The sequence below is a fragment of the Streptomyces sp. NPDC054047 genome, from assembly GCF_055585065.1.
In genome coordinates, this window is sequence record NZ_JBVJKV010000013.1 from 277,306 (window position 1) to 324,849 (window position 47,544).

General features: G+C 71.3%; 45 protein-coding genes and 1 pseudogene (1 of these 46 only partly in view). 28 read left to right on the forward strand and 18 right to left on the reverse strand.

What is annotated here, in order from left to right; genetic code table 11:
- A protein-coding gene (locus ACZ6ZP_RS36870) for a penicillin acylase family protein (RefSeq protein ID WP_469410170.1) crosses the window boundary here: on the forward strand, positions 1 to 1,021 show its 3' end. 1,334 nt of this gene lie to the left of the window's left edge; only the last 1,021 of its 2,355 coding nucleotides appear in the window; its start codon lies off the left edge, out of view; it ends in the stop codon at positions 1,019 to 1,021.
- Here ACZ6ZP_RS36870 and ACZ6ZP_RS36875 read toward each other — a convergent pair.
- From ACZ6ZP_RS36875 to ACZ6ZP_RS36900, 6 genes are all read right to left on the reverse strand, one after another.
- Positions 994 to 2,070, reverse strand: a complete 1,077-nt coding sequence (locus ACZ6ZP_RS36875; protein WP_468618217.1) for a DUF917 domain-containing protein — start codon at positions 2,068 to 2,070, stop codon at positions 994 to 996. The genes ACZ6ZP_RS36870 and ACZ6ZP_RS36875 overlap by 28 nt on opposite strands.
- A complete protein-coding gene (locus ACZ6ZP_RS36880; RefSeq protein ID WP_469410171.1) occupies positions 2,063 to 3,643 on the reverse strand; it encodes a hydantoinase/oxoprolinase N-terminal domain-containing protein in 1,581 nt (526 codons plus the stop codon). The genes ACZ6ZP_RS36875 and ACZ6ZP_RS36880 overlap by 8 nt, the downstream gene beginning before the upstream one ends.
- 429 nt (positions 3,644 to 4,072) lie before the next feature.
- Entirely contained in the window at positions 4,073 to 5,461 is a 1,389-nt protein-coding gene (locus ACZ6ZP_RS36885) for an NAD(P)/FAD-dependent oxidoreductase (protein WP_399983426.1), read from the reverse strand.
- 133 nt (positions 5,462 to 5,594) lie between these two features.
- Positions 5,595 to 6,410: an MBL fold metallo-hydrolase gene (locus ACZ6ZP_RS36890; protein ID WP_469410172.1), complete on the reverse strand. Its 816-nt coding sequence runs from the start codon at positions 6,408 to 6,410 to the stop codon at positions 5,595 to 5,597.
- Entirely contained in the window at positions 6,407 to 7,024 is a 618-nt protein-coding gene (locus ACZ6ZP_RS36895; RefSeq protein ID WP_351171564.1) for a TetR/AcrR family transcriptional regulator, read from the reverse strand. The genes ACZ6ZP_RS36890 and ACZ6ZP_RS36895 overlap by 4 nt, the downstream gene beginning before the upstream one ends.
- A 90-nt stretch (positions 7,025 to 7,114) precedes the next feature.
- Positions 7,115 to 7,507, reverse strand: a complete 393-nt coding sequence (locus ACZ6ZP_RS36900) for a VOC family protein (protein WP_383825264.1) — start codon at positions 7,505 to 7,507, stop codon at positions 7,115 to 7,117.
- Positions 7,508 to 7,600: 93 nt separating this feature from the next.
- Between ACZ6ZP_RS36900 and ACZ6ZP_RS36905 the strand changes: the two genes are divergently transcribed.
- Positions 7,601 to 8,167: a GNAT family N-acetyltransferase gene (locus tag ACZ6ZP_RS36905; RefSeq protein WP_469410173.1), complete on the forward strand. Its 567-nt coding sequence runs from the start codon at positions 7,601 to 7,603 to the stop codon at positions 8,165 to 8,167.
- Positions 8,168 to 8,207: 40 nt separating this feature from the next.
- Here the strand turns inward: ACZ6ZP_RS36905 and ACZ6ZP_RS36910 are convergent, their stop codons facing one another.
- The 3 genes from ACZ6ZP_RS36910 to ACZ6ZP_RS36920 form a co-directional block, all read right to left on the reverse strand.
- Entirely contained in the window at positions 8,208 to 8,891 is a 684-nt protein-coding gene (locus ACZ6ZP_RS36910; protein WP_351171556.1) for a glycerophosphodiester phosphodiesterase, read from the reverse strand.
- Positions 8,892 to 9,003: 112 nt separating this feature from the next.
- Positions 9,004 to 9,138, reverse strand: a complete 135-nt coding sequence (locus tag ACZ6ZP_RS36915; protein ID WP_351171553.1) for a hypothetical protein — start codon at positions 9,136 to 9,138, stop codon at positions 9,004 to 9,006.
- Between the two features lie 77 nt (positions 9,139 to 9,215).
- Positions 9,216 to 9,902, reverse strand: coding sequence for a PadR family transcriptional regulator (locus ACZ6ZP_RS36920; RefSeq protein ID WP_469410174.1), 687 nt, complete (start codon positions 9,900 to 9,902; stop codon positions 9,216 to 9,218).
- A 79-nt stretch (positions 9,903 to 9,981) separates the two neighbouring features.
- Here ACZ6ZP_RS36920 and ACZ6ZP_RS36925 point away from each other — a divergent pair, with 79 nt between their 5' ends.
- From ACZ6ZP_RS36925 to ACZ6ZP_RS36935, 3 genes are all read left to right on the forward strand, one after another.
- Positions 9,982 to 11,505, forward strand: a complete 1,524-nt coding sequence (locus ACZ6ZP_RS36925; RefSeq protein WP_351171548.1) for a bifunctional phosphatase PAP2/diacylglycerol kinase family protein — start codon at positions 9,982 to 9,984, stop codon at positions 11,503 to 11,505.
- A gap of 82 nt (positions 11,506 to 11,587) precedes the next feature.
- Positions 11,588 to 12,238 carry a M23 family metallopeptidase gene (locus tag ACZ6ZP_RS36930; RefSeq protein WP_351171545.1) on the forward strand — a complete coding sequence of 217 codons (651 nt, stop codon included), beginning with the start codon at positions 11,588 to 11,590 and terminating at the stop codon, positions 12,236 to 12,238.
- A 237-nt stretch (positions 12,239 to 12,475) separates the two neighbouring features.
- Positions 12,476 to 12,850, forward strand: a complete 375-nt coding sequence (locus ACZ6ZP_RS36935) for a DoxX family protein (RefSeq protein ID WP_469410175.1) — start codon at positions 12,476 to 12,478, stop codon at positions 12,848 to 12,850.
- On the opposite strand, the gene ACZ6ZP_RS36940 is transcribed toward ACZ6ZP_RS36935, so the two are convergent.
- A complete protein-coding gene (locus tag ACZ6ZP_RS36940; protein ID WP_351171539.1) occupies positions 12,847 to 14,067 on the reverse strand; it encodes a metallophosphoesterase in 1,221 nt (406 codons plus the stop codon). The two genes, ACZ6ZP_RS36935 and ACZ6ZP_RS36940, sit on opposite strands and share 4 nt — an antisense overlap.
- A 103-nt stretch (positions 14,068 to 14,170) precedes the next feature.
- Between ACZ6ZP_RS36940 and ACZ6ZP_RS36945 the strand changes: the two genes are divergently transcribed.
- The 5 genes from ACZ6ZP_RS36945 (at position 14,171) to ACZ6ZP_RS36965 (ending at position 20,808) form a co-directional block, all read left to right on the forward strand.
- The gene (locus ACZ6ZP_RS36945; protein WP_351171536.1) at positions 14,171 to 15,085 is read left to right on the forward strand and encodes a LysR family transcriptional regulator; all 915 of its coding nucleotides are present in this window, start codon (positions 14,171 to 14,173) and stop codon (positions 15,083 to 15,085) included.
- Positions 15,086 to 15,257: 172 nt separating this feature from the next.
- Positions 15,258 to 16,643 (forward strand): MFS transporter, encoded by a 1,386-nt coding sequence (locus ACZ6ZP_RS36950; RefSeq protein ID WP_399983449.1) that lies wholly within the window; start codon positions 15,258 to 15,260, stop codon positions 16,641 to 16,643.
- Between the two features lie 13 nt (positions 16,644 to 16,656).
- Positions 16,657 to 18,333, forward strand: coding sequence for an acyl-CoA dehydrogenase family protein (locus ACZ6ZP_RS36955; protein ID WP_469410176.1), 1,677 nt, complete (start codon positions 16,657 to 16,659; stop codon positions 18,331 to 18,333).
- Positions 18,323 to 19,624, forward strand: a complete 1,302-nt coding sequence (locus tag ACZ6ZP_RS36960; RefSeq protein WP_469410177.1) for a CaiB/BaiF CoA transferase family protein — start codon at positions 18,323 to 18,325, stop codon at positions 19,622 to 19,624. The genes ACZ6ZP_RS36955 and ACZ6ZP_RS36960 overlap by 11 nt, the downstream gene beginning before the upstream one ends.
- A 2-nt stretch (positions 19,625 to 19,626) precedes the next feature.
- Positions 19,627 to 20,808 (forward strand): acyl-CoA dehydrogenase family protein, encoded by a 1,182-nt coding sequence (locus ACZ6ZP_RS36965; RefSeq protein ID WP_469410178.1) that lies wholly within the window; start codon positions 19,627 to 19,629, stop codon positions 20,806 to 20,808.
- Positions 20,809 to 20,825: 17 nt separating this feature from the next.
- On the opposite strand, the gene ACZ6ZP_RS36970 is transcribed toward ACZ6ZP_RS36965, so the two are convergent.
- The gene (locus ACZ6ZP_RS36970; RefSeq protein ID WP_351171521.1) at positions 20,826 to 22,070 is read right to left on the reverse strand and encodes an amidohydrolase; all 1,245 of its coding nucleotides are present in this window, start codon (positions 22,068 to 22,070) and stop codon (positions 20,826 to 20,828) included.
- A gap of 162 nt (positions 22,071 to 22,232) precedes the next feature.
- Between ACZ6ZP_RS36970 and ACZ6ZP_RS36975 the strand changes: the two genes are divergently transcribed.
- Positions 22,233 to 22,679 (forward strand): SRPBCC family protein, encoded by a 447-nt coding sequence (locus tag ACZ6ZP_RS36975; RefSeq protein ID WP_361471595.1) that lies wholly within the window; start codon positions 22,233 to 22,235, stop codon positions 22,677 to 22,679.
- A 228-nt stretch (positions 22,680 to 22,907) separates the two neighbouring features.
- Here ACZ6ZP_RS36975 and ACZ6ZP_RS36980 read toward each other — a convergent pair whose 3' ends face one another.
- Entirely contained in the window at positions 22,908 to 23,720 is an 813-nt protein-coding gene (locus ACZ6ZP_RS36980; protein WP_469410179.1) for an amidohydrolase family protein, read from the reverse strand.
- A 160-nt stretch (positions 23,721 to 23,880) separates the two neighbouring features.
- Here ACZ6ZP_RS36980 and ACZ6ZP_RS36985 point away from each other — a divergent pair, with 160 nt between their 5' ends.
- The 3 genes from ACZ6ZP_RS36985 to ACZ6ZP_RS36995 all read left to right on the forward strand — a co-directional run bounded on the left by ACZ6ZP_RS36985 (position 23,881) and on the right by ACZ6ZP_RS36995 (position 28,285).
- Complete coding sequence (locus ACZ6ZP_RS36985; RefSeq protein WP_469410180.1) at positions 23,881 to 24,408, forward strand: ferredoxin; 528 nt, start codon at positions 23,881 to 23,883, stop codon at positions 24,406 to 24,408.
- Positions 24,409 to 24,552: 144 nt separating this feature from the next.
- The gene (locus ACZ6ZP_RS36990; RefSeq protein ID WP_469410181.1) at positions 24,553 to 26,643 is read left to right on the forward strand and encodes a hypothetical protein; all 2,091 of its coding nucleotides are present in this window, start codon (positions 24,553 to 24,555) and stop codon (positions 26,641 to 26,643) included.
- Between the two features lie 4 nt (positions 26,644 to 26,647).
- Complete coding sequence (locus tag ACZ6ZP_RS36995; RefSeq protein WP_366463497.1) at positions 26,648 to 28,285, forward strand: ABC transporter substrate-binding protein; 1,638 nt, start codon at positions 26,648 to 26,650, stop codon at positions 28,283 to 28,285.
- A gap of 30 nt (positions 28,286 to 28,315) precedes the next feature.
- Here ACZ6ZP_RS36995 and ACZ6ZP_RS37000 read toward each other — a convergent pair whose 3' ends face one another.
- Positions 28,316 to 28,888: a dihydrofolate reductase family protein gene (locus ACZ6ZP_RS37000; protein WP_351171500.1), complete on the reverse strand. Its 573-nt coding sequence runs from the start codon at positions 28,886 to 28,888 to the stop codon at positions 28,316 to 28,318.
- 835 nt (positions 28,889 to 29,723) lie between these two features.
- Here ACZ6ZP_RS37000 and ACZ6ZP_RS37005 point away from each other — a divergent pair.
- Positions 29,724 to 30,917, forward strand: a complete 1,194-nt coding sequence (locus ACZ6ZP_RS37005; RefSeq protein WP_469410197.1) for a hypothetical protein — start codon at positions 29,724 to 29,726, stop codon at positions 30,915 to 30,917.
- Between the two features lie 45 nt (positions 30,918 to 30,962).
- Here ACZ6ZP_RS37005 and rox read toward each other — a convergent pair whose 3' ends face one another.
- From rox to ACZ6ZP_RS37020, 3 genes are all read right to left on the reverse strand, one after another.
- On the reverse strand, positions 30,963 to 32,411 hold the full coding sequence (gene rox / locus ACZ6ZP_RS37010) for a rifampin monooxygenase (RefSeq protein ID WP_469410182.1): 1,449 nt from the start codon (positions 32,409 to 32,411) through the stop codon (positions 30,963 to 30,965).
- Positions 32,412 to 32,659: 248 nt separating this feature from the next.
- Positions 32,660 to 32,785: a hypothetical protein gene (locus ACZ6ZP_RS37015; RefSeq protein ID WP_351171494.1), complete on the reverse strand. Its 126-nt coding sequence runs from the start codon at positions 32,783 to 32,785 to the stop codon at positions 32,660 to 32,662.
- The gene (locus ACZ6ZP_RS37020; protein WP_361471616.1) at positions 32,782 to 33,651 is read right to left on the reverse strand and encodes an HTD2 family dehydratase; all 870 of its coding nucleotides are present in this window, start codon (positions 33,649 to 33,651) and stop codon (positions 32,782 to 32,784) included. Before ACZ6ZP_RS37020 ends, ACZ6ZP_RS37015 begins: the two co-directional genes overlap by 4 nt.
- 343 nt (positions 33,652 to 33,994) lie before the next feature.
- On the opposite strand from ACZ6ZP_RS37020, the gene ACZ6ZP_RS37025 reads away from it, so the two are divergent.
- On the forward strand, positions 33,995 to 35,191 hold the full coding sequence (locus tag ACZ6ZP_RS37025; RefSeq protein WP_469410183.1) for an acyl-CoA dehydrogenase family protein: 1,197 nt from the start codon (positions 33,995 to 33,997) through the stop codon (positions 35,189 to 35,191).
- Between the two features lie 36 nt (positions 35,192 to 35,227).
- On the opposite strand, the gene ACZ6ZP_RS37030 is transcribed toward ACZ6ZP_RS37025, so the two are convergent.
- On the reverse strand, positions 35,228 to 35,575 hold the full coding sequence (locus ACZ6ZP_RS37030; RefSeq protein ID WP_366463499.1) for a VOC family protein: 348 nt from the start codon (positions 35,573 to 35,575) through the stop codon (positions 35,228 to 35,230).
- Positions 35,576 to 36,199: 624 nt separating this feature from the next.
- Here ACZ6ZP_RS37030 and ACZ6ZP_RS37035 point away from each other — a divergent pair.
- The 9 genes from ACZ6ZP_RS37035 (at position 36,200) to ACZ6ZP_RS37075 (ending at position 45,066) form a co-directional block, all read left to right on the forward strand.
- Positions 36,200 to 36,757, forward strand: a complete 558-nt coding sequence (locus ACZ6ZP_RS37035) for a tellurite resistance TerB family protein (protein WP_351171479.1) — start codon at positions 36,200 to 36,202, stop codon at positions 36,755 to 36,757.
- A gap of 202 nt (positions 36,758 to 36,959) precedes the next feature.
- Positions 36,960 to 37,649 carry a hypothetical protein gene (locus ACZ6ZP_RS37040; protein WP_469410184.1) on the forward strand — a complete coding sequence of 230 codons (690 nt, stop codon included), beginning with the start codon at positions 36,960 to 36,962 and terminating at the stop codon, positions 37,647 to 37,649.
- Between the two features lie 320 nt (positions 37,650 to 37,969).
- Entirely contained in the window at positions 37,970 to 39,100 is a 1,131-nt protein-coding gene (locus ACZ6ZP_RS37045; protein WP_469410185.1) for an LLM class flavin-dependent oxidoreductase, read from the forward strand.
- Between the two features lie 125 nt (positions 39,101 to 39,225).
- Entirely contained in the window at positions 39,226 to 40,287 is a 1,062-nt protein-coding gene (locus tag ACZ6ZP_RS37050; RefSeq protein WP_469410186.1) for an alpha/beta hydrolase, read from the forward strand.
- A gap of 81 nt (positions 40,288 to 40,368) precedes the next feature.
- Entirely contained in the window at positions 40,369 to 41,784 is a 1,416-nt protein-coding gene (locus tag ACZ6ZP_RS37055; RefSeq protein ID WP_469410187.1) for a DUF6421 family protein, read from the forward strand.
- Positions 41,781 to 42,554 carry an SDR family NAD(P)-dependent oxidoreductase gene (locus ACZ6ZP_RS37060; protein ID WP_351171464.1) on the forward strand — a complete coding sequence of 258 codons (774 nt, stop codon included), beginning with the start codon at positions 41,781 to 41,783 and terminating at the stop codon, positions 42,552 to 42,554. The genes ACZ6ZP_RS37055 and ACZ6ZP_RS37060 overlap by 4 nt, the downstream gene beginning before the upstream one ends.
- A gap of 29 nt (positions 42,555 to 42,583) precedes the next feature.
- Positions 42,584 to 43,654: a threonine aldolase family protein gene (locus tag ACZ6ZP_RS37065; protein WP_351171461.1), complete on the forward strand. Its 1,071-nt coding sequence runs from the start codon at positions 42,584 to 42,586 to the stop codon at positions 43,652 to 43,654.
- A gap of 111 nt (positions 43,655 to 43,765) precedes the next feature.
- Positions 43,766 to 44,359: a transglutaminase domain-containing protein gene (locus ACZ6ZP_RS37070; protein WP_469410188.1), complete on the forward strand. Its 594-nt coding sequence runs from the start codon at positions 43,766 to 43,768 to the stop codon at positions 44,357 to 44,359.
- A 14-nt stretch (positions 44,360 to 44,373) separates the two neighbouring features.
- Positions 44,374 to 45,066 (forward strand): B3/B4 domain-containing protein, encoded by a 693-nt coding sequence (locus ACZ6ZP_RS37075; protein ID WP_468618191.1) that lies wholly within the window; start codon positions 44,374 to 44,376, stop codon positions 45,064 to 45,066.
- Between the two features lie 37 nt (positions 45,067 to 45,103).
- On the opposite strand, the gene ACZ6ZP_RS37080 is transcribed toward ACZ6ZP_RS37075, so the two are convergent.
- Positions 45,104 to 45,832 (reverse strand): lysophospholipid acyltransferase family protein, encoded by a 729-nt coding sequence (locus tag ACZ6ZP_RS37080; RefSeq protein ID WP_351171452.1) that lies wholly within the window; start codon positions 45,830 to 45,832, stop codon positions 45,104 to 45,106.
- A 200-nt stretch (positions 45,833 to 46,032) separates the two neighbouring features.
- Between ACZ6ZP_RS37080 and ACZ6ZP_RS37085 the strand changes: the two genes are divergently transcribed.
- The 3 genes and pseudogenes from ACZ6ZP_RS37085 to ACZ6ZP_RS37095 all read left to right on the forward strand — a co-directional run.
- Positions 46,033 to 46,395 carry a thioredoxin family protein gene (locus tag ACZ6ZP_RS37085; RefSeq protein WP_351171449.1) on the forward strand — a complete coding sequence of 121 codons (363 nt, stop codon included), beginning with the start codon at positions 46,033 to 46,035 and terminating at the stop codon, positions 46,393 to 46,395.
- Positions 46,396 to 46,723: 328 nt separating this feature from the next.
- Positions 46,724 to 47,233: a flavin reductase family protein gene (locus tag ACZ6ZP_RS37090; RefSeq protein ID WP_351171446.1), complete on the forward strand. Its 510-nt coding sequence runs from the start codon at positions 46,724 to 46,726 to the stop codon at positions 47,231 to 47,233.
- A 230-nt stretch (positions 47,234 to 47,463) separates the two neighbouring features.
- Positions 47,464 to 47,544 (forward strand): annotated as a pseudogene (locus ACZ6ZP_RS37095) (electron transfer flavoprotein subunit beta); the annotation flags it as partial.

Genomic DNA, 47,544 nt, shown 5'->3' on the forward strand with positions numbered 1-47,544 from the left:
GGACGTGGAGGAACTCCCCTCGGCGCGCGACCCGGCCCAGGGCTGGTTCGCCACGGCCAACCAGCTGAACCTGCCGCGCGCGTATCCGAACGCGGAGAAGACGGTGACGTACGACTGGTACGCACCGACCCGCCACGACCGCATCACGGAGGAGCTGAGCGCGCACGCGCACTGGACGGTCCAGGACTGCGTACAACTGCAGACGGACTACGTGAGCCTGCCGGGGCGCCGGGTGCGGCAACTGCTCGCGGGACTGGGCGACGGCCAGGGGGCGGTCGCCGCCGCCCTCGCCCTCCTCCGCGACTGGGACACCCGCCTCACCGTCGAATCCCCGGCCGCCGCCCTCTTCGAGGTCTGGTACCGGCGCCACCTGCGCCCCGCCCTCCTGGCACGGGCCCTGGACGGGATCGTGGGCGAGGAGCAGCGTGCGCGGGCCCTGGCGCGGGTCCTGCCCGCCGAGGACGCGGCGGCGGACGCCCGCGTCGATCTGGAGCTCCTGGACGCCGACCCCGACCCCGCGCTGCTGCTCGGCACGCTCGCCGCGGCCGTCGAGGAACTCACCGGCCTCCTGGGCGCCGACCCGGCCGCCTGGTCCTGGGGCGCCCTGCACCACGCCCACCCCCACCACCCCATCGCCGCGCTGCTCGACGGGCCCGCCCCGGAGTGGGCCTCCGTGGGCCCCGCACCGCGCGGCGGCAGCGGGGACACCGTGGGAGCCGCCGCCTACGGGGCCGGGTTCCGGCAGACCGCGGGGGCCACCTTCCGTCTCGTCGTGGACGTCGGCTCCTGGGACGACTCCGTGGCGATGAACTCGCCGGGGCAGTCCGGCGTGCCGGGCAGCCCGCACTACGACGACCTGTTCGCGAGCTGGGCCGCCGACGGGTCCTTCCCGCTGCTCTACTCCCGCGAGGCGGTGGAGAAGCACACGCGGCGGACGATCACACTGCGGCCGTCCACCGCGGCGGCTCAGGCTGCTCAGGACAGTCGGGACGATCAGGCGGCCGAACCGAAGGGCAGGTAGTCCACCTCGTACCCGAAGTAGCGCGGACCGGCCAGCGCGAGGCCGCCCGGAGTGATCCAGCGCGGGTCGCAGCGGGCGGCGATGACGCTGACGCGCAGGCCGTAGCGCAGGCCCTCCGTCGTCACCGGGTCGCCGGTCGCGCTGTCCAGTACACAGATCAGATCAGGCGTGGTCGCCACGGTCAGCCCGTCGCGCGTGGCGAGCAAGTGCTCGTTCTGGAAGCCGAGTTCGAGCACCCGCCCGGTGTCGCCCCGCGTCCCCTCGACGCGGGCGTGACCGCGCGCGAAGCCGCCTTCCGTGTGACGGACCACGTCGACCACCTTGCCCGTCATGAGGGCGATGCCGGCCAGCGTCTCCCGCGCCGCCGCCACCGGATCGCCGTGCGCGGCGCGCGCCTCGCGCACCACGGCGCCGAGCCGCCGGGCGAGCGTCAGCGTCGCCGGGACCAGGCCGTCGGCGAGCTGATCGCCGCGCAGCACCGTGTCCGCGCAGCTGATCTGGCAGCCGAGCTCCACGCACACCGCACGCGCGATCCGCTCGGCCGCGTGATTGTCGACGGCCTCGACGATGACCGTGTTGCCCGTGGTGTCGGCCAGCGCCATCGGAGAGTTGGAGATCCCCGCCAGGCCCGGCAGCACCATCTGCGCCTCGGGGAACGCCCGCCCCATCGCGTCCCCGTCCACGAGGGGAAGGCCGGCCCGCGCGGCACACGCGATCGGCAGCATCGAGTTGACCCCGCCGACCTCCAGGGGCGTGAGGTGCGTGGCCCGGCGCCCGAGGTGTCTCTCCAGGGCGCGCAGCGCGGCCAGGTCCTCTCTGCCGTTGGGCACGCGCTCCAGCAGGACGGTGGGCGCGCCCATGCCGGAGATGGGGACGACGGTCGCGTCCGCCTCGACCTCGTCGATGCCGACGACCCGTACGGGACCGTGCGCGCGGATCGCCTCGCGGGCGAGCAGTCTGCCGATGTAGGGATCGCCCCCGCCGCCCGTGCCGAGGATGCCGGCGCCCCGGGCGATGTCGTCGAGGTTGTCGAGGGTGATCTCACGCATCGGGGATCGTCCCGGCGCCGGTCCGCGCGGCACCGGGTAAACGCCCCAGGTCGAGATCGCCCACCGCCTTGACGCGGATGCGTGTCGCCCCGCCGGGCAGATAGGCGAGCGGAACCTCCTCGATGTCGACGACACGTACGCTGCCGGGGCGCGCCCCGGCATCCAGCGCCCGCCCCACGGCATCCTCGCGGGCCCCGGCGAGCACCGCGTCCCTGCGGCCCTTGGGGACCCGGAAGACCCGGTCGACCTCGCCGCCCACCTGCGCGATCGCCGCGCCCACCGCGTTGGCCACGTCGAAGTGCTCCGGGCTGCGCACATCGGCGAAGCCGGGCAGTCGTTCGGGGACGAGGATGGAGCCGCCGCCGACGGCGACCACCGGCAGCGCAGCCGCCGAGGTCCGCATCCGGTCGACGGCCTCGGCGATCCGCTCGGCGATGCGGTCCAGGGCGCGTTCGGTGAACTCCCGCTCCAGATGGGCGACCTGGGTGCTGTCGCCGATGTCCGCCCGGCCCGCGGCCACCGCGAGGTCCGTCGCCGTGAGCCGCGTGCCGCCGAAGACGAGCGCCTCCCGCGTGAGCAGATAGCCGACCGACCGCGGCCCCGTCTCGCCCTCGCTCGACACCCAGGACCCGCCGCCGATGCCGGACGAAAGGACGTCAGGGATACGGAAGTTGGTGCGGATTCCCGCGGCTTCGCTCTCGCCCGCGGCTTCGCGCGGAAAGCCTTCGGCCAGGATGCCGACGTCGGCCGTCGTGCCGCCCACGTCGACGACCGCGCAGTCCCCGATCCCGGACAGGAAGGCCGCGCCCCGCATCGAGTTGGTCGGCCCGGACGCGAACGTCGCCACGGGACAGGTGCGCGCGAAGTCGACGTCCATCAGCGTGCCGTCGTTCTGCGACAGGAAGAACGGCGCCGTGATCGACATCTCGGCCAGTGCCTTACCGAACGACTCGACGATGACGGTGGCCAGATCGCGCAGCGACGCGTTGATGATCGTGGCGTTCTCGCGCGCGAGCAGCCCGACCCGGCCGAGATCGTGCGAGAGCGAGAAGTGCACGCCTTCGCCCAGCTCCGCCCGCAGGATCTCCACGGCGAGCCGCTCGTCGGCCTCCGCGACGGGCGAGAACACCGACGACACGGCGACGGAGGTGAGCCCGCGCGCGGCGATGTCGGCGGCCGTGCGCTTGAGCTCCTCGGGGTCGAGCGGCGACAACGGCCGCCCGTCGAACTCCCGCCCGCCGTGGCAGAGATAGCCGTGGCCGCCGACGGCGGTCCGCTGCCGCGTGGGCCAGTCCGCCATGGGCGGCAGGGCGGCGGTGGCGGGCAGACCGAGGCGTACGGCCGCCACGGGAGTGAGCCGGGCGCCCTCGACGAGTGCGTTGAGGAAGTGGGTGGTGCCGATCATCACGGCGGTGACGGATTCGACGGGCGGTGCGAGCGCCCGGATCGCGGAGGTGACACCGGAGGTGATGTCGGGAGTGGTCGGGGACTTGACGGCCGCGAGCACGCGGTCGTCGGGCCCGAGCAGGGCGGCGTCGGTGTTGGTCCCACCGACATCGATGCCGATACGCATAGTGGCGGAGTCCTTCGTGTGGCGACGGGTGATGCGTAGTACGGATGTGACGCTCACCGTGATCAACCGGACGGCGAGAGGGAGCCTTGGAGGGGCGTCCATCGGCCGTCCGACGGCGGCATCGACCCTCAGACGCCGGCAACGGCCTTCCGGAGCCGTGCACGTCGGCTATTTATGTCGACGCGGCCAGGCCCCGGGGAAGTTGAGAGCGGCACCTACCCACCACTGGTAGCCGCCGCCGGGCCGCACGACCAGGGAGGAAACGGTCGCCCCGGCGTGCGCGCGTTCCTGAGGTGGTGCTCCAGCGCGGAAGCCGGCGCTCGCTGCTTGCGAGCACCGGCTTCCGGTCCGTACTGGCCCTCGTACTGGCTCTATGGATAGGGGCGGCCCTATGGATAAGGGCCCCTGCGGCCCAGGGGAACTGCTTGCCTAGGGGAGCAGCGGCTTCTCAGGGGCCATCGAGCGCCCCGCCACCTCAGCCGTCATCCGCGCGTGGATCTCCTCCGCCGAGAGGTAGGCGTCCGTCATCTCGAAGTCGGCGAGGGTGGCGGGGCGTTGGGTCTGGAACCCGGTCCGTACGTAGTCGTCGCCGGCGAGGGCGTTGAGCCCCCAGTTCGCGGCCGTGCGGAAGCGTGCGGTGACGGTGCGCAGCGCGCCCAAGTGATAGCCCCGCGCCACGATCTGGGCGGGCAGACCGGTCAACTGCACACCCATCGGCTTCGATACGGCCTGGATGCCGCCGAGGTCGACGACCAGGCCCATGTCCTTGTGCCGGTAGGGGGTCAGCGGTGCGCCCCGCAGGGCCGCGGTGACGTTCTTGGCGGCCGCCCATCCCTGGCGCATCGCGTGCTGCGCGGTCGGCGGGCAGATCGCGTCGCCGCCCTTGACGAGGTCGGGGACGGCCGCCGCGTCACCGAGCGCGAACACGCCGTCCAGGCCGGGCACCGTCAGCTCCGGGTCGACGACCAGGCGGCCCCGGTTGGTCTCGGCGCCGAGAGTGGCGATGAGCGGGCTCGGCGCGACACCGGCGGTCCAGATCAGCGTGTGGCAGGGCAGCGTGCGCCCGTCGGTCAGCGTGACGGTGTTCTCGGTGGCCTTGTCCACGGTGACCCCGAGCGACACGTGGATGCCACGCCGCTGCACGATGGCCAGGGCCTTCTCGCCGAGCCGGTCACCCAGTTCGGGCATCAACTTCGGCGCCACGTCGACCAGATGCCACTTGATCTGCGACGCGTCGAGCCCCGGGTAGCGCTTGACGGCGGCGCTCGTCAGACGCTGCAGGTAGGCCGCCGTCTCCGTGCCCGCGTACCCGCCGCCGACGACCACGAACTGCAGCCGGGCCTCCCGCTCGGCGCGGTCCGAGCTCGCCGCGGCCAGGTCGAGCTGGGAGATCACGTGGTCACGGATCCAGGCGGCCTCGGCCAGCGTCTTCACGCCCACGGCGTGCCGGTCGACACCGGGGATGTCGAACTGCCGGGTCACGCTGCCCGGGGTAAGCACGAGGTAGTCGTAACGCTCCACGACCTCCTCGCCGTTGATCTTCCGTACGATCACGGCCTTCGCGTGCGGGTCCACACCGATGGCCCCGCCCGGCACGATCGCCGTACGGCGCAGCATGCGGCGCAGCGGCACCGCGACCGCCTGCGGGGTCAGCACGCCCGACGCGACGTGGGGGAGCAGGGGGAGATACAGCTGGTGGTCCTGCGGGCTGATAAGCCGCAGTTCGGCGTCCTGCGCCTTGAGCGTTCGCTCCAGCTTGTGCGCGCACTCCATACCGGCGAAGCCACCGCCGATGATCAGAATCCGGGGACGTTGCATAAGAGATCGCTCCAGGGTTGGGCGAGGGGTCCGGTCAATCCTCCGACGAGGGGTGGCCCGGCGCACCTCGGATGCGCCGGGCGAGGCACCCGAGTACCCCGATCCGCCGGACGACTACCGCCGAACCGTCGAATCAGCCGCCTGCCCCGGCGAGCCGCAGATAGTCCCACGGGTCGTGCGCGTTGAGCACGGTGAACTCGTCCGAACGGGTGGCCACCTCCCGCAGCCGCTCCTGATTGGCGACCCGCAGCTCGGCGTCCACCTGGGCGTCCAGCTGGATGATGTCCATCAGGGGGTGCGAGTGCGGCTCCTGGCGCGCGATCTCCCGGTGGTAGAAGTACGCGTCCCCGGCATGCACCAGCCACCGCCCGCGATCACCCCGTACGGCCACGGCGGCGTGCCCGGCGCTGTGCCCGCCGAGCGGCACGATCAGGAAGTCCTCGCCGAGCCCGGCCAGGGGGCGGGCCCCGGCGAATCCGGCCCACTCCTCGCCCGCGTTCTCCTCGTACGTCTCCCAGCGCGGGCCATGGGCCCAGTGCGCGGGCCGATAGCGACGGCTGGGCGCCTCGGTGAGCGCCGCGTCGAGTTCGGCGGCCATGAGGTGCACCCGCGCCTCGGGGAAATCGGGAAGACCGCCGCTGTGATCCACGTCCAGGTGCGTGAGTGCGATGTGCCGCACGTCGGAGGCGGCGTAGCCCAGCCGCTCGACCTGAGAGAGCGCGGTCTCGGCGAAGTCCAGCTCCGGGGCGGCAAGTTCGGCCCACTCCGGATCGAGGGATGCGAGGGGGCGCCGCACATCCGCTCGCCCGAGCCCGCTCTCGACGAGTACGAGCCCATCCGTGTCGGTCTCCACCAGCAGGCAATGACACACGGCGTTCAAGGGCGGCGGCCCGTCGTAGGTGGCCTCGATCTTCAGCATGGACCCGCAGTTGAGATGACGAACCTTCACGACTGCGCTCCTGTCTCCTGCTCGAGGCTCTGCTGCTCGAGGCTCTGCACGACGACCGCGGCGACGCGCCGGGAGACCGTCGAAAGGACAGAGGTGTCGCGCCGCACCTGAGCGAGAAGGAGGGCCCCCTGCAAGGAGGACATCACGAGCTCGGCGAGCTCGTCGGCTTCGTCATCGGCGGCCCCCCATCCCCGCAAGGCGTCGGCGAACCCCAGCACCCACGACGCGTAGGTGACGTGGCACACCTCAGAAATGGGCCCCTCGCCCCCGGCCTGCTCCAGCGCGACGGTGGCAACGGGACACCCGTCCCGGAAGTCGGAGCCCCGCAGCCCTTCGGCAAGCAACTCACCCACCCCGACAACGGCCTCCCGAGCCCCGCCCGCGGCCCCCACGACGGAGGCCATGCGCACCCCCATCTCACCCCCGGCGAGCGCCACGGCCTCGGCGGCCAACTGCTCCTTGCCCTGCGGAAAGTGAAAGTACAACGACCCCTTGGGAGCGCCACTCTCCGCAAGCACCTGATTGAGCCCCGTCGCGCCATAGCCCTGCCGCTGGAACAGCTCGGCGGCGGTGCGCAGGATGCGGGCGCGGGTGTCACTGCGTGTCTTGGTCACACACGGACAATAGACCGACCGGTCTAGAGATAACAAGAGGTCAGGGTGGTAGGCGCAGGTAGGCGCAGGAGGGGCGAACGCCTGCCGTCCTCAGATCCCGGGCCGGTACCGGATCGGATGGTCCTCCGGTACCTCGACGACGACGATCTTGACGCCGTCCGGGTCCGTGATCCACATCTCGACCAGGCCCCAGGGCTCCTTCAATGGCTCACGGACCACCTCCACGCCCCGCGCCACGCACTCCGCGTGCGCCGCCCGTGCGTCCGCCACCTGTAGCCACAGTTGGAGGCCCGGTGCCGGTGAGGTGTCCGAGCGGCCGGAGACCTCGAGGAAGCCGCCGCCCAGGAAGTAGACCGTGCCGCGTTCGGGGCCCGTGCCGAACTCGCGGTAGACGGAGAGGCCCAGCGCCTCGCCGTAGAACGCGCGGGAGCGCTCGGGGTCGGTGGGGCGGAGAAGGATCCTGCTGCTCAGTACATGCACCATGCAGCCGCACCTTAGTGGGGGGATACGCTCGACGCTGCCTCGCCCACGCCGCGCCCGACAGCGGTGGGCCAGAGAGATCGGAGAACCCGCCCCATGGACACCGCCCCGCGCCCCAGCACGAGCGACCTCACCTTCCGGGATGCCACCGACGCGGACGTCGACGTACTCGTCGCGCTCATCGAGTCGGCGTACCGCGGTGACTCCAGCCGCGCCGGCTGGACCACGGAGGCGGACATCCTGGAGGGGCAGCGGACCGACCCGCAGGGCGTCGTCGACGTCATCAAGTCGCCCGCCGGCAAGCTGCTCACCGTGGAGCGCGACGGGGAGGTCGTGGCCTGCTGCCAGCTGGAACACCGCGGCGAGCACGCCTACTTCGGGATGTTCGCGGTGAGCCCCGCGCTCCAGGGCGCGGGCCTGGGCAAGGTGATCATGGCGGAGGCCGAGCGGACCGTCCAGGAGGCGTGGGGCGCGAAGGAGATGCACATGACCGTGATCTCCGTACGCCACGACCTCATCGCCTGGTACGAGCGGCGCGGCTACCGCCGTACGGGAAAGATGACTCCCTTCCCGTACGGCGACGAGCGGTTCGGCATCCCGCAGCGGGACGACCTGGAGTTCGAGCTGCTGGTCAAGGAACTGCCGGACAAGCCCCTCGGCTGAGCGGGGGCTTCCTCACGCCGTGATCCTCACACCGTGATCCTCACGCCGTGAAGCGGCCCGTCCGTTTGATCTCCGGATAGTCCGTGGTCGCCCCGTCCAACTGAAGCGCGCGCACCAGCCGCAGGTCGTCCTGCGTGTTCACGACCCAGCCGATGATCCGCAGGTCGGCCTTCCTGGCACGCTCGACGACCTCGAGCGTCAGGCGCCTGATGTTCAGTACGAGGGTGGTGGCGCCGACCGCCGTGGCGCGCTCCACGACGTCGGTGCCGTAGCGGCTCGCGACGAGCGCGGTCCGGACGCCCGGGACGAGGCGCGCGATCTCGGCGATCGCCTCGTCGTGGAAGGAGATCACCTCGACGCGGCCGACCAGATCGCGGCGGTGCATCACCTCGGCGAGGGCGCGGGCGGCGGCCACGTCCTTGATCTCGGCCTGGAGCGGCGCCTTCACGGCGTCCAGGACCTCTTCGAAGACGGGGATGCGCTCGCCGCGCCCCGCGTCGAGCTCCCGCAGCTCGGCCAGGGTCTTCTCGGCGATCGGACCCTTGCCGTCGGTCGTACGGGCCACGTCGGCGTCGTGCATGACGACGAGGGCGCCGTCCTTGCTCAGATGCAGATCGAGCTCGATGAGATCGAGGCCCGCGGCTTGCGCGGCGATGAAGGACCGGAGGGTGTTCTCGGGTTCGACACCCATGACCCCGCGATGACCGATGGTGAGGAAGTTCAAGGTTCACTCGCTTCCGTCGACGGCGGCTCGGTGGCCGCGGGGCGATGGGGGTCCCCCCCCGCTCGGGCGAAGCCGAGAGTGGGGGAGGAGGTTCCCGCGGCAAGGTCGCAGCCTAACGGCCCGCCTCCGTGACGGAACCGCCCGTACGGGGGTGCCCCGACGCATCGGAGTCGTCCGTTCTGCTTCCCACGATCCCGAGGAGCAGCCCGGTGATGACGGCGGCGACAAGGACGGCACGGGTAGTCACAGGTGCACTGCTCCATACGGCGGGGTCGGCTGACCCCGCCCGTCCTACCGGTCGCGGGCCCCGCGCGGCAGGCAACGTCACCCCTGGGTGGGCGAGTCCCCCGGGGGTTGACCGGGGGGAGTGGGACCCGTCGTTCCCGCACGGGCGGAGGGCGCAGGCCCGGCCGGCTCCGCGAGATCGGCCAGCATCGCCTCCGCCAGTTCGATCTCCGCCTCCAGCCGCCGCCCGCTCCAGCGGAGCGCGATCTGCGGATGCGTCCACGCCTCCTGCCCGTCCGCGCGGGCGAGCGCGTCCCGCACCTCCTTCAGCTCGCCGCGCGTGTGCGCGATGTGCTCGGCCACCAGGGCCCGCAGATGCTCCGGCGCCGCGAGGTGCCCGAGCCAGACCCGCAGGAGCAGCGGGTGCTTGAGGACGGGCGGGCCCGCGTCCGCGGCGCCCCCGGCCCACCCGACGAGCGCCGCACGGCCCTCGGCGGTGATGGCGTACGACCGCTTCGCGCGCGGCTCCTCGGGGCCCGAGCGCCGCGACGTGGCGTACCCGAGGGCTTCGAGGCGGCGCAGCTCGGCGTAGATCTGGCTGATGGCGGGCGACCAGTAGAAGTGGCGGAGCGAGGCGTCCGCCCACTTCTTCAGCTCGTAACCGGTCCGCTCCCCGGGGAAGGAGAGCAGACCGAGCACGGCCCACGCGGTCGGCGGCAGCTCGGGGGCGGGTTCCCGCTCCGGCGATGGCGGGCGCTGCGGTGAGGTGGGGCGAGGGGCTGCCATATGACTGATTGAAGTGAACGTCACAGTGGCCGCGCAAGATGTGCGCGATGCGAACGGCGTGCGGGGGTATACGGGTTTCATGAGTGATCTCCCTAGGCCGCACCTGCGCAGACTGTTCGGCGCCACCGACCGGCTCGCGTTCCACCGCGTGGCCGCCCGCTCCTGGCCGGCGGCGCAGCCGGTGCTTCCCCGGCTGAGCCGGAGCGCCGACCACGGGCTGCTGTGGTTCGGCATCGCCGCGGGGATGTGGGCGTTCGGCGGTGCGCGCGGCAGGCGCGCGGCGGTGCGCGGCGTCGCCTCCCTGGCCCTCGCCTCGGGCACGGTCAACACCCTGGGCAAGAGCGCGGTGCGCCGCTCCCGGCCGGTCCTCGACACGGTGCCGGTGATACGGCACCTCGCCCACCAGCCGATCACCAGCTCCTTCCCTTCCGGGCACGCGGCGTCGGCGGCGGCCTTCGCTTCGGGCGTGGCCCTCGAGTCGCGGGGGCTCGGCGCGGCCGTGGCCCCGGTCGCGGTCTCGGTGGCCTTCTCCCGCGTCTACACCGGCGTGCACTACCCCAGTGACGTCCTGGTCGGCGCGGCCCTCGGCGTGGGCGCCGCCTACGCGGTGCGCGGCATGGTGCCCTCCAGGGCCCAGATGCCGCCGCCCGCGCGCCCCCGTACGGACGCGCCCGCGCTCCCGGACGGCGAGGGCCTCGTCGTGGTGGTGAACCCCTCCTCCGGCGCCCAGCCGCAACTCATGGACCCCGTCCGGCAGTTGAAGACGGCCCTGCCCCGTGCGGAGGTCGTGCTGTACGAGGAGGAGGCGGGGCCGCTGCCCAAGGTCCTGGAGGAAGCGGCCAGGGACGCCGCCCGCCGGGGCGGGGTCTTCGGGGTGTGCGGGGGAGACGGCACGGTGAACGCCGCCGTGACCCCGGCCCTGCGCCACGACGTGCCGCTGCTGGTGCTGCCCGGCGGCACGTTCAACCACTTCGCCGCGGACCTGGGCGTCGACACGGTCGCGGACGCCTGCGCCGCCCTCGTCGAGGGCAGTGCCGTACGGGCCGACGTCGGCCGGATCAAGCCGCTGGCCGGGGCCGGTCCCGACGGCCGGACGTCCTCCGAGCCGGTGTACTTCCTGAACACGTTCAGCCTGGGCGCCTACCCCGAGCTCGTACGCATCAGGGAGGAATGGTCCCCGAAGGTCGGCGGTCCGCCCGCCGCGCTGCTCGGCGTCGCCCAGATCCTGCACACCGGGCGGCCGCTGCGCGCGGTGGTGAACGGCAAGACCCGCTCGATGTGGCTGCTCTTCGCGGGCAACGGCGCCTACCGCAGCGCCGGTATCGCCCCGGTGCGCCGACACGACCTGGCCGACGGGGTGCTCGACGTCCGCATCGCGCACGGCGGGCGCTTCGCGCGCACCCGCCTGCTGGTCGCGGCGCTGGCCGGCCAGCTCGCCAAGACCCGGCTGTACGCGTCCGCCAAGTCCCAGCGCCTGGTCATCTCAGGGCTGCCCGAGGACACACAGATGGCGTACGACGGCGAACTGGCCCCCGCGCCCTCCGCGCTGCTCCTCGACAAACTCCCCGAGGCGCTCACCGTGTACCGGCCGGCCTCCGACTGACCGCGGCGCGGGCGCCGAAAGCGTTACGCCAAGCGGCGCATTCGGCGTGCGCGCCGGGCCCGGCGCCAGTGTCCTTGCGGTCATGGGCTACGACATAGACAGCCCGCGTGAAGCGGGCACCACACGACGTGACGTACTGAGCGTCGCCGCGGTCCTCATGGCCGGCGGCGCCTTCACGGTGGCGGGACCGGCGCCGCACGCCGCCGCCGCGGAGTCCGACGGCGGCTGCGGCGCCGGCTACGACCAGGAGTTCGAGGAAGCCCTCGCCGAGGCCGACGAGGCGATCCCCGAGACCCGCGCGCTCGCCCCCCAAGGACCTCCCGGCAAATTCGCCCTGCCGCTGCGCCGGCGCTTCCGCGTCACCGCCCGCTACGGGGTGCGCGGCAACTGGGTCGCCGGGCACCACACCGGCATCGACCTCGCCGTCCCCAAGGGAACCCCGGTGCACGCCGTCGGCGCGGGCACCGTCGTCCTGGCCCGCTGGTCGGGCGCGTACGGCAAGGCGGTGACGGTGCGGCTGCGGGACGGGCACTACGCGGTGTACGGGCACCTCTCCCGCATCTCGGTGCGTCAGGGGTCCCGCATCGGCACCGGCGACCGGATCGGCAGCAGCGGGGCCACCGGCCGGGCCACCGGACCCCACCTCCACCTGGAGATCCGGGCCCGGCGGGGCTATGGATCGGACGTCAACCCGGTCAGGTATCTCGCGAGACGCGGGGCCCGGCTGCTGTGAGGCGAGAGGCGCCGCCTCCGCAACAGGCGGCGCCTGCCCGGGGGGCGGCTCAGGCCCGAGCGGTGGGGCGCGGACGGCATGGCCGAGGCGCTGCGGGCCGTGGTCGCCTCGCGGCCGGCGTCATCCGCTCCGGACGCCTCGTGGACCGCACGCTGGACGGGCTCGCCTCCAGGGCCCGGTGACGCGGTACTTACCGTCGAGTAAGGTCTGCTTCCCGTCCCCACCCGAGGAGGCAGCATGCCGCTGGCACCCCGTTCCCCCCTGCTCCTGGCCGGTCTGCTGGCCGGGGCGGGGGTCGCTCATCTCGCCGCCCCGAAGCCGTTCGACGCCACCGTGCCGCGCGTCCTGCCCGGATCGCCGCGCACCTGGACGTACGCGAGCGGCGTGGTCGAACTGGCCCTGGCGGCCGGAGTGGCGCTGCCCCGCACCCGGCGCACGGCGGCGCTGGCCACGGCGGCCTTCTTCGTGGGGGTGTTCCCCGCCAACGTACAAATGGCCCTGGACTGGCGCGGCCGACCCGCACCGCTCAGAGCCGCGGCGATCGGGCGCCTTCCGCTCCAGGTTCCGCTGGTGATGTGGGCCAGGAACGTGGCGGGGAACGCCCGGTCCTAGCCCACGCTGCCGCGGCCCGCCACCGCGTCGGAGGTCGTCGTGGTGTGGGCCAGGCGCGCGGTGCGCGTCGGGACGTCGACCGTGTACGTGTCCACGGTCATGGCCCGCTCGGAGACCTTCAGGACCATGAAGCCCACGTCGGAGAAGTTCTGCCAGGTGGCGGGGTGGTCGAAGTGCGCCCTGCCGTCACCGGACTTGGCCGCCGCCCCGCAGACGATCTGGCGGGTGCCGGCCGTGCGGGTCGTGGGCTCCAGGATCTGGAGGGTGTGGTCGTGCCCGGACAGGATCAGGTCGGCCCGGCCGCACACCACCTGCTCGTACAGCTCCTTGAGGTGGACCCCGCTCGTGTAGTGCCCGATCACGAAGCCGTCGTACGAACCGGCGCTGCCGTGCTTCCCGTTGTTCAGGTAGGGGTGATGGCCGAGGACCACCTTCCAGCGGGCCCGGGACGCGGACAGCGCGGCGTCCAGCCACTGGCGCTGGGCGCGCATGTAGGGACCGTCCCACTTGTAGTGGGACGAGGTCTGGGCGACGGTCGAGGCGACCGGGTTGGTGTCGAGGGCGAAGAACTCCACCACCGGGTCGCCGCGGCCCGGGCTCTCGGCGGGCGGCAGCGTGACGTTGTAGTAGCGGCTGGGCATGTACCAGCGCGGTGAGGAGGCCGCGTAGGAGACCTCGCGGTCGCCGCGCGAGGGGTCACCGCCGCTGCCCGGGATCAGGCCCGAGCAGTCGTGGTTGCCCAGGACCATGAGCCAGGGGACGTCGATGCCGGTGTTGGGCGTCTCGAACTTCTCCTGGAACTCCGAGTCGTGGTCGGACTCGGGCCCGTTCTCGTAGATGTTGTCGCCCAGGCCGACGGCCAGCGAGATCCCCTCGGCACGGCACACCCGCCGGGCGGCCTCGGTGACGGCCAGCTGCTCCTCGCCGCCGGTGCCGGAGTCGCCGGTCACCAGGACGGCGAACTCCCCGTTGTGGTCGGGCCCGTCGGGGAACGGGAACTTCGTGACGCCCTGCGCCGCCGCGGCCTGCCGCGCGCCGAACGGCAGCGCGGCCAGCGCGGCTCCGGCGGCGGCAGCGCCCAGCAGCGTGCGCCGGTGCAGCGTGAGGGCCTGCGGGCCCCACCGCTCGGCGAGGTCCCGGGCCAGCGGCGGATCGGCGCGCAGCCACTGCTTCTCGGTCAAGTCCGCCCGCGGCGGCATCAGTTCGTCATCGCACATCAGAGCGTTCTCCCATATCGGCGCGGACAGCGGAAGACGATCAGGCGAATTGCCGGTGGCGGGCATCCGTACCCGTCGCGGACGGCCCCGTATCGTCACCGGCGTGGAGCTCAGACACCTGTCCGGATTTGTCGCCGTCGCCGAAGAACTGCACTTCGGCCGCGCAGCCGACCGCCTGCACATCGCCCAGTCGCCCCTGAGCCAGCAGATCAAGCTCCTGGAGCGGGACCTCGGGGTCAAGCTGTTCGACCGCACCACCCGCACCGTCCGCCTCACCCCCGCGGGACAGGCGCTCCTGGAGCCCGCCCGGCGGCTGCTCGCCGACGCCTCGGCGGTACGGCGCACGGTGCGGGCGGCGCATCTGGGCGAGGTCGGCCGGGTCAGCGTCGGCTTCGCCGGGGCCAGCAGCTACTCGGCGCTGCCGCTGCTCACCCGCGCGGTCAACTCCCAACTGCCGGGCATCGAGCTGGTGCTGGAGGGGCAGACCTACACGGGCGAGGCGTTGCGGCGGGTCGCCGACGGGACGCTGGACATCGGCTTCGTGGCGCTTCCCGTGCGGCGCGGCATCACCGCCCGCGTGGTGCGCATGGAACGGCTCGTGCTCGCCCTGCCCGACAGCCACCCCCTGGCCGCGCGCCCCGAGGTGCCGGTGAGCGAACTGGCCGACGAGCCCCTCGTGACGTTCCCGCTGTCACGTGAGTCCGCGGTGCGCGAGGCCATGGTGCAGGCCTGCCACGAGGCCGGGTTCGCGCCCCGGATAGTGCAGGAGGCCCCGGACTCGTACAACATGCTGGCCCTGGTGGGGGCGGGCGTGGGCCTCGCGGTGGTGGTGGAGTCGGCCCGCGACATCCATCTGGAGCACGTCGTGTTCCGGCCGCTGGCCGGGGACGACGTGCCGGTGCTTCCCATCGCGCTCGGCTGGCGCACCGGCAACCGGTCGGCGGCGCTGCACGCGGTGCTGCGGGTGGCCGAGGAGGTCCTGCCGGTGCCCGCCGACGCCCCGGATTCCGCTGGATGACGTCTCAGTGCGGGCCGTCATTGGTCTTGGACACCTCCTAATGGCGCAGGGCAGAGTGATCCAGGTCTCGCGACGGAGCGAGGACCGGTAGCCGGCCGCTCGGCTCCCTTCCCCGCCCCGCCACCTCGTCGCCCTCCGTCGCGGGATCTGCCGCCACGAGAGGACGCTCGTCATGCAGCAAGACGCCCCGGCCCCCGGGGAATCGAACGGTGCCCCGGCCCCGGGGGCACCTCAGGCCCCCGATCCCGCCCTCGCCCGCGAGGCGCGCCGCGCGGGCGTCACCGCGTTCGTCGGCACCACCATCGAATGGTTCGACTTCTACATCTACGGGTCCGCGTCGGCCCTGGTGCTCGGCAAGATCTTCTTCGCCGAGGCCTCACCGGCCGTTGGCACCCTCGCGGCCTTCGCCACCTTCTGGGTCGGTTTCCTCGCCCGCCCCCTGGGCGGACTGATATTCGGGCACTTCGGCGACAAGTACGGCCGCAAGAAAGCCCTGGTCACCACCCTGACCATGATGGGCGGCGCCACGTTCTGCGTGGGACTGCTCCCCGGATACGCGCAGATCGGCGCCGCGGCGCCGATCCTCCTCGTCCTGCTGCGCATGATCCAGGGCGTGGCGATGGGCGGCGAGTGGGGCGGCGCCGTCCTCATCGCCACCGAGTACGCCCCGCCGGGCCGCAAGCTGCTCTACGGCTCCTTCGCCCAGCAGGGCTCCCCGGTCGGCAACCTCCTGGCGACCCTCGCCTTCCTCGGCATGGCCCAACTGCCCGACGCGGCCTTCGAGTCGTGGGGCTGGCGCGTGCCGTTCCTGTTCTCCGCGGTCCTGGTCGCCGTCGGTCTGTTCATCCGGCTCAAGCTCGCCGAGACCCCCGAGATGCAGGCCGCCCTGGCCCGCAACAAGACCATCAAGCTGCCCATCAAGGAAGTGCTCACGCGCTCCCCGATGCTGGTCCTCCTCGGCGTGCTCGCCGGCACGGCAGGCGTCGCGATCACCTACGTCAAGACGACGTTCGCCCTCTCCTGGGCCACCGCCGACCTGGACTTCGACCGCACGACCTTCCTCACGGTCATCTCGCTCGCCCTGGTCGTGCAGGTGATCGTGCAGCCCTTCGGCGCCGTACTGGCCACCAAGTGGCCCGTGCGCAAGGCCGTGTTGTGGATGCTCGTCCCGGAATTCGTCCTGCTGCCGCTGATGTTCGTCCTCGTCGGGACGGGCGACTTCTGGCTCGCCGTCCTCGGCATGGGGCTCGCGACCTTCCCGCACGCCATGTACTACGCCGCGCTCGCCGGAATCCTCGCCCGCGTCTTCCCCGTCGAGGTCCGCTACACCGGCATGTCCCTGTCGTACCAGCTGTGCACGACCCTGTTCGCCGGGACCGCGCCGATCGTCTCGCAGTACCTGCTCACCACCTTCGACTCGATCTGGCCGGTCGTCGCCCTGGGCCTGGCCTACACCGTGCTCACCCTCGTCGGCGTGCTGCCCCTGCTGGCCCGCACCGGCGACCCGGCCGACGACACCGCCGAAGCCGCCAACCCCCGTACCGCACAGCCCGCCTGACCTGGAGCCACCTGTGTCCTCGCCGTCTCCCGTGAACTTCGCCGACCGCGATCCCGCCCTGCGCCCCCTGCTCGACCGCCTCCTGCCCGCCGACGACCGCGCCCGCGTCGAGCCCCTGCTCGCGGAGCTCGGCGAGCTGGCCGCGGGCGACCTCGACCGGCAGGCCGCCCTCGCCGACGCCCACCCGCCGCGGCTGATCCCGTACGCCCCCGACGGCACCCGCGTCGACGCGATCGAGTACCACCCGGCCCACGACCGCGCCGCCGCCATCGCCTACGAACGCTTCGGCCTCGCCGCGATGTCCCACCGGCCCGGCGTCCACGGCTGGCCCACCAAGATCCCGCACACCGTCAAGTACGCCCTGTCCTACCTCTACGTCCAGTCCGAGTTCGGCATGGCCTGCCCGCTGTCGATGACCGACTCGGCCGCCCGCATCCTGCGCCTGTTCGACCCCGAGCGGTACGCCGCCGAGATCGCCGCGCTCTCCTCCACGGACCCCGGACTCCGGGCCACCGGAGCGATGTTCATGACGGAACAGCAGGGCGGCACGGACGTCGGCCTGACGCGGACCCTGGCCACCGACCGGGGCACGCACTGGACGCTCACCGGCAAGAAGTGGTTCGCGTCCAACCCCGCCGCCGACGTGATCCTCACCCTGGCCCGCGTCCCCGGGCAGGGCGAAGGGACGCGGGGGCTTGGCATGTTCCTCGTCCCGAGGCTGCGGCCCGACGGCACCCGTAACGCCGTCCGCATCGACCGCCTCAAGGACAAGCTCGGCTCGAAGTCCATCGCGAGCGGCGAGGTGACCCTGGAGGAGGCGTACGCGACCCCGGTCGGCCGACTCACCCATGGATTTCGGCAGATGGCCGAGATGCTCAACGTCTCGCGCCTGTCCAACGCCATGCGCGCCACCGCCCTGATGCGCCGCGCCGTCCGCGAGTCGCTCGACCACACCCGCGCCCGCCACGTCTTCGGCAAGCCCCTCTTCGACCAGCCCCTGATGCGCGCCACGCTCCTGCCGATGATCCTCGACACGGAAGCCGCGCTCGGCCTGGTCCTGGAGGCCGCGGCCCGCCTCACGGCCGCCGACGACGGGGACGAACAGGCCCAGGCGCTGGTCCGCGTCCTCACCCCGCTCGCCAAGCACACCCTGTGCAAGCGCGCCCGCACGGTCACCGGCGAAGCCATGGAGATCCGGGGCGGCAACGGCTACATCGAGGACTGGGTCAACCCCCGGCTCGTGCGCGACGCCCACCTCGGATCCATCTGGGAGGGATCATCGAACGTCATCGCGCTCGACGTGCTGCGCTGTATGCGCCGCATCGGCTCCCACCGTACGCTCGCCGACACCTACGGCGACCGCGGCCCGGCGAAGGACCGCTGGGAACTCCTCCGCGCGCAGGGCGATGCCCTGCTCGAACTCCCGGCGCAGGAGCAGGAGACGAGGATGGGCCGGTACGCCGACCGGCTCACGCACGCCGTCATGGCGACGCTCCTGCACGACCAGGCGGAACACGAGGCGAGGACCACCGGCAACGGCCGCGCGCTCCTGGTGTCCAGCGCCTACGCGGCTCTCCTCGACGACCCGGACTGCCTGCCCCGTACCGCCCTGGACCACCTGGCCGAACTGGCCGAGGGTGGACAGATCCCGCTCGCCACGGCCGAGGAGTCCGCCGCACATGTCCGCTGAGCCCCGCCCCGCGTCCCCGCTGGACCCCGCATCTCCGCGTGGCCCCGCATCCCCGCACGGCCCCGCATCCCCCTTGGCCGGAATGAAGGTCGTCGACCTCTCCAAGATCCTCGCCGGTCCCTACGTCACCATGTCCCTCGCCGACCTGGGCGCCGACGTCATCAAGGTCGAGCACCCCCAGGGCGGCGACCCGACCCGCGCCTGGGGCCCGCCCTTCAACGGCCCCGACGCCACCTACTACCTGGCGGCCAACCGCAACAAGCGCTCGGTGACCCTGGACCTCAAGTCCCCCGAGGGGCAGGAGGCCGTCCACCGGATGCTCGCCGACGCGGACGTGATGGTGGAGAACTTCCGCCCCGGCAGCTCCCTGGCCGAGGTCTTCGACTACCGCACCCTCAGCGAACGCTACCCGCGCCTGGTCCTGCTCCACATCTCGGCGTTCGGCGACACCGGACCGCTGCGCGACGAGCCCGGGTACGACATGGTCGCCCAGGCGAGCGCGGGCCTGATGTCCCTCACGGGCGAGCCGGACGGCCCGCCCGTCAAGGCCGGTTACGCGATGGGCGACCTGGGTGCCGCCCTGTTCGGCCTCATCGGCGTCACCTCGGCGCTCGTCGAGCGGGAGCGCACGGGACGCGGCCAGTACGTCACGACCTCCCTGTACGAGTCCCAGCTCGCCCTGCACATCAACTGGGCCACCGGCTACTTCGCCACCGGGGAGCGGCCCACCCGGCTCGGCTCCGGCCACCCGAGCCTCGTGCCGTACCAGGCCTACGCGGCCTCCGACGGGCACTTCGTGATCGCCGTCGGCAGCGACGGCCTCTTCCGCCGCCTGAGCGAGACGCTCGGCCACCCGGAGTGGGCCGACGACCCGCGCTTCGTCACCAACCGTGCCCGCGTCACCCACCGCACGGCCCTCAACGCCAAGCTGGAGGCGGTCCTCGTCGACGAGACCGTGGCCCACTGGTGCGCGCTGCTCAAGCCGCGCGGTGTGCCCGTCGCCCCCATCCGCACCCTCGACGAGGTCTACGACTGCCCGCAGACCGAGGCGCTCGGCATGGTCCAGAAGGTCGACCACCCCGACGTGGGCCCGCTCCAGCAGGTCGCCTTCCCCGTCAGCTTCGGCGGCGAGCGCCCCGCGGTGCGCACCGCGCCGCCCACCCTCGGCCTGCACAGCAGGGACGTACTCGCCGAACTCGGATACGAGGAGGCGGACATCGACCGTCTGCTCGGCCACCCGCGCCACCACCCGCAGAACCAGCAGAATTCGCAGAACCCGCAAGGAGCCTGACCATGCCGTTCCCCGCTCTCGACGCCGTCGACCCGTTGAACCTGGAGGCCCTGCTCACCGACGAGGAGCGCGCCGTGCGCGACACGGTCCGCCAGTACCTCGACGCCAAGGTGGAGCCGCACATCGCCGACTGGTTCGAGTCCGGCGAGCTGCCCGACCTGCCCGAACTCGCCAGCGCATTCGGCAAGATGGGCCTGCTGGGCATGCACCTGGAGGGCTACGGCTGCGCCGGGATGTCGGCGCGCGCGTACGGCATCGCCTGCCGCGAACTGGAGGCGACCGACTCCGGCCTGCGCTCCTTCGTCTCCGTACAGGGCTCGTTGGCCATGTTCGCCCTGCACCGCTTCGGCTCCGAGGAGCAGAAGCGGGAGTGGCTGCCGCGGATGGCGGAGGGCTCGGCCATCGGCTGCTTCGGCCTGACCGAACCCGACCACGGCTCCGACCCGGCCGCCATGACCACCCGCGCCCGCCGCGACGGCGACGACTGGGTTCTCGACGGCCGCAAGATGTGGATCACGAACGGTTCGGTGGCGGCCGTCGCCGTCGTCTGGGCGCGGACCGAGGACGGCGTACGCGGCTTCGTCGTGCCCACCGACACCCCCGGATTCTCGGCTCCCGTCATCAAGCACAAGATGTCACTGCGCGCGTCCGTCACCAGTGAACTCGTCCTGGACGCGGTCCGGTTGCCGGCCTCCGCGCGGCTCCCCGAGGCGCGCGGTGTCGGCGCCCCGCTCACCTGCCTGAACGAGGCGCGCTACGGCATCGTCTGGGGTGTCACGGGCGCGGCCCGCTCGGCCTGGCGGTCGGCGCGCGACTACGCCCTGGAGCGCGAACAGTTCGGCAGGCCGATCGCGGGCTTCCAGCTGACGCAGCAGAAGCTGGTGGACATGGCCCTGGAGCTGCACAAAGCGACACTGACCGCCCTGCACCTGTCCGCCCTGAAGGACTCGCCCGCCGGAGTCCACCCTGCGCAGATCAGCTTCGGCAAGCTGAACAACGTACGCGAGGCCATCGAGATCTGCCGCGCCGCGCGCACGATCCTCGGCGCGAACGGCATCTCGCTGGAGTATCCGGTGATCCGGCACGCCAACAACCTGGAGTCCGTGCTGACGTACGAGGGCACGAGCGAGATGCACACGCTGGCCCTCGGCCAGGCGCTCACCGGTCACGCGGCCTTCCGCTGACCGTGGCGGCCGCTGCCTCAGGTGCCGAGTCCGTGCAGCGCGGCGCTCACCAGCGTCTGGACGCCGGGCAGCAGGACCGAGGGGTCCGGGGCGAACAGGGGGCTGTGGTTGCCCGGCACCCCGGTGATCTTCTCGCGGAGTCCCTGACCCGGGGCGGCCTGCCAGGTGGCCTCGGGCGTGGAGGGCACGAACCAGAAGTCGTAGGGCACTCCGGTGGGCGCGAGGAGGGAGAAGTCCTCGCTGCCCATCGCGGGCCCGAAGTCGAGCACGCTGTTCGTGCCGAACAGTTCGCGATGGACGGCCGCGACCTCCGCGTCCAGAGCGGCGTCGTTGACCGTGGCGGGGAAGCCGGCTCCGGTGGTCACCTCGGGCGGCGTCGGACACCCGGCGGCGTGGCACTCCCCTTCGACGATGCGGCGAATGGCGGACAGGACCCGCTCGCGCACCTGCACGTCCTGCGTACGCAGGCTCAGCCCGAGCCGGGCCTCCGAGGGAATGATGTTGGGCCGCTGGCCGGCGTTGAACTGCCCCGTGGTGAGGACGACCGTGTCCGTCGCGGACACCTCGCGGGAGACGACGGTCTGCAGCCGCGTGACGATGTAGGCGGCCGTCACCACCGGATCGACGGTGGATTCGGGCCGTGAGCCGTGGCCACCGACGCCGTGCACCACGATGTGCACGTCGTCCGCGGCCGACATGATCAGCCCAGGGGTGTGGGAGACGAAGCCGGCGGGGCCGGGGGCGACATGCTGGCCGAAGACGGCGTCGGGGCGGGGGAAGCGTTCGTGCACCCCGTCGTCGACCATGGCCTTGGCGCCGCCGCCCGCTTCCTCGGCGGGCTGGCCGATGATCACGAGGGTGCCCGTCCAGGTCTCGCGGGCGGCCGCGAGTGCTGCGGCGGCGAAGGCCAGCCAGGTGATGTGCATGTCGTGGCCGCAGGCGTGCATGACACCGTCGACGGTCGAGGCGTACGACAGTCCCGAGGTCTCCGTGACGGGCAGCGCGTCCATGTCGCCGCGCAGCCACACCACGGGCCCGTCGCCGTTCTCCAGGACACCCACGACGCCGGTGCCGCCCACGCCGGTGGTCACCGCGTACCCGGCGCCGCGCAGCCGTTCGGCGATGACCCCGGCGGTGCGGTGCTCCTGGAAGGAGAGCTCGGGGTGGCGATGCAGGTCCTGGTAGAGAGCCTCGAGGTCGCGCGTCTTCACCCCCGAGGTCACGTCCAGGGCCAGGTTCGCTGTGGTGGCTGCCGGGGGCATGCGGCTCCTTGCGTCGGAGGAGATCGAGGCAATCGAGGTACGGGTCACCCTCCCCGCCACCCTCGCACAGGCCGTCCGGCCCAGCAGGAGCGCTCTCGATGGGTGCCGCAGGTGACAAAGTGCGAAAATCGTGCCAGATCCCCCAGGAGGAGTGTGGTCAGCGTGTCCCGGAACCGCCGCCTGATCCTGGCCTCACCGGCCGAGGTCTGGAGCCTGCTGTCCGACGGCCACCGGTACGGGGAGTGGGTGACGGGAACGCAGGAGGTCCTGGCCGCGGACCCGCACTGGCCGGCGGTGGGCGCCCGCCTGCGGGTGCGGGTCGGCGTCGGCCCGCTGGTCCTGGACGACACCGTCGTCGTCCGCATCAGCGAACCGGAGAGCCGCCTGCAGCTGGAGGCGAAGGCGGGTCCTTTCGGCGCGGCCCGCATCGCCATGAACCTGATCCCCTGGGGCGAGCACACCCTTCTCATCCTTGACTGGCACCCGCTGCGAGGCCCGGGAACCCGCATGCACGGCCTGCCCGTGGACTATGTGGTCGCGGTCCGCAACGGCATGATGCTGACAAAACTGGCTCGAATCGCGGTGGCCGAACACGGCCGAAACGCCTGAGAAGAGAGCGGCGGCCTCATGGGCCAAAGCGCACGTTTTGCAGTACTGGAAAAGCGAAGGGTGTGCCGTTAGTGGCGTCTTACGCGGGGGGAATACTGATGAAGTCTCTTGTTGTGCAGATCGTCGTGATTGTCGCGGCCTTCTGCATTGTTCTCCTCGCCCTCGGATCTGGCTTCGGGGTGGTGGAGTTGGGCATCTGGGGAATTGCTCAGGTCGCTCTCATCGACGTCAGAGAGCGAAGACCCGCCGTGCGTTGCCGGACAGGAACAGCTCCGTGGTCTGCTCGTCCAGGTCCAGTTCCGCCAGGTGCTCCAGCGCCTTGGCCGGCGTGATCATGGGGTAGTTGGAGCCGAACAGCACCTTCCCGCGGCCCCGGCCGCGCAGGTAGTCGACCAGCTCGGGCGGGTAGCGGCGGGTGGTGTAGGCGCTGGTGTCGATGTGGACGTTGGCGTGCTTGTCGGCCACCGCGATCATCTCGGTGGTCCAGGGGTATCCGATGTGGCCGCAGACGATGGTCAGTTCGGGGAAGTCGAGCGCGACCTGGTCGATGTACGGGATGGGTCGGCCGGTCTCGGAGGGGCGCAGCGGACCGGTGTGCCCGACCTGGGTGCAGAACGGGATGCCGAGCTCGACGCAGGCGGCGTACAGGGGGTAGTACAGCCGGTCGGTGGGCGGGAGTTGCCACAGCCAGGGCACGATCCGCAGGGCCGCGAAGCCGAGTTCCTCCACCGCGCGGCGCAGCTCCCGCACGGCCCGGACGGGTCGGGTGAGGTCGACGCCGGCCACTCCGCGCAGCCGTCCGGCGGACCGGGCGACGAACTCGGCCACCTCGTCGTTGCTGATCAGCGGCCCCTGCGGCCCGTACCAGGCGGCCGAGAGGCCGGTCTCGACGTCCGCCGCGGCCAGCGCGGCCACGGTGACCTCGACCGGCAGCGGCTCCTCCAGCAGCTCCATCCCCGTCCACCGACGCAACGACTCGAACATCTCGTGGTTGGAGTGGCGGAGCGTGGGGTGCTGCATCCACGCATCGACGACCGGCACAGGCTCCCTGCCTCTCTCCGTACGCCGCCGCCGGGCACGACACCGACAGCGGCTAAGCGACCGCTTACCCGGGACGATAGCCGCAACGCGCCGTGCGCAGCCACCCTTTGGGCAAGCGACGACAGGCCGCTCCCTTCCGGGCCCTGGTTACGCTTCCGCTGTGGATCTCTACTTCGACCCCGTGGCCCGGCTCGGCGACGCGCGCCCGTTCTTCCGCGGGACGTGGCCCGACCGGAAGTGGCTCAACGTGCCCGGACCCTTCTACGGGGCGGACACCGACAACTGCGGCACGGGCCGGATCCACGCGCCGGGCCTCGTGCTCTACGAGGGCGAGTACTTCACCGAGTACGTCTACCGCCAACCTCGAACGCCGGACGAGCTCCGGCAGTTGGTCGACGCCGCCGAGGCGGAGGCCTTCGGCGGCTACGGCTGTGACGGCGACGCGCACTGGACGCCGACAGCCGTACGGCAGTGGTGGCGCGACAGGGGGCAGATCCGCCAGTACCTCGCGGAGGGGCGCGAGAAGTGGGAGGCGGACGACGCCGCATCGGGTCAGGGCACAGCCGCTGCCGCCCGCGACTACGCCGCGTACCTCGACGGCGAGTCGGCCGCGCACCTGCGGATCTATCTCTTCTGGCTCGAGGAGCGCCGCTCGCCGGTGCCGGGGGAGCGACTGCCACAGCTCTGAGGGAAACTCTGCCGGGCCCGGTGCAACACGCCAACTGACCTTTCATGCCGGAAAGTTGATGTAATCGGAAGGCATGCCCAGTACGCTCCGTGCGACATCGACCACCCGCCGCACAGCGGCCACTTACGGCACGGGGGTAAGCCGGTGAGCCGGGAGCTGGGATTCGAGGGGCTCATCGAGGACGGCGGGTTCTTTCCCAGGCTCCTCGGCCGGAACGCCCGGGGGCGCGACGAGAAGCTTCTGTACGGGCCCGACCTGCCCGTCGTGCTGCTCACCGGCGGCCCCGGCATGGGCAAGCAACGGCTCCTGGAGCTGCTGCGCGACCGGTTCGGGCGCAAGGTGCCGGTGGCGTACGTGGACTGCGCGGACGCGCGGTACGCGGAGGAGGCCGCCCGGCGGCCGCCCTGCCGCTCGGAGACGACGGAGACGATGTACGACGTCGCCCTGCGCATGAGTGAGTGGGAGGGGCCCGGCGGGGCGCTGCCCACGCCCCGCTTCTTCGCCGGGATGGCGGCGGTGGCGGCCGGCGCACGGCTGCGGCGGCGCGAGCTGGAGCAGGAACTGGCCCGCTACCGGGCGCTGTTGCAGCCGCGCAAGGCGCTCGGCCGGTTCATGCGCAACGTGCTGACCGGCTACCTCTCCGCGCTCGCCGGGGTGGTCGCCCCCGCGGCGGCGCCGCTGGTGGGCGCCGCGCTCACGGAGTTCCTGGAGAAACTGGCGAGCACCGGCGCCGAACCGGTGCGCGCCACCTACGGCGACTATCCCGGCGCCGTGGGCAGCGCGGGTACCGGCCTGCGGCTGCTCGCCCACGACTTCCAACAGGGCGGCGAGGAGAGGAAGTTCGCGGAAGGCTTCCTCTTCCGTGCGCTGCGCGAGGACCTGGACGCCGCCTACACCGGAATCGGCGCCGCGCTCACCCGGGTCGGCCGCCCCGCCGTACTGCTCCAGCACGCCAACTGGCCGGTGGGCCGGGCACTTCTGGCGGCGGCGCTCACCGACCGGGCCGACGGCCACCGCGAGCGCACGGTGCTCGTGGCGAGCGAGCGGATGGCCGAACCGCTGTTCCTGGCCGACGAACCGCGCACCGAGGGCCTGGCCGGCTACCGGCCGGATCAGGACGAGCCGCCCGGCTGGCAACGGCTCATCGCACGCGGCCGGTTGGGGCAGGGCGTGCTGCTGGTGCGGATGCCGCGGCTGACCACCGAGCACATCCACAAGGAGCTGCAGCAGCACACGGGTGGCGCACCGGAGGCGGCGCGGCTGCGCCGGGCGCAGAGCGCGGTGCACCGGCTGACCTGCCGTCGGCCGCGGATGGTGCAGCGGCTGGTCGAGGCGGCCGGGGAGCTGCCGGAGCTGGACAACGACCGCGAGCTCCTCGACCAGCCCGCGGGGCTCGACGGGGAGCCGCGCGCCGTACGGGACGTGCTGCTGGCCGAGTTGGTGCTCCGACAGCTGCCCGAGCGGCTGCCCGTCGAGCACACCGACCGCTGGCTGGACCTGCTGACCCAGCTGTCGGTCGCCCACACCGGGGACTGCGCCCGAGCCCTGCTGCGCGGCCCGCAGCTGGAACAGCTGGCCGGCGGGCTCACCGCGGACGAGGTGGGGCGCTATCTGCTCGAAAGCGGCTGGCCCGTCTGCGAGCGGCACTTCATCGGCGACTTCGGCCTGCGGCAGCTGCTGATGAGCAGGCTGCACGGGCCGCCGGACGCGGGCGGCGAATGGCGCCGCAACCACAGCCTGCTGCACGCCCACTACCGCAGCCGCCCCGAATCCCCCGACCGGGCCTTCGGCACCACAGCGGCCCACGGCCTCAACCACGACCTGGTCGCCAACGGCCCCGAGCGGGCCGTGCACCACCTAGCCGCCAAGTTCCCGTTGGACGGAGTGGGCGCGGAGGAGTGGTGCGACCAGCTGCTCGCGCTCGCCCAGGCCCCCTCGCCCGGCGGCCACGACGAGCGGCACGCGCGCATGAGGGTCGCCCGGGTCGACGGCACCAAGCTGGAGCGCCAGCTGGACGAGCTGCTGCACGCCGTGTGGCTGTGCGAGGAGCGCACCCGGCCGCCGGACATCGCCGCGGCGGACCGCATGGCGCAGCTGCTGCGGGAGCTGGCCCGGGAGTACGCCGGGGCCGCGCCCGTGCTGACCGCGCGGGCCGGTCGCTGGGATCGCCGCGCCCGCAACCGGCAGCCGCTGCAGTCCTGTTCCTGTACGGCCCACATCGGAGAGGGGAACTGAGCGGATGTTGCAGAGCGCCGCCGACTGGCTGCACGAGCAGCTGTGGAACACGCTCCTGAAGAAGATCATCACCTGCGCGGTGGCGGCCCTCCTCGCGTTCGGGGCGTACGTCCTGGTCTCACGGCTGACCGAGGGGGCGGGCAGCTGCGCCGACGGCGTCACCGAGTCCGGCGGCGAGTGCATCGGCGTCAACGGCTCCGGCTACGACTTCGGGGAGCCGGAGATAGCCCCGGTCGCGGCCCGGATCGCCCAGGAGAACCGCCGCATCGACGAGCAGCCGCACGTCACCGTGGCGATGATGCTCCCGCTCCAGCCCGACTCGCGGGCCGAGCGGCGCCAGCTGCGCAGCGAGCTTCAGGGTGCCTTCCTGGCGCAGTACCGCGCCAACAGGGAGCCGGGGAAGCCGGTGGTGCGCCTGGTCCTGGCCAACCCCGGCAAGGACTTCCTGCGGCAGGACGAGGTGGTGCCCGACCTGGTGCGGATGGCCCGCTCCGAGCGGGACAACCTGCGCGCGGTGACCGGGTTCAACCTCTCCCTGGACGCCACCAGGGAGGCGGTGCACAGCCTCACCGAGCAGCAGGTGCCGGTCCTGGTGGCCAGGGCGTCGGCGAGCACCCTCGCCAACCGGGAGAGCAAGGACGGAACGTACGACTTCAGGGGCCTCGCCCGCATCATCCCCACCAACGAGGAGCAGGCCCGGGCGCTGGCCGCCTACAACGGCAGCCGCAAGGACCGCCAGACGGTGCTGGTCCGCGACACCCGCCCCGACCCTTACGTACGCTCACTCGCCCGCGCCTTCCAGCGGCTCCCGGAGGACGGCCCGCCCGGCCCCGACGACATGACCTTCACGTCCCCCGGAGTCGCCGACCCGGGCGACGTCGACAACCAGTTCCGGCCGACCGTCAACACGATCTGCAACTCGGGCGCGGACACGGTCTACTTCGCGGGCCGCTCGACACATCTGCGGCTGTTCCTCAAGCGCCTGGCCAAGGAGGCCTGCGCGGAGCGGAGGTTCACCGTGGTCTCCGGCTCGGACGCGGCCTCGCTGAACAACCGGATGACCGACGCGGACTGGGCCGAACTCCGCGACAGCTCCGGCACACCCCGCCTGACCGTGCAGTACGCGGCGCCCGCCCACCCCGATTCCTGGCGCACCGAGGTGCGGGAATGGCAGAAGCGCGAGGAGAAACGCACCGGCAAGAAACCGCCCGCCTCCAAGGCCCCCGGCTCGCTGCGCGACCCGATGGCCGAGCTGGCGGGACTGGAGGCCACGGTCACCGCCCTGAAGGCGGCGGACCGCGACATCGGCGAGGTGCAACTGGGCGACTCCCGCACCATGATGGTGCACGACGGGGTACGCACCGCGGTCGAGGCGATCCGCGGCGCGAAGCCCACCGGGCAGCCGACCCCCTCCGCCGAACAGGTGGGCAACCGCTGGGCCACGATGCAGTCGAAGAACCGCGTGAACGGCACCAGCGGCCGCATCTGCCTCACCAAGGCAGGCAACCCGTACGACAAGCCGCTGGCGGTGGTCGAGCTGAAACCGGGCACGAAGGCGGGCCCGGGCACACTGGAGTTCGTGGGCCTGGCCTGGCCGACGGGCAGACCACAGCCGGAGGACTGTGTCGTACGGGGCGGCTAGAAGCTAGAAGGAGGAGGCGGCGGCGGGGCGTCAGTGGATGACGTCGAAGACGTTCTTCTGGAGGCCGTTCGCGTATGCCTCGTGCTCGACGAGCTTCAGCCTCTGGGTGTCCTTGTCCGTGTCGCTGAACAGCCGCTTGCCCGCGCCCAGCAGCAGCGGGAAGACGAGCAGGTGGTAGCGGTCGATGAGACCGGCGTCGGAGAGGTTGCGGTTGAGGGTGGCGCTGCCGTGCACGATGATCGGGCCGCCCTCGGTCTTCTTCAGGGTGGCCACGTCGTCGAGGGAGCGCAGGATGGTGGTCTCGCCCCAGTCCGACACCAGGTCGCCGTCGGTGAGGCTGGTGGAGACGACGTACTTCGGCATCACCTTGTAGTCGGCGAACTCCTCCATGCCCGGCCAGACGGGGCTGAACGCCTCGTAGCTGACTCGGCCGAGCAGCAACGCCGCGGCCTCCTGCTGCTCCCGGCCCTTGATCTCGTACGCCTCCGGGACGAACTCGATGTCCTTGAAGGTCCAGCCGGAGTTGCGATACCCGGGCTCGCCGCCCGGAGCCTCCACGACGCCGTCGAGCGAGACGAAGGCGGTGCTGATCAACGTACGCATCTCAAGATCTCCTGGTTGATTGTGGCTCTGCCGCTTGCTGCCGCTTCATCTTCGCGGTCACAGGGGTACTGACTGCGGCATACGCGGGAACTCATCGGTGGCGGCCGGCGCGAACAGGGTCGCCTCCGGACGGAATCAATGCTTCCAGCGCCGAGCGGTCCTCAATCACCCGTTCGTGCGACAACGCTGGGCAGGGCCCCGGGAATTCGACCCGGCCGCAGAGCGCATGCGCGGCCTGATTCCCGATGGGCATGGTCGTCTCGGAGGTCGGAAAGGCGTTGTCCGCCCCTGCCCGCTCGTTCTACCCTGGCGCCGAGGCCCGCCCCCAGCCCCCGGAACGGCCCGACCGCACCGCTCACGCTCCGGCGCCGGGCGGCAGGCGCGTCGGCAACTCAGGCTGCCGGTTCCGTACTCCTTGCAGCGGACGCACGGACACCGGCCTGTCCCACCGGTTGTTGCACCAGGGGGCCACTCCCGCGGTTCCCCGGTCAGCAGCCGGTGCGGACACCTGCTCCTGGGGCGTCAGGGGGAGCCTGCCCCCGGGAGCGCCGCGGCCGCCGCCGCCGAATTCGGCGGCGGCCGCAGGCTCCGACAGCACTGTCCGCTGCCTGGAGCACACCCCGCATACCCGCCATCCACGGCCCGACACCCCTCTGCGGCGAGCGGGCGCTCGAAGTGGTGCGGTGAGCGGTGGCGTGATGAGTGGGCGGGCCGGGCCGCGGGGAGCAGTCGATGTCGGGCTTGCCATGCTTCGTCCGGTGCCGATCGTCTTCCCGCTGCCGCTCATGGGATGAGCAGCGGATACGGTGCACTGGTGACTGATGGGGAGGGAACGGTGCCCGGGACCGCGCTGCTGATTGCGGCGGCGCCGGTCGGCAAGGCCCGTATGGTGGATGCGGCCTCCGTGCTGCCCGTGCTCGCGGCGGTGTCGCCCGCGGTGCTCGCGGGGACCGCGACGGCGAGCGTCGTGGAGCTGGCGGACCCGCTGGACCCGCAGACCGTGCTCACCCGGCTGCGCGCGGCCGCGATGGCGCCGGGGCCTTTGACGGTGTACCTGGTCGGGCAGTTGCATCTCGATCGCCGTCAGCAACTCCAGCATGTGGCGCTCGCGCGGACCACGGCGGCGACGGTGCGCTACACCGGATTCCCCTGGCACTGGATCGCCCAGGAGCTGCGGCTGCGCGCGCCGGGCAGCACGACCGTCATCGCCGATCTGCACGCCGACACGGACAGCTGGCAGCAGTTGGCGCGGCGCCCCCTGGAGGTGGGGGCGGGCGTGGCGCTGTACGGGCGGATCGCCCCGTCGCCCGGCCGGCGTGCCGTCGCGACGCCCTCGTACATGAAGGCGCTGGCCACGGTCCTGCGCAGCGGACACCGGCCGCCGCTGCCGGACCTGCATCAGCACGTCGCCGCCCAGGTGTTGGAGGAGAGCGCGACCGACATCGTGCTGTCCGCCGACCCTGCCGCCGCTTTCCACGCGGGCGGTCACGGGGGTATGCCCAACTTGGTGCCGGTGCCGGTGCCGGTGCCCGCCCAACAGCAGGGCCCCACACCGGGTGCGGCCCCTTCCGCGCCCCCATCCACGACGCCGCCGACCACCGCTTCCGACCCGCACGCGGCCATCACCAAGGCCGTGGAAGCGGGGCGGCACGGCGAGGCCGCGGCCATGGCGGCGGCCTGGGAGCGGGAGGCGCTGCGTACGCACGGGCCCTCCTCGCTCGAGGTGGTGCACTGGATGGAGGTCCGCGGACATCTGGCGATCTTCGCCAAGGACCCGGCCCGCAGCTGCGAGATCTGGCTCGCCGTGGTCTCCACCCGCATCACGGCAGGCCAGGCCCCCGACGCCCCGGACGTCGAGGCCGCCGCGGACCTGGCCCACCACCAGTGGGAGCAGATCCGCGACCCGGACACCGTGCGCGAACTCGGCCCGGCGCTGGTCGCGTTGCGACGCCGTGTGCCGGGCCGCCAGCGCGGCACGGTGAACCTCGTCCAGCAGCGCCTCGTGCAGTTCCACACGCAGGTCGGCTGAGCGCCGGGTGGGCGACCAGGCGCCCACGCCCACCCGGACGGGCGTCTAGGCGCCCGTACCCCGACCCTCGTTGTTCGGTGCGCCGAACCACGACGGCAGGTGGTCGAGCAGATCCTGCTGATCGTCGCCGACCCACGCCACATGGCCGTCAGGCCGCAGCAGCACGGCAGGCACGTCCAGTTCCTCGCTGACGTCGACGACATGGTCGATCCGGTCGGCCCACCCGGCGACGGAGAGCCTGCCGGTCTGGTCGAGCAGCAGGCCGCGCCCCTCGTGCATCAGCTCGTAGAGACGGCTCTGCTTCAGCTGTACGTCCCGCATGCGCAGGCCGAGCAGTTCGTGGCCCTCGCCGAAGTCGTAGCGGACGTCGACCGCGGTGATCATCCCGGTCACGTACCGGTTGACCTCCTCGAAGTCCATCAGCTTGGAGAACAGCTCGCGCAGCGCGGTCGCACCCGGATCGGTCCCCAGGAGCGTGATCTGCGCGCGGGTGTTGTCCAGGACGCGGGCGCCCACCGGGTGCCGTTCGCCGTGGTAGGTGTCGAGGAGCCCCTCCGGCGCCCAGCCGTTGACCGCCGCGGCCAGCTTCCAGCCGAGGTTGAACGCGTCCTGCACACCGAGGTTGAGCCCCTGCCCGCCGGTCGGCGGGTGGATGTGCGCCGCGTCACCGGCCAGAAGGACCCGGCCGACCCGGTAGCGCTCGGCCTGCCGTGTGGCGTCGCCGAACCGGGAGAGCCAGCGCGGCGAGTGCACGCCGAAGTCGGTGCCCGCGATCGCCTGTAGCCGCTGCTTGAAGTCGTCGAGCGTCGGCTCGACCGCCCGGTCCTCGGCGACCCCGTCGGCGGGGACGACGACGCGGTACAACCCGTTCTCGCTGGGCGCGATTCCGAAGCGCAGCTGGGTCCTGCGGACTTCCTCGACGACGGCGGTGATCGTCGCCAGGTCCGCGGTCAGCTCCATCTCGCCGAGGAGCGTCTCGACCGTGGCGGGCAGGCCGGGGAAATCGACGCCGAGCAGCTTGCGCACGGCGCTGCGGCCGCCGTCGCACCCGACGAGATAGCGCGAACGCAGCTGGGTGCCGTCCGCGAGGTCGACACTCACCCCTTCCTCGTCCTGGCGCAGCCCGACCACTTCGCTGCCGCGCCGGATGTCGGTGTCGAGCTCGACGGCACGCTCGTGGAGCAGCCGCTCGGTGACCGGCTGCGGAGTGGCGACGCCGTACGGGTGACCCGTGTCCAACCGGTCGGGCCACGGCTTCATGATGCCGCCGAACAACCCGCCGACCTGGAACTTCTCATTGACCGCCAGGAACCGCTCCAACAGGCCACGCTGGTCCATCACTTCGACGCTGCGCGCGTGCAGGCCCTGCCCGCGGGACTGCGGGGTCGCCTCCGTCAATTTCTCCAGCACGACGGTGTGCACACCGTGCAGGCGCAGCTCGCTCGCCAGCATCAGACCGGTCGGACCGCCGCCGACCACGATTACGTCAATCACGTGAGACCCCCATTCACGAAGTTGGTTTCGACGTTGAGGACGTGCCGGAATGGCGACGACAACACACGCACTTCGTGACTCTCATTTCGCTGAGTTCTGCCTTAGGCCGATGATTCTGCGGTATGACCCGGGTCTTGCCGCAAGGCCCCCCATGCGCTATAAGTTGAGAGTGGCAAGGAGCGCGGACGCTCCTTGCCTTTGTTGTGTGCGGCCCCAAAAACCGTTGACGATGCGTCTCATGGCGCGTCTCATGACGTGTCGAGCATGCGCCGGGCGCCATCCAGGACCGGCTTGTCGACCATCTGTCCGTCGACCGCGGTGACCGATTCCCCGGCTTCCAGGACGGACCGGGCCCACCGCAATTCCCGCCTCATGCGTACGTCACCTCGGCGGTGGCGTGCCGGGCTTCGCGGTGGGTGGCGATGCGCAGCTCGGCGCGGTCGTCGGAGGGTGTGCCGCAGGCCGCCAGGTGCTCGCCGGCGAACACCGGCCGCCGGAGCCGGTAGGACAGCGTGGCCACCCGCCGTGCGGGGGCGTTGCGGCGGGCCAGCTCCAGCATGAGCAGGGCCAGCAGCGGGCCGTGCACGACGAGGCCGGGGTAGCCCTCTTCGCCCCGGCAGTAAGGGGCGTCGTAGTGGATGCGGTGGGCGTTGGCGGTCAGGGCGCTGAACCGGAAGAGCAGCGTCGGGTCCGGGCGCAGGGGCAGCTGCCAGGGTGCGTCGGCGTCCGGGAGCGCGGAGGTGTCGAGGACGACGGGGTGCTGACCCGCGGTGCGTCCGGAGCGGTAGACGATGTCCTGTTCCTCGACCAGGCAGGCGCGGCCGTGCTGGCGGAACTCGCGGCGCTCGGTGACGAAGAGCATCTCCCCGGTGTGGCCGTGCTTGGCGGTGACCGAGCTGAGGCTGCTGACGCGTTCGGCGGGCTCGCCCAGGCGCAGCGGTTCGGTGATCTCGCAGCGGCCGCCGGCCCACATGCGCTGCCGGTGGGGGAGAGGGGGCAGGAAGTGGCCGTGCAGGGGGTGGCCGTCGGCGCCCAGTTCGCGCTGTGCGGGGAAGCCCAGGAAGTAGAGCCACTGCCACAGCGGAGGGAGGGAGCCACCGGCTGTGGCGGCGGCGTCGGGCAGGTCCAGGGCCGCCGAGAGGGCCGCCACCGGGGCGGGGTCCAGGGGGTCCGCGTCCGTGACCGGGCCGGGGTTCCACGTGTCCACGTACGAGCTGAGCGGGGGCGGGGTGGGGTGCATCGTCTCTCAGTCCTCGATCGGGGTGTGTCCGCGATGGCGGCAGGGGGGACATGGTCAGGGCAGCTGGGCCGTTGTCGTAGCCGTAGCCGTAGCCGTAGCCGTAGCCGGCTGGGCCTGGGCTGCGGGTGCCTGGGTCGGCTCTTCCGGGAGGGAGTCGCGGGAGGGTTTCCGTACGAGGAGTGTGGCCAGGAAGGTCAGGGTGATGCATCCGCGAGCCCGTCGCCTGAAGTGCGGTTCCAGAGGCCTCAGCAGGGCTTCACCAGGACCTTTGCGACACAGCCATGCCACTCGCACAACCCTGCCACTCGCCACAACCCTGCCACTCAACGAGGAGCGTCACAGCATGAGCACTCTCGACATCCTGTCCGAGGACGAGCAGTCCGTCGTCAGCACGGTGCGGGACTTCGTCGACAAGGAGGTGAAGCCGGTCGTCCAGGAGCTGGAGCACGCCGACACCTACCCCGAAGCCCTGATCGAGCAGATGAAGCGGCTCGGCATCTTCGGCCTTGCCGTCCCCGAGGAGTTCGGCGGCACCCCGGTCTCCACGCCCTGCTACGTCCTCGTCACCGAGGAGCTCTCCCGCGGCTGGATGAGCCTGGCCGGTGCGATGGGCGGCCACACCGTGGTAGCGAAGCTGCTGCTCCACTTCGGTACGGAGGAGCAGAAGCGCCGCTATCTGCCCAAGATGGCCACCGGCGAGATCCGGGCGACCATGGCGCTGACCGAGCCGGGCGGCGGTTCGGACCTCCAGGCGATGCGCACGTACGCCCGCAAGTCCACGGGCACGTACATCGATGGGGGCGGGGACGCGGACGGATACGTGATCAACGGGGCGAAGACCTGGATCACCAACTCCCGCCGGTCCGGCCTGATCGCCCTGATGTGCAAGACCGACCCGGCTGCCACCCCCGCCCACAAGGGCATCTCGATCCTGCTGGTCGAGCACGGCCCCGGCCTGACGGTCTCGCGCGACCTGCCCAAGCTCGGCTACAAGGGTGTGGAGAGCTGCGAGCTGTCGTTCGACGACTACCGGGCGCCGTCCGACGCCGTACTGGGCGGGGTCGAGGGAAAGGGCTTCGCGCAGATGATGAAGGGGTTGGAGACCGGACGGCTCCAGGTCGCAGCGCGCGCACTCGGGGTCGGCCGGGCCGCGTTCGAGGACTCCTTGGCCTACGCCCAGGAGCGCGAGACCTTCGGCGAGCCGATCTGGAAGCACCAGTCGATCGGCAACTACCTGGCCGACATGGCCACATCGCTGACCGCCGCACGCCAGCTCACCCTGTACGCCGCCCAAGAGGCGGACGCGGGCCGTCGCGTGGACATGGAGGCGGGCATGGCCAAGCTCTTCGCTTCCGAGACCGCCATGCAGATCGCGCTCAACGCCGTCCGGATCCACGGCGGTTACGGCTACTCCACCGAGTTCGACGTAGAACGCTACTTCCGTGACGCCCCGCTGATGATCGTCGGCGAGGGCACGAACGAGATCCAACGCAACGTCATCGCGAGCCAGTTGGTGAAGCGGGGCGGCCTCGACGCGTGAAGCGCCGCGTAGAACGACGGAGTGCCGGCGTCGAGGTCACCGATGGCTCACCACATTGACGACCTGCCCATTGGGATCACGCACGAAGAACCGGCGCACTCCCCACTCCTCGTCCTGCAGGGGGTGCACGATCTCCGCGCCACTCTCGCGCACCGCTGCGTAGACCGCGTCCACGTCGTCCACCTCCACACTCATGTCGGGCACGACGGGAGCGCTCTTGTCGTGGCTCATGAAGGTGACTTGGGCGGTGGGGTTGGAGGGGGAGCCGAGCGTCATGACCCAGCCGAGGTTCATGACCTCCTCGAAACCCAGGAGTCCGTAGAAGTCCCGGCTCTCCTCCATGGCCTCGGTTCGGATGTCGGGCATGGCCCGGCGGATGGACATCGGCGACTCCTGTCGGCAGATGAGGGCTGGTGCGTCCCCGATTCTCTCCGGGGCGCCGCTCCGCACGCGTCGCAACACACACGGCCGACGGCCGACGGCCGAAATCGCGGTGCGGACCGTGACCTTGAGCGCTTAGAGTCTGCGCGATCAAGGGGAGGCGATGCGGGGACCCGGCCGCGCCGACCGCGGTCCGGCTGTACGAGGATCCGCGCTGCCCGGTGGTGGAGGAGTTCGAGGCGACGGGCGGAGACGACCCCCCGCGGCCCCAGCACGCCCACGGTGGCGATCAACGGCACCCAGGTCACGGGCGACCTGCACGGCTCGCTCTTCGGCAAAGACATGTTCGACCTGCTCCTGACCCTGTAGAGGGTTTCAGCGGATCGGCAGCCGCGTCGAGGCAACACGTGAACACACCGGCCGACGACCTCGAACTGGCGGGTGCGGAGAGCGACAGCACGGCCCTCCACCGGCTCGCGCAAGGCCCGTACCCGTTCGTGTTGAGGTTCCGCGTCTGCGTCACTCTTCAGAGCAGCCGGGCGCGGAACTTCGGGCGGTGGGGAGGCGTTGCCAGAAGGACGCGTGGAACGCGCGCGGACGAGCGAACTGGTAGCAGAGGTGGCACGGATGGCGATGTGGGACCGGATCAAGGACCAGGCCAAGGGTCTGCAGCAGCAGTCCCAGGGGGCACGGAGCTCCGGCGGTCAGGGACGTCCGGGGTCGGGGTCGGGGTCCGGAGGGGGGTCGAAGGCTCAGCTCGTGGGCGTGCTCAAGTCGCAACTCGCCTCGCTCAAGACGGAGCTCAAGAGCGGCGCCTACCGCGACGCCAGCATGGCCATGTGCGCCCTGGTCGCGGCCGCCGACGGCTCGGTCGACCCGGCCGAGCGGCAGCACGTGGAGTCACTGATCCTGCAGAACGACGTCCTGAAGAACTTCCCGCCCGAGCAGCTGCAGCAGCGTTTCAACAAGCACGTCGACCAGCTGACGTTCAACTTCCAGCAGGGCAAGACCGAGGCCATGCAGGAGATCGCCAAGGCGTCGAAGAAGCCGATGGAGGCCAAGGCGGTCATCCAGACCGGTTTCGTCGTCGCGGGCGCGGACGGGTACATCGCCCCGGCCGAGGAACAGGTCCTGCGCGAGGCGTGCGCGGCACTCGGCGTCTCGCCGCAGGAGTTCGGCCTCTGACGGTCGAGACCACCATGCCCGGATGACCCGGGCATGCAGCTGTGCAGTGGGGCCCGCACCTTGAGGTGCGGGCCCCACAGGCCGCAGACCGCAGGCCGCAGGCCGTGCCGTGAGTGTCCCGTAGGCGCCCAGAACTCACCTGGGTACTGCTTGGGTACTGCTACTCATGTGCCGCACCACGCTGACGCCTACCGTCACCTGCATGTTCAAGACCCCTGTACGAAGAGTCCGATCCTTCGGGCGGCCCATCCCCCATGCCGTCGCAGGGCTGGCGCTGGCAGTCGCTGTCGCCGTCGTGGGCAACTTGGTGGTGGGGCAGGTGGGGAAGGTGTGGAACGGCGAGCCGTACCCGTCGGTCGACCCCGACGCGGTCGCGCAACGACTCAAGGACCGGTCCGACGAGGTGTACGACGACTTCGCCCTGTCCGAGATGCCCGAGATGCCCGAGGAATCCGGGAAATACGGGAAGTCCGGGAAGTACGCCGCGGCCCCGGGCAAGATCGCTACCGGCGCCTGCTACTACCGAGGGCTGAGGGGTTTCGCCCACATCGACGAGGCACGCAGCGACGTCCGTAGCTTCGGACTCGACTGGAGCGTGCCCCACGTCCCCGAGGCCACCGCACGGGACGCACAACAGCGTGTGCGTCAGCGGCTGGTGAAGCAGGGATGGAAGCACACCCACGATGGCGACCGTGCAGGGGCCGCCCTCCGCGAGTTGGGCTTCCGGTTCGAAGACCCGGAAAGCGGCGACCAGGTCGACGTGCGGTGGAACGACTCGACCACGACTCTGTTCATCAGTGTCTACGCCCCTTGTGGGGAGGTCCCCGACGACTTCGCGGAGTACGGCTGGTCCGAGGCGGACTGGCACCCGAAGCGCACCGGCAGGACATGACGATCGTGTTCTCCCAGGCCATGACGATCGTGTTCTCCGTACCGTCATCCCTGCGAGAAGCGCCGCAGTGAGCTGGGCGTGATCCAGCGGACCCAGCCAGGCGTCGAGCCGGTCGGCAGGGGCCTGGCCCTCGCGTCCATGGGCTCCGGTCGGGCGGCGCCCGCCACTGATCACCAACTCGCAACCCGCCAGGCGCCCGACCCTCGTTCCGGGAGATCCCTGCGCACAAGCCCTTGCGACTTCGACATCTGACGACTAGTCATATGGCTAATCGAAACAAGGGCGACCCCGCCGCAGCGGCTCAACCCCCAGGAGGGCACGTGAAGTTCTCCGTCATATTCGAAGCTCAGCTCGCCGACCCCACCGTCGAGCGCGAGCATCAACTCATCCGCGACAGCGTCGAACAGGCCGTCCTGGCCGAGCAGATGGGATTCGACCGCGTATGGGCGGTCGAGCACCACTCCCTCAAGTGGTACGCCCACATGAGCGCCCCCGAGATCTTCCTGACCTGGGTCGCCGCGCGCACCAGCACCATCCGTATCGGGCACGGCGTGGTCTGTATGCCGTTCCGGTTCAACCACCCCGCGCGGGTCGCTGAGCGTGCCGCCATGCTCGACCTGCTGTCCGGCGGGCGGCTCGACCTCGGGGCGGGGCGGGGCGGAACGCTCCAGGAGACCTCACTCTGCGGCGTCGACAAGGATCGTACGACCCAGGAGGTCGAGGAAGCCCTGCAGATCATCGGGAAGGCCTGGGAGAGGGAGGAGTTGGAGCACCACGGGGCGTTGCTCGACATCGATCCGCATCCCATCCTGCCGCGGCCCCGCCAGACCCCCCACCCCCCGCTCTTCCTCGCCTGTAGCCGGACCGAGACCCTGACGCAGGCCGCCGAACTCGGCATCGGTGCCCTGGTGATGGGCTTCGCGGGGCCGGAGTCCATCACCGAGATGCGTGCGGCGTACGACGCTGCGATCGCCGGCCGCGGCGATGCCCGCTTCGTGTCCAGCGTCGTCAACGACCACTTCTCCGTGCTCTGCCCGACCATCGTGCTCGACGACCGGGACGCGGCCCAGCGCATCGGCATCCGCGGGCAGCGGTTCTTCGCGCAGTCCATCGGACACTGGTACGGCGGAGCAGGCATCCCCGACGAGGCCGTGGTCGAAGGCGCCGATGAGGCTGCCGCGATGCGCGAGGCCGCCGAGCAGGTCGTCGCGCGGCTGCACGAGCACAACATCCCGGTGCGGCCCACCTCCACCGCCACCTTCAATGTCGATCATGCCTATGGGACCGCCGACGACGCCATCGCCTATGTCGAGCGGCTTCGCGATGCCGGGGCCGACGAGATCATGTGCCTCATCCAGATGGGCACCGTCCCGCAGGAGGCCTGCATGGAGACCCTGCGGCAGTGGGGCGAGAAGGTCATCCCGTACTTCCGTGCCCAGGAGGTGGGGTGATGGCGCCGTGACGGCCGACGATGCGGACAGTGACCGTCTTGCCCCCGATGCCCGCAGTCCCTCGAGGCAGTGGGGCGAGAAGGTCATCCCGTACTTCCGTGCCCAGGAGGTGGGGTGATGACCCCGTGACGGCCGATGACGCGGACAGTGACCGTCTCGCCCCCGGCGCCCGCCCCCTTGTCGATGCCCTCAGCGCCGCCTTTCCCGACCTCGGCGGCACCGTCACCGACGCCGCCGAAGCCCGCCGCATCCTCGCCGCCGCTCCCGCATCCGGCAGCGGGAAGGCGACACCGGCCGTGGGGGTGGTCGAAGATCGGGTCATCCCCGGACCCGTCGGTGGCCCCGGCCTGCCCGTACGCATCTACTGGCCCGACGTCACCAGCCACTCCCGCCCCCACTCCCGCCCCCACTCCCGCCCCCACCCTCGCCCTCATCCCCGCCCCACCGTCGTCTTCTTCCACGGCGGCGGCTACACCCTCTGCGGCCTCGACACCCACGACTCCACGGCCCGTACCCTCTGCGCCGAGGCCCGTGCCGTCGTGGTCTCCGTCGCCTATCGCCTCGCCCCCGAGCATCGTTTTCCCGCCGCGACCGAGGATGCGTACGCCGCCCTGTGCTGGGCCGCGGGCGAGACCCGGGCGGGCGCGCTCGGCGGCGAGCCGGGTGCCGTGGTGACGGCCGGGGACAGCAGCGGGGGCGGGCTCGCCACCGTCGCGGCCCTGATGGCGCGGGATCGCGAAGGGCCCGCCGTCGCACTCCAGTTGTTGATCTACCCCGTGCTCGACGCGGGGCAGGGGAGCGGCTCGTATACGTCGAACGCGTCCGGATACTTCCTCACCGCCGCGCACATGCGCTGGTTCTGGGAGCAGTATCTGGGGCCCGACGGCGACGGTGCGCATCCCTACGCCTCGCCGCTGCGCGCGGATCTCGCGGGGCTGCCGCCCGCGCACCTCGTCACCGCCGGCTGTGATCCGCTGTGCGACGAGGGCGCCGCGTACGCGGTCGAGCTGCGCCGGGCGGGGGTTCCGGTGACGCGGAGGCACTATCCGGAGATGTTCCACGGCTTCCTGGGCTTCCCGCGGCTCCTGGAGGATGCGCGGGCCGCGGTGGCAGATGTGGCAGAAGCGATCGCCGCGACGGTATCCGGCAGGAAAATTAGCGGTGATGTTGGGGGTGTCACAGGATAATTTCCCGAGCCTCCTCTTGTGGTGGAGAACCTTGCACGCATACGGTGTCCATACGCGAGGTTCTCCCGTGGAGGTTGACAAGTGACGGAAATTCTTGTGCAGAGGGTTACGGAGGAGACGGTTCCTCCCGCGAGTGGGGGTGCCCCCATGGGAAGGGTCGTGGAGCACCCGGCTTGGCCGATGCTCAAGGACGCCGTGGAAGAGATCCGCCCGTGGCAGTCCGCGGACGGCTCGATCGACTTCGACGCGGAGGGTGCCCCGGCGAAGTCCGTGGCCGAACTCGCCGTCGACCGCGTGATATCCGCGATCGACCAGCTCGCCCCGCTCCTGCCGCACGACGCCGCGTACCACCAGGCGCTCGGCGCGGACCTGCGGCGCTGGGCGGACGACGGCTTCAAGGTGCCGGACTTCCTCGACTCGCTGCTGGCCTTCCAGCCCGCGGCGCACCGCGAGGACGGTCTGCAGCACCTCGTGGTCTTCCCGATGTACACGCAGAACGGCAATCCGGACCGCAACTTCGAAGCGGTCGTGCTGCGCATGGTCTGGCCGGACTGGCTGGCCGAGCTCGAGCGCACGCGCTACGACAACCCGCTGTTCTGCGGCATCACCTTCGAGGACTTCACCGCCGGGTACGACACGAACTCGGCCGTGCTCTTCCCCGAGACCATCGCCGTGCGCGAGGCCCCCGAGCGCTTCAGTTGGGGCGGCATCTTCTGCGACCGCGAGGCGGCCCGCTTCCGCCGCGTCACCGAGGCCTCCGTCGACATCCTCGGGCTCGAACTGCCCGACGACATCCGCGAGATGATCGGCGACCAGGACCGCTGCCAGCAGGCGTTCGTCCTGTGGGACATGGTCCACGACCGCACCCACAGCCACGGCGACCTGCCCTTCGACCCCTTCATGATCAAGCAGCGGCAGCCGTTCTGGATGTACGGCCTTGAGGAGCTGCGCTGCGACCTCACCGCCTTCAAGGAGGCCGTGAAGCTGGAGGCCGAGGGCATCCCGCAGGCGCGTGACGTGCAGTACGCCGTACTTTTCGACCGGATGTTCCGCTTCCCGGTCACCGGCGACCGCGTCAAGAACTACGACGGGCTCGGCGGCCAGCTGCTCTTCGCGTACCTGCACAAGCACGACGTAGTCCGCTGGACCGACAACAAGCTCAAGATCGACTGGGAGCGTGCGCCGCAGGTCACCAACCAGCTGTGCGCCGAGATCGAGGAGCTCTACCGCGCGGGCATCGACCGCCCCAAGCTCGTGCACTGGTTCGCCGCGTACGACCTGGTGTCCCAGTACCTCGCCCCGCACCCCGGATCGCGCTGGGCCAAGGGCCCCGACGCGCTGGATGTGCAGCTTCCGCCCCGAAAACTGGTCGACGACGTGCTTCCTGACGAGTTTCCGCTCAGCATGTTCTATGAGGCGCTCTCCAAGAAGCTCAAGCACGTGATCGCCGAGACCAAGGGGATCACCGCGGCGGGCGCCCAGCAGGTCGCCGCATGAACGACCGCACCACCAAGGAGGCGAGGACGATGTCCGCACTCGATGGAGCCGTGGTCGCGGTCGCGGGGGCCGGCGGTCCGGCAGGCCGTGCCACGCTGCTGAGGCTCGCGGAGGCAGGTGCCACGGTCGTGGCGTCCGACGCCGACGTGGCGCGCCTCGCGGAGGCCGTGGACGCGGCGCGGTACGCGCACGGCGGGGCCACCGTCATAGGCGACACGGTCGATCTCCTGGACCTGGACGCGACCCGGGAGTGGGCCACCCGCACGGAGAAGGAGTTCGGGCGGATCGACGGCCTGGTCCACCTCGTGGGCGGCTGGCGCGGCAGCGCCACCTTCGCCGAGACCGACCTCGCCGACTGGGACCTGCTGGAAAAGCTCCTGATCCGCACCGTGCAGCACACCTCGCTCGCCTTCCAGGACGGCCTGCAGCGCAGCGACCGCGGCCGCTATCTCCTGATCAGCGCGGCCGGCGCCTCCAAGCCCACGGCGGGCAACGCGGCGTACTCCGCGTCGAAGGCCGCCGCCGAGGCCTGGACCCTCGCCCTGGGCGATGCCTTCCGCAAGGCGGGGGGCGAGCAGGGCCCGAGGACGGCGGCTGCCATCCTGGTGGTCAAGGCGCTGGTGCACGACGCGATGCGCGCGGAGCGGCCCAACGCGAAGTTCGCGGGCTTCACGGACGTCACGGAGCTGGCCGAGGCCATCGCCGGGGTCTGGGAGCGGCCCGCCGCAGAAGTGAACGGAACCCGCCTGTGGCTGACCGAGAAGCCGTGACCGCTCGCGACCCCCGTGACAGAGAAGCCGTGAACCCTCCGAAGACCGACGCACGCCGCCATCACGACCCGGATGTACGGGGGTTCGCCAGCGACAACTACGCGGGCGCCCACCCCGAGGTGCTCGCGGCCATCGCGCTGGCCAACGGCGGCCACCAGATCGCGTACGGCGAGGACGACTACACGGCCAACCTCCAGCAGGTCATCCGCGGCCACTTCGGCCCGACCGCCGAGGCGTTCCCGGTCTTCAACGGCACGGGGGCCAACGTCGTCGCGCTCCAGGCGATCACCGACCGCTGGGGCGCCGTGATCTGCGCCGAGTCCGCGCACATCCACGTCGACGAGGGCGGCGCTCCCGAGCGCATGGGCGGCCTGAAACTGCTGACGGTGCCCACGCCCGACGGCAAGCTCACCCCCGAGCTGATCGACAAGCAGGCGTTCGGGTGGGACGACGAGCACCGGGCGATGCCGCAGGTGGTCTCGATCGCGCAGAACACCGAACTGGGCACGCTCTACACGCCCGACGAGATCCGCGCCATCTGCGATCACGCGCACAAGCTCGGCATGAAGGTGCACCTGGACGGCTCGCGGATATCCAACGCCGCCGCGTCCCTGGACGTCCCCATGCGGACGTTCACGAACGCGGTCGGCGTGGACATCCTGTCCCTGGGCGGCACGAAGAACGGCGCGCTGTTCGGGGAGGCGGTCGTCGTCCTCAACCAGGACGCCGTCAGCCACATGAAGCACCTGCGCAAGCTGTCCATGCAGCTCGCCTCCAAGATGCGCTTCGTGTCGGTGCAGTTGGAGGCCCTGCTGGCCAAGGACCTCTGGCTGCGCAACGCCCGGCACGCGAACGAGATGGCCCAGCGCCTGGCCGAAGGGGTGCGCGCCGTCCACGGCGTGGAGATCCTCTACCCGGTGCAGGCCAACGCGGTCTTCGCGCGGCTTCCGCACGACGTGAGCGAGCGGCTGCAGAAGCAGTACCGCTTCTACTTCTGGGACGAGGCGGCGGGCGACGTCCGCTGGATGTGCGCGTTCGACACGCGCGAGGAGGACGTGGACGGGTTCGTCGCGGCGCTCAAGGAAGAGATGGCACGCTGACCGGATCGCGCTGACCGACCAGCCCTGATCCACGCGCCAGAACTGCATAGATATGCGATCGACCGTAAAAGCATTGACTCACGGTCGGTCGCATTTCTATGCTCCCGTGGCATGCAGCTGATCCAGGAAACCCCCGACCTCTCCGCCTACTTGGCCGCCGACGAGGTCGTCGATCACCATCATCCGCTCGTCCGCGAGACCGCGGCGCGCCTCGCCGCCGATGCCACGGATTCATACGCATACGCTCACGCGGCCTACGACTTCGTACGCGACGCCATCCCGCACTCCGCCGACAGCGGCGACCCGCGCGTGACCTGGCGCGCCTCCGACGTCCTGGAGCAGGGCACGGGCATCTGCCACGCCAAGGCCCACGCGCTGGCCGCGCTGCTGCGCGCCGAGGACATCCCCACCGCGTTCTGCTACCAGCGGCTGACGCACGACGCGGGGACGGGGTACGTCGTGCACGGTCTGCTCGCCGTCCGCTTCCAGGGCGCCTGGCACCGGCAGGACTGCCGCGGGAACAAGCCCGGCGTCGACGCCCGGTTCTCGCTCGGCGGCGAGCGCCTCGCCTTCAAGGTGAATGCTGAGTCCAGTGAGGTGGACTATCCAGTACTCTATGCTGCACCACATGCGGTGGTTCTCCGCGCCCTGAAGGGTGCCCCGGACCGGCCGTACCTGTGGGAGACCCTCCCCGACGCACTCTGAACGCAAGGCAGACGATGACCTTCCAGATCACCGTGACCGACGACGTGCGCGCCATCGCGCCCGGCTTCACCCACGTCGCCATCGAGGCCTACGGGCTCGTCAACGCGCCCAGCACCGACGAGACCTCGGCCCTGCTCGACGAGGCCGCGCGCCGCCTCACCGAGCGGCTTGCGGGCCGTGCCCCGCACGAGGACCCGCACATGGTGGCCTGGCGCGCGGCGTACACCGCCTTCGGCGCGAAGCCCTCCCGTACCCGCAACTCCGCCGAGGCGCTGGCCAAGCGTGCCCTCGCCGACGGCGGCCTGCCGCGGATCAACACCCTCGTCGACGTCTACAACGCGATCAGCGTCGCCCACCTGATCCCGGTCGGCGGCGAGGACCTGGACCACATCAAGGGCGGCATGCGCCTGGTGCGGGCCACCGGCACCGAGGACTTCGTCACCATGGCCGCGGGCGAGCAGGCCGTGGAGCACCCGGATGCGGGCGAGGTCGTCTGGTGCGACGACGAGGGCGTCACCTGCCGGCGCTGGAACTGGCGCCAGGGTCCGCGCACCCGCCTCACCGAGGAGTCGGCCAACGCCATCTTCCTGCTGGAGGGGATGGGGCCGGACTCCGGTGTCGAGGCGGCGGGCGCCGAACTGGCCGAGCTGCTCGCCAAGTTCAGCCCCGGCGCGCGACTGACCGTCCACGCGCCGCAGGGGGCGTAGAAGCACCCGGGCGGGCAAAGCGCCCGGGCCAATCGATTCAGCTCGCCTCGGCGGCCTTCACCTCGGCCGGAGTCGGCGCGGTGCCGCCGAGGTGCGCCGGCATCCACCACGTGTCGTCCGGGCCCTTGGGGCGTACGGGATAGGCGCGCTGCGCGGCTTCGAGCAGTTCCTGGCAGCGATCGCGCAGGCGCCGGGTGATCGCGCCCGCGAACTGGTCCTTGGGGGCCTCCACCGGCTCACCGACCCGGATCGTGATCGGGATGTGGCTGCGCTTGAAGTTGCGCGGCTGCCCCTTGGTCCACAGCCGCTGCGTGCCCCAGAGCGCCATCGGGATCAGCGGGACGCCGGCCTCCTGCGCCAGGCGCGCGGCGCCGGACTTGAAGGACTTCAGCGTGAACGACGGCGAGATCGTCGCCTCGGGGAAGACGCCGATGATCTCCCCGGAGCGCAGCGAGTCGAGCGCGTGCTGGTAGGCCGCCTCGCCCTGCGTGCGGTCGACGGGGATGTGCTTCATCCCGCGCATCAGCGGACCGGAGATCTTGTGCCGGAACACCGACTCCTTGGCCATGAAGCGCACGAGCCGCTTCTGCGGCAGGGCGGCGAGGCCGTCGAAGATGAAGTCGAGATAGCTGATGTGGTTGCTGACGAGGACCGCACCGCCGGTGCGAGGGATGTTCTCCGACCCCTTGCAGTCGATCTTCAGGTCCCAGGCCTTGAACAGCGTTTTCGCGGCTCCGACGACCGGACGGTAGACAAGCTCTGCCATGGGTGGGGAGGGCCCTTCGTGTCTGCCTTGGGAGGGGGCTCCCGGCGGGAAGTTACGCAGCCGTAGGTTTTTCGGCGTTGCGCAGATCGTGCCCCAAGAACGGACGGCTGGCCAGCCATCGTGCCCGGGGAGCGCGAGATTCTCGTCACGTTGGGAATGTTCCCGGGCGCGCGGGCGCTGAAGCCGAGGACGGTTGGATCATGACGCAGGGGCGGGAGGCTGACGTGCGGATACGCGACGCGGGAGACCGCATCGACGAGCCGGCACCGGGCGTGTGGGCGGGCCGCGAACTGGGGGAGCGCGCCACACTCGTGCAGTTCTCCAGCGCCTTCTGCCAGCCTTGCCGGGCCACCCGGCGCGTCCTCGCGGACGTGGCCGAAATGGTGCCCGGCGTCTCCCATGTGGAGATCGACGCCGAGGCCGAACTCGAACTCGTACGGGACCTGCGCATCCTCACGACACCGACGGTTCTGGTGCTCGACGCGGACGGACGTGTCGTGCGGCGCGCGACCGGCCAGCCGCGCAAGGCCGATGTGATCGCCGCCCTCGGCAAGGCCGTGTGAGACCGGAGCGTGCGGGGGAGGAGCGCCATGAGGCAGGAACGCACGGGCGCGAGACAGGGATGGGACGGCGTGGCACAGGGGCGGCAGATGGCGACGAGGTGGGGGCGGAAGATCGCGTCGACGCAGGTCCAGGACGCCGCGAGCCGGTTTTCACATCGCGGAACGGACTTGACTGCCCCCGGCATCTATCGCCAGCCTGCTCCCATGCCTCCGGAGCTCCTTCTCTACGAGCGCGTCCACGTGGACCTCGCCCGTCATGCAAGTGCGCGCTGTCCGGGCTGCTGAGCAGCCACGGACCCGCTCGTACCTCCTGCAGAAGGACACGTCCATGACGGCCACGCCCGATCTCCGCACCCCCCAGCTCGCCTCCCCCGACCTCCTGCGCTCCGTCTTCAGGCAGCACGCGGCGGGAGTCGCCGTGATCACCGCGCAGGGGCCCGCCGGGCCCGTCGGCTTCACCGCCACCTCGCTCGTCTCGGTCTCCGCCGAGCCCCCGATGCTCTCGTTCGGTATCGGTACGGGGGCCTCCAGCTGGCCCGCGGTCGCGGAGGCCGAGCACGTCGGCGTCCACATACTCGGCGAGCACCAGCTCGACCTCGCCACGACCTTCGCGCGCAGCGGCGCCGACCGCTTCGGCGCCGACACGCGCTGGTACGAGGGGCCCCAGGGTGTGCCCGTGCTCGACGGCACGCTGGCCTGGCTGGTGTGCAGGGTCGCCGCCCGGGTGCCCGCCGGTGACCACCGGATCGTGCTCGCGGAGGCGGTCGTGGGGGACCCCGCAGGAGCGGGGCGGCCGCTGCTCTACCACCAAGGGCGCTTCAACGCGCTGCGCGACTGAAAGTTCCCGAACGGCCCTCCCGACGCCCGATTACAGAGCGTTGGGAAGGTCACAGTTCAAAGCGCTTGCTTAGTGGGAATGCAATAGGTGTACTGGCGAGTAATATTCTGGTCGGAGCGCGGGCCGCCCCGACCGGGATCCGCCCCTTCAGGCGCCTATGCTGCCTGCAAGAAGGCAGTGGCCAGAGCAAGGCAGCAGCCCAGTAAAGACGATGCAGTAGGAGAGCCGGCGTGAGCTTGAGGATCGTTGTCACCGTGAAGTACGTGCCTGACGCCACCGGCGACCGGCACTTCGCCGATGACCTGACCGTC

What these genes read in the sequence shown, in the direction of transcription:
- ACZ6ZP_RS37020 (WP_361471616.1), bottom strand. Translation starts at nt 33,651, where the DNA reads ATGCACCCCACCCCGCCCCCGCTCAGCTCGTACGTGGACACGTGGAAC.
- ACZ6ZP_RS37040 (WP_469410184.1), top strand. Translation starts at nt 36,960, where the DNA reads ATGTTCAAGACCCCTGTACGAAGAGTCCGATCCTTCGGGCGGCCCATC.
- ACZ6ZP_RS37000 (WP_351171500.1), bottom strand. Translation starts at nt 28,888, where the DNA reads ATGCGTACGTTGATCAGCACCGCCTTCGTCTCGCTCGACGGCGTCGTG.
- ACZ6ZP_RS36960 (WP_469410177.1), top strand. Translation starts at nt 18,323, where the DNA reads ATGTCCGCTGAGCCCCGCCCCGCGTCCCCGCTGGACCCCGCATCTCCG.
- ACZ6ZP_RS37030 (WP_366463499.1), bottom strand. Translation starts at nt 35,575, where the DNA reads ATGTCCATCCGCCGGGCCATGCCCGACATCCGAACCGAGGCCATGGAG.
- ACZ6ZP_RS37085 (WP_351171449.1), top strand. Translation starts at nt 46,033, where the DNA reads ATGACGCAGGGGCGGGAGGCTGACGTGCGGATACGCGACGCGGGAGAC.
- ACZ6ZP_RS36995 (WP_366463497.1), top strand. Translation starts at nt 26,648, where the DNA reads ATGTTGCAGAGCGCCGCCGACTGGCTGCACGAGCAGCTGTGGAACACG.
- ACZ6ZP_RS37015 (WP_351171494.1), bottom strand. Translation starts at nt 32,785, where the DNA reads ATGAGGCGGGAATTGCGGTGGGCCCGGTCCGTCCTGGAAGCCGGGGAA.
- ACZ6ZP_RS37075 (WP_468618191.1), top strand. Translation starts at nt 44,374, where the DNA reads ATGACCTTCCAGATCACCGTGACCGACGACGTGCGCGCCATCGCGCCC.
- ACZ6ZP_RS36940 (WP_351171539.1), bottom strand. Translation starts at nt 14,067, where the DNA reads ATGTGCGATGACGAACTGATGCCGCCGCGGGCGGACTTGACCGAGAAG.
- ACZ6ZP_RS37090 (WP_351171446.1), top strand. Translation starts at nt 46,724, where the DNA reads ATGACGGCCACGCCCGATCTCCGCACCCCCCAGCTCGCCTCCCCCGAC.
- ACZ6ZP_RS36920 (WP_469410174.1), bottom strand. Translation starts at nt 9,902, where the DNA reads ATGGCAGCCCCTCGCCCCACCTCACCGCAGCGCCCGCCATCGCCGGAG.
- ACZ6ZP_RS36875 (WP_468618217.1), bottom strand. Translation starts at nt 2,070, where the DNA reads ATGCGTGAGATCACCCTCGACAACCTCGACGACATCGCCCGGGGCGCC.
- ACZ6ZP_RS36950 (WP_399983449.1), top strand. Translation starts at nt 15,258, where the DNA reads ATGCAGCAAGACGCCCCGGCCCCCGGGGAATCGAACGGTGCCCCGGCC.
- ACZ6ZP_RS36965 (WP_469410178.1), top strand. Translation starts at nt 19,627, where the DNA reads ATGCCGTTCCCCGCTCTCGACGCCGTCGACCCGTTGAACCTGGAGGCC.
- ACZ6ZP_RS36930 (WP_351171545.1), top strand. Translation starts at nt 11,588, where the DNA reads ATGGGCTACGACATAGACAGCCCGCGTGAAGCGGGCACCACACGACGT.
- ACZ6ZP_RS36900 (WP_383825264.1), bottom strand. Translation starts at nt 7,507, where the DNA reads ATGGTGCATGTACTGAGCAGCAGGATCCTTCTCCGCCCCACCGACCCC.
- ACZ6ZP_RS37060 (WP_351171464.1), top strand. Translation starts at nt 41,781, where the DNA reads ATGAACGACCGCACCACCAAGGAGGCGAGGACGATGTCCGCACTCGAT.
- ACZ6ZP_RS36880 (WP_469410171.1), bottom strand. Translation starts at nt 3,643, where the DNA reads ATGCGTATCGGCATCGATGTCGGTGGGACCAACACCGACGCCGCCCTG.
- ACZ6ZP_RS36970 (WP_351171521.1), bottom strand. Translation starts at nt 22,070, where the DNA reads ATGCCCCCGGCAGCCACCACAGCGAACCTGGCCCTGGACGTGACCTCG.
- ACZ6ZP_RS37080 (WP_351171452.1), bottom strand. Translation starts at nt 45,832, where the DNA reads ATGGCAGAGCTTGTCTACCGTCCGGTCGTCGGAGCCGCGAAAACGCTG.
- ACZ6ZP_RS37025 (WP_469410183.1), top strand. Translation starts at nt 33,995, where the DNA reads ATGAGCACTCTCGACATCCTGTCCGAGGACGAGCAGTCCGTCGTCAGC.
- ACZ6ZP_RS36905 (WP_469410173.1), top strand. Translation starts at nt 7,601, where the DNA reads ATGGACACCGCCCCGCGCCCCAGCACGAGCGACCTCACCTTCCGGGAT.
- ACZ6ZP_RS36885 (WP_399983426.1), bottom strand. Translation starts at nt 5,461, where the DNA reads ATGCAACGTCCCCGGATTCTGATCATCGGCGGTGGCTTCGCCGGTATG.
- ACZ6ZP_RS37070 (WP_469410188.1), top strand. Translation starts at nt 43,766, where the DNA reads ATGCAGCTGATCCAGGAAACCCCCGACCTCTCCGCCTACTTGGCCGCC.
- ACZ6ZP_RS36925 (WP_351171548.1), top strand. Translation starts at nt 9,982, where the DNA reads ATGAGTGATCTCCCTAGGCCGCACCTGCGCAGACTGTTCGGCGCCACC.
- ACZ6ZP_RS37035 (WP_351171479.1), top strand. Translation starts at nt 36,200, where the DNA reads ATGGCGATGTGGGACCGGATCAAGGACCAGGCCAAGGGTCTGCAGCAG.
- ACZ6ZP_RS36935 (WP_469410175.1), top strand. Translation starts at nt 12,476, where the DNA reads ATGCCGCTGGCACCCCGTTCCCCCCTGCTCCTGGCCGGTCTGCTGGCC.